Consider the following 49,786-nt stretch of genomic DNA (forward strand, 5'->3'; position numbering starts at 1 on the left):
AATCATTGTGGTATCGTTTGCACTTATTAAAATTTTAAAGGGCCCTGTATTGAAGAAATTAAAAAAATTGTCCCTTGCAACAACAATTACTTTCGATGATTTTATTGTGTTAGCAATTGAAAAGTCAGTAATACCCTTTCTATATTTTGCGGCCATCTTCGGTGCGTTTGATTATCTCACTTTTAATACCCGTACCACCCATATCATACAGGTAGCCAAATTATTTATCATTACTTATTTTATTTTAGGCCTCATCAATTCTGCCATCCAATATTCCATTTTCGCTTTCCTCGAAAAGCAGGAAAATAGTGATGTAAAGAAAAAGCAGGCACGAAGTCTTGTCATCATTTTAAAAGGTGTTGTGTGGATAATGGGCCTCGTGTTTTTGGTAAATAATCTTGGCTATAACGTTACTACAATTATTACAGGCCTGGGCATAGGCGGTATCGCCATTGCACTCGCAGCACAGGCGGTGCTCGGAGATTTCTTCAGTTATTTTGTAATCTTCTTTGACCGGCCATTTGAAATTGGCGACTTCATAATCGTTGATGATAAAGTAATTGGGGCCATTGAATACATTGGAATAAAGACAACGAGAATCAGGGCCATCAGCGGTGAGCAAATTGTTTGTTCTAATAAAGACCTTACAGATTCCAGGGTACATAACTATAAGAAAATGATGCGGCGCAGGGTGGTATTCAGCATTGGTGTTATCTATCAAACGACAGCAGAACAGATGAAGAAAATTCCGGGTATTATTAAATCGATTATTGAAAATACAGAGAACTCAACTTTTGACAGAAGCCACTTTTCAGCCTTCGCTGATTTTAGTATGAACTTTGAAACGGTTTATTTTATTGAAAGCCCTGACTACAATATGTATATGGATGCACAACAAAAAATTTACCTGGAAATATTGCAGGCATTCGAAAAAGAAAAAATTGAATTTGCTTACCCAACGCAAACATTGTTTGCAGGAAATGCCTTTATAAATCAAAAGGAAGAAAAAACGAATGGGGCAGAGAGAAAAGTTAGTGAGAGGGTAAATTAAATTTTAACTAAGCTTCCTGTATTTCGTTCCAATGTAATCTACAAAGTCGGGCTCAACGCCCTGCCGGCGCAACAGCGTTTGTATTTGCGCCCTGTGATGTATGGAATGATAATTTAACTGCAGCGCAATATCTTTTGGTGTAGCCGCCCAAAGGCCTCCGTTATACCCGATGAAGGTAGTTTCGGTTTCAAGTTCTTCATCTGTTTTTGAGCCGAGATAGTTAATCCAGCTTTGTAAACTTTTATTCCACTCATCTTCCAGTTTATTGAAATCGTATACCGGCAACCACCAATCCATTTTTTCATAACCGGGAGTTTTTAGAATTCGTGCCAGCCATTTATATTGGCAATTAATTAAATGACTGAAAAATTTTATGCTTTCCTCACGGTTACGCAGCAACGCAATTTTTTCCAGTAGCTTTTTATTGGTTGAACTGTTGTATTCAAATGTTTCTATTAAATAGGTTTTCATTTCCATAGACAAACTGTTTTACCATTTAATGTGTTGATCGATGAATTGTATTAAACCATCAGCCAGCATTTGCTGTTCTTTTACTTTTGGATGGCCGGGCGTTTCTTTATACGGCGCGAAGTACGTAAATATTTTTTCATCGTGCAATTGATTGACAGCTTTCTCAACGTAGCCTGGCCATGGTGATCCTTTCCGGGTAATATCCATATTGCCGAGCATGCAAATAATGGGCGCATTCGGATAAGTTGTTCTTATAGTCTGCACGAAACTTTTACAGGCATTAACAATCTCGTCTTCATCCGGCGCTTTCGTTCCAAACCTGTTTTTAAATTGTTGGTTATCGGGCATGTTCACGATCCACGAATCGTTTTGCAACAAATTAATTACAACGAGGTCGGGAGTATATTCCGAAAAATCCCATTTACTGGCTGAGTCTGTAGGGTCAAGCCTGTTATACATTTCCGGCATTATCAGTGGGAACCAACTCACCATAATACCAATACCACTTTTTGAAGTGCAATGATATTGCGTATTATAATGCCTGGCGGTTATAGCAGCGTAGGCATCATAATTATTTTCATAGTAACCATTAGGCGAGTCATGCACTTTATCGTTAATAGCATAACCACAGGTTATTGAATTCCCGAAAAATTCTATTTTTCTTTTTGGAAGCTTTGATGGCTTTAAAATTTTACTTTTTTTACTCAATTCAAAGCCATAAAAAAAAGTTTTTCCTTTATCCCATTCTGTTCGCTTAAATAATTGCAAGGAATGCTTCGCATATGGCAGACCGGTAGCAAGAGCAACTGTTCGCTTAGTTGTATCAAAATGAATTTCATAAATACTGTCATTGTCAATAATCACATTATAATAATTGGCAGTGTCCTGATCTTTAAAGGTTCCGGAAATTCCGGTGCCTTTGAAATTTATTCTTACCGAAGTTCCCGGCCATGTGAGTTCTGCTGCATCTTTTGCGTAGGGAATTCTTCCTTCATAAATAACACGCTTATTATTATACGAAACAGATTTTGTTTGGGAATCTACACTCCCTGAAAGCAAACAAAAAAGAATAAGACAGTAATGAAATTTAATCATGAAGAAGACTAGTTTGAGGTTTAGAATTAATTAATCCCTGCTTCTTCCCTGGTAAATTAAAATGTATTGTATAAGTAAAGCAATGGATGCAAGTGCTGCGATAACGTAAGTTAATGCCGCCCATTTCAAAGCATCTTTTGCTTTATCATATTCTTCGGGCGATGTAATGTGCGATGCTCCCAACCACTTCAAAGCCCTGGCCGAAGCGTCAAACTCAACAGGTAATGTTATCACAGAAAAAAGTGTTGATGCGGCGAACAGAATAATGCCAATTAATAATATTGTTGGATTGCCGCCGCCAAAACTAAAAAGGCCAAGCCCAATCAATATAATCCATTGGGCAAGGTTACTGCTTATTTGAACTACCGGAACCAAAGCGCTTCTAAGTGTAAGCATTGAATACGCTGTCGCATGTTGAACAGCATGCCCGCATTCATGCGCAGCCACTGCAGCGGCTGAAATGTTTCGTCCTTCATATACATCGGGACTGAGATTAACTGTTTTTTTTGTGGGATCGTAATGGTCACTCAAAAAACCAGGGACTGACGTAACGGTTACATCAAAAATTCCATTATCGTGGAGCATTTTTTCAGCAATTTCTTTTCCGCTCAAACCACTGCCGGTAGGTATTTTACTATAAGTTGAAAATTTGCTTTTAAGCCTATATTGAACAACCATGCCCAACACCATAAATAAAAGGGAAATGAATATTATTCCTAAAGGCATTTACTTACATATTTACAAAACAAATTTACAAATAGTATTTAAAACCGTTATTGCATTCAATCGGGGCTTTGATAAAAATAAAAAAGGGAGAAAAATTCTCCCTCAATATTGAAATAAAATTGACTTGTTTATTTAAATTGTGGCATGATATCCCTTGCCAGGTCTACCATTTTTTTGATTCCTTCCTCAGGTAAATTACCTTTCTTAAATTCAGCCAATATTTCAGGATGCTTATTTTCCATTTGCAGTAAAAACTGTTCTTCGAATTCCTGTATATGTTTTACCGGAACACTATTTAATAAACCATTAGTACCAAGATAAATAACAGCAACCTGTTTCTCAACTGCATAAGGTGTGAACTGCGGTTGCTTTAATATTTCCACGTTCCTGGCACCCTTATCCAAAACAGATTTAGTTGCTGCATCCAGGTCACCGCCAAATTTTGAAAACGCTTCCATTTCACGATACAAAGCCTGGTCAAGTTTTAATGTACCCGCCACTTTTTTCATGGACTTGATTTGGGCATTACCACCCACACGGCTTACCGATATACCCACGTTAATGGCGGGCCTTATACCAGCATTAAACAAGTTACCCTCCAAAAATATCTGACCGTCTGTAATTGAAATAACGTTGGTAGGAATATATGCAGATACGTCACCGGCCTGCGTTTCAATAATTGGCAAAGCAGTTAATGACCCGCCACCTTTTACCAGGTGCCTGATATTTTCAGGAAGATCGTTCATCTTTTGAGCAATCTCATTTTTCGAAATAATTTTTGCCGCTCTTTCCAAAAGGCGACTATGCAGGTAAAATACATCTCCCGGGTATGCTTCACGACCGGGAGGTCTTCTTAATAAAAGAGATACCTCGCGATAAGCTACTGCTTGTTTACTTAAATCATCATATATAATTAACGCCGAACGGCCAGTATCCCTAAAAAATTCACCAATGGCTGCACCGGCAAATGGTGCGTAAAACTGCTGTGGTGCAGGATCTGAAGCAGAAGCAGCTACAATGGTTGTATATTCCATTGCACCGTTATCTTCCAATACTTTCATCACATTTGCTATGGTGGATGCTTTTTGTCCTATTGCAACATATATACAATAAACAGGGTTACCAGCTTTATAAAATTCTTTTTGATTGATGATGGTATCGATGCAAATAGCACTCTTGCCTGTCTGCCTGTCGCCGATTACCAATTCCCTTTGGCCACGGCCAATTGGAATCATGGCATCAATGGCTTTAATACCTGTTTGCAGAGGCTGCTTTACCGGCTCACGAAAAATTACGCCAGGTGCTTTACGTTCGAGCGGCATTTCGTAGAGTTCTCCCGTAATCGGGCCTCTCCCGTCTATTGGCTCGCCGAGTGTATTAATAACCCTGCCAGCTAAACCGTCACCTACTTTTATAGAGGCAATTTTTCCTGTGCGACGTACGGTTCCACCTTCTTTAATATCGCCACTATCTCCCATGAGAACAACACCTACATTGTCTTCTTCCAAATTCAATGCAATTGCCTTAACTCCATTTTCAAATTCTACCAACTCACCCGAACTGACGTTATTTAATCCGTAAACGCGGGCAATTCCATCACCAATTTGCAGGACCGTTCCAACCTCTTCAAGGTTCGCTTCAACATTAAAGTTAGTTAGCTGGCTTTTCAGAATTGCTGATATTTCATCTGGTTTTATATCCGCCATAATATTTATTTTTTTTCGAGGTGCAAAGGTAGAATAAGATAAGTGGAGTAACAAAAATGGTTGAACTAAAATGTTCTTTTTTCTGATGATTTTATTAAATTGAGGAATTTTCCACATTAAAGCTGACCAAAAAAATTTTATGATAAGGACTGGATGGAATATTCACCCAATTCTTCATTTAAAATCTTACATTTATTTTTCAAAATTATCTCATGAAAAGACTCTTGTTTGTTACTTCTATAGGTATATGCGGCCTGTTACTTTTTTCCCTTCTTCATACCAAACTCCCCAAAAATATCACTGCACAAAAATCAACTGTTGATCCTGTTAAAATTGGGGAGGATGAAAATGAAGCAAATGAAGACGGAATTCTTCAGGCTCAGCAGATGGAATTTGAACTCACGAAAGATGTATCCCTTGGATATATACCCAAATTTAGATTGGTTAATGCCTATGAAAACTTAATGACCCAGAGGCGCTTAAGCCCAAATACTCCCAGTAGTGTTGCTTCACTAAGCTGGGCGGAACGTGGTCCCAATTCAGATGCAGTCGGACCGAGCAATGGCAATACACGGGCTGGAGGCGGAGTTACCAGTGGTCGCATGCGGGCTATTTGGGTTGACCTTTCTGATGCTACAAACCACACGGTATGGGTGGGTGGTATAGATGGAGGTTTATGGAAAACGACTGATATATCTGCATCTCCCGCAACCTGGACTCCTATAAACGATTTTTTTGGAAACCTTGCCATTTCCAGTATCTGCCAGGATCCGTTAGGAACTAAGGATACCATGTATTTTGGCACTGGTGAAAAAACATATAATGCGGATGCAGTAAGGGGCGGCGGAGTTTGGAAGAGTATTGATCATGGCGTCAGCTGGAATCTGCTTGCCAATACAACATCTTTTTTTAATGTTTCCAAAGTTACCTGTGATGCATCCGGTTATATTTATGTATCGACCATAGGAAATAGCAAAGGAATTCAACGTTCTACCGACGGCGGTACAACCTGGACAAATATTACACCTGCCGGGCTGAATGCTTCAATTACAGATATGAAATTGAGCAGTACGGGAAGAATGCATATTGTATGCGGATATTATAATGGGGCGAACCCCGGTTATCGCTATTCTGACAGGCCGGATACCGTATCTTCTATTGGATGGAAATCGGCCACAACTGTATTTCCGAATGTTCAATATAACTGCGAACTGGCTGTTGCGGGAAATACCCTGTATGTCTTAAATTCAAATTCATCTTACCAGACACCTCAAATTTATAAGTCAACAGATGGTGGCGACACATGGTTCGCAACCGTTGCCTCGCCGCCTGCGGCATCTGGCACCAATGATTTAAGCAGCGCACAAGCGTGGTATAATATGGCGTTAGCTGTGGACCCGGCAAATGACAAACATCTAATAGCGGGTGGTCTAAATTGTTACCGTTCTACGAACGGTGGCAATTCATGGACACAAGTTTCAACGTGGATAGGAACCTCGTTGAGTTATGTGCACGCAGATCAACAAACTGCAGTCTGGAACGGGAACCAGGTATTGGTAGGAAGCGATGGAGGAATTTTTTATTCATCAGATAGTGCAGCTACATTTACTGACAGAAACAGGGGGCTAAGATTAAAACAATATTATTCCTGTGCCCTGCATCCTACGAATACAAATTATTTTCTCGCGGGTGCCCAGGATAATGGGGTAGATCAACTTACCAATGCAGGCTTGGGAAGCTGCACTGAAGTGACTGGCGGAGACGGAGCATTTGTCCAAATTGATCAGGATCAGCCACAATACCAGTTCGGTTCCTATGTTTATAATACTTATAGAAGAAGCACTAATGGCGGTGCCACATGGAGTCCGGTAGATTATTCAAATTCGATCGGTCAGTTTATTAACCCAACGGATTATGATAATGTAAATAATATAATGTATGCCGCTGGCGCCAGCAACCAATACATAAGGTGGGACGACCCCCAAACCGGCAGCACTTTTACACCAGTTACCATCGGAACATTTTCGGGGGCAGTAAGGAGTATATCGGTATCTCCATATACATCCAACAGGGTATTTTTTGGAACCCAAAGCGGTAAAATAGTAAAAGTTGACAACGCTAACGTGGCGTCGCCTACCGCCGCCGATATCACGGGCAGCGGCATGCCGGGAGCCACTGTTTCATGCATAGCAATAGGCACTGATGACAATAATATTATTGCCACCTATTCCAACTATGGAGCTGTAAAGCATATCTGGGCAACCACCACTGGAGGGGGAAGCGGTGGCTGGACAAACATTACAGGAAATTTTCCCGACATACCTGTTCGCTGGGCAATTTTCTACCCTGAAGACAATACAAAAGCAATTATTGCGACGGAAATGGGTGTATATGAAACCAACAATATCAATGGGTCATCTACTGTGTGGACACAGGATCCAACCTTCCCTATCGTTCGGACTGATATGCTGAAATACCGCAAAAGTGATGGTACGGTTGCTGCGGCTACACATGGCCGTGGTCTGTGGACAGCGAGTGTGCCTTTTACAACTCCTTATGTAAGGTTTGCTGCATCTTTTAACGACCAGGCTGAAACAACCGCTGGCAGCACGGGATGCCGCAATTATAAGGATTATACTGTAAATATGAGTATCGATTTACCGCCCACCGGCGATGCCAATGTGACTCTCGCCGTTGCAGGTGGTGGAACGGCAACGCAAGGAATTGATTATGATTTTACCACGAATGGCAATTTTGCTTCTCCGTCAAATATATTAACATTTGCTAACGGGCCTTCAACTCCGCAACCTGTAACTATTCGCGTTTACGACGATGCTGAAGTTGAACCCACCGAAACATTTACCTTAAATTATGTAGTTGGAGGAACAACAAATGCGGTGGCAGCACCAAGTAGCCAAGCTTATACTTTTACAATAAGAGACAACGACCTGGCACCCGCTTCCAATGGCGCAACGGGCACGTATACAATCGGATCGCAAGCATTAACTTTAGGAAATACAAGTGCTGGTCAACCATTTGATGCATCTTTGCCAAGCAAAAAAACGCAGATGCTTTATAAGGCAAGTGAGTTAACTGCCGCGGGGCTTTCGCCCGGAACGATAACCAGTGTGGCGTTTAATATGGGTAAATCAAGTGTGCGGCCATACACTAATCTGCAGATCAAGATGGGGACAACGTCTTTGAATTACCTGGTAGATATTACCACAAATGCAGTTGCGACTTCATCGGTTAAATCGCTTGCCTCTTATTCAACTGTGAATGGATGGAATACTTTTACGCTCGATGTTCCATTTGTCTGGGATGGCAGCTCCAACGTTGCAGTGGAAGTATGCTATGATAATACCACTTCTGCGTCTGATTTTGCAGATCAAACCTATGGATATTCAGATGGCGGAACCGCTTCGCAGGGAAATATAATTTGGCAAGACAGCATTAATTGCAGTACACCTTTCAGTTCTGTTATTTATTATGGTTCCGGCGCGAAACCCGAGTTGAGATTGGGAGAAACTGCGTTCGGTAATTTGATAGATACGTCCGGATCCCGCACTGAATACGTTGGAAGTAACGGTAACTTTTACTTTTATACCGGATTACTTATTTTGAACAATCTTTCTTCTGCTTCGGCTGACCTCGGATGCGTGAATTCGGCACTAACAGGAACGGGTACAACGTGGCAGCCGTTTTATGGCGGTATGAGGTCTGAAAAAGTTTTTGATATTTCGCCATCAACAAATTCCGGGGCTTCTTATACAATAGGGTTGTATTTTACAACTGCAGAACTCGCTGGCCTGGATCCGGCGACACTAAAAATTGCGAAAACTGACGCCTCTACGATTGCAACAGCAACGGCAGGTAATACTATCATAGCGCCAACTTCTTACGTTTCTTATGCTAATGGTTATTTGTTTACTGCATCTTTTACAGGATTTTCTAAATTCTTTCTTGTAGATCCAAACGTGGTGCTGCCTCTTACTTTGGTTACTTTTAACGGAACTCTTAACAATAACAATATCCTCTTAAGCTGGAAAACCAGTTCGGAACAAGGTTCTAAATATTTCGATGTTGAAAAATCTCCAGACGCAATCGCTTTCCAATCAATAGGAAAAGTAACGGCGGCAGGAAATAGTTCATTGGTAAGTAACTATAGCTATACTGACAAGCTGGTGAATGAATATAATTATTATCGTTTAAAAATAGTTGATATTGATGGCAAGTTCACCTACAGTTCTACAATACTTTTGAAAGATGTGAATGTATCACAACGTGTTTGGGTTGACAACAATCCATTCCACGATATTATAAACATCCGGTTTGCCAGGAGCCCGCGACAAAAAGTAAGGGTTGAGCTTCTGAATGCAAACGGCGCTAAGGTTTATTTCAAAGAATTTGGAAGTTCTATTGTGATTAATCTAAACGTTTCGGGCGTAAACCTGGCCGCGGGAGTCTACTTGTTGAGAACAACCGTGGATGACAAAATTTATGTAAATAGACTGGTAAAACAATAGAAATTGTTCTCGAATAACTCGGGAGGCTGCTCTTAAAACGGGCAGCCTTTTTTAGTTCCAAAGGTTAACAGCGGTATAATTTTTATGTACATAATTTATGTTTTAAAAAAATCAATTAACTCTGTAAAATGATTCGATTGAAATATTTTCTTTTCTATTCATTTTTAAGCACCGGTTACTTTGCATGTGCACAATCAAAATATTCAATTAAGAATATTTACGCATTCTACAAAGTGCACTTACCCGGTAATATAGCAGTTGACGAAAATGGAAATGAAATACCATCGAGGGATACGATCAACTTCATATATATTGAATCTCCCTCTAAAGACATACATTGGAAAAATGCATGGAAAAATGGCAAAACTTTTACGATACTTCCCACCTTGATAGATGCAATTTCATATGATGTCGGAACCATCAAAACGACAAATGAGAAAATGCTTGTTCATGTAACTCATGGAAATAAACTATGGCAGCTCCAGTTAATTGCCTCTGATGAAATAATTGCACCACCGGAAAAGATTTTGCAAGATGAGATATTATTAGAGGGCGTCCATCATGGTAACCAAATTTTGAAAACGATTAAGAACCCCGTTGAACTAAATTCGATTCCCTCCCAATAAATTAATTTCAGGAATTTTAGGCAAGTGACTATTACCGAACCTATTTCCAGGTCCAGAGTTTCTTTAATGATTAATAGTGAAGGTAAAATTGGGCTTAATCATAAAATTTACCCCTGTAGCCAGGTTTAAGCTTCTTACGACCGGGTTTGATTTTACAATTACAGTTCCGGAATTAATAATAACATCAGTGTTAGCATCTGGCAGCTGGCCGCAACTCCAGTTGAGAGGATTTTCCCAAAGAGAGTCTGCAGTTCCCATCCAAGTGTCGGAAAAACGAAGCGTTATAGGGCTACTCGTTAATGTGTCCATAATACAACGATACTTGTAACCATACCATAAAGATGATGGATTATTTAATGTAAGAGTAGCGCTGTTTGTACCGGCATAAATGCTATCATTAATTATATTATGAAAGCCGCTACCTGAATCTAACTGCCACTGATAAGTAGCACAGGGGACATTTGCCAGAAGGTGATTATTTGAATTGGGGCAAATTGTACCTGAACCGACAATTTGGTTACTGCTTAATTTTCCATATACCTCAAATTCCCAAAGAGAATAACCATAGGAAGTACCTCTTTGTACACCCTGCATCCTAACGTATCTGCCACGTGCCTGTAATGGAATATAATTTTCAAAACTTTTGTTTCCGGTTATTACTTTTATTGTTGTCCAGTTAGTATGATCATCCGAAACCTGGATGTTAAAATTTTGACCTAAAGCCGTCTCCCATTTCAATACCACTTTACACAAATCATATCTGGCGCGAAGATCAACATAGATGTATTCAGAGTCTGTAGCATTGCTACTCCACCTCGTGGTAAGATTACCATCAAAAGCTGCCGAAGCTGGCAAACCAGAGGCAGATGTAGAGGCCACTCCAGGCTTATTCAATGCAATGTTTACTAAACTACAGCTATCACAGGCCGTTGAATCCTTTAATCCATATACCATTAACTGATTAGAAAATGTTGCGAGGTACACCTTCCCGTTTGAGATTGTGGGGCAGGTAAATTTGCCATAATTTCCGGGTAAATCATTAGAATCCATCGAAGAATTCCACAACTCCCTTGTTACATCTGTCGCACTAAATGCTCTTAATATACCCAGGCAAACCGACTGGTTTGCATTTCCACTCACCGACTGATTCACCCATAAGAGTGCAGTTGAATCAACAGATCCATTTGAAGATAGGGAAAAAAATGAGCCATTTCCGGAAGTAGGGCCATGTACACCACTCACAATTGCATTTAAAACATCCAGCGTGTCAGGGCCCCTCTTGTAAGGAAATGCATACAATGGCGCCTTTTCGCTCCAGGAATATACAAATTCCTTTTGCTCTCCTTTGTAATATGCAAGAGATGAACGAAGAATCCAAACATTAGTTCCAAGTACAATAGTTTGTACTATATGATTTGTTGCAGAATCATACCCTCCCATGTTATCACGGTTTAAAAGGTATAGGTTACCATCCTTAGCTCCCGTTAACACTCGATTGGTATTAGGAATTAATAACATTCCCGCCACGCCAAAATCTTTATCGTAACCATCGAGATATTTGTAATTACTTGGTGTAAAGAAATTGCTGACCTTCAAAGTATTCCCCGTCGGAGTTAATTTTAAAGCACTTTCAGAACGGTTGATCAAATTTGCCGAATCCTTTCCTACACCCACTGATCCGTTTCCGGTTGCCACGTATATATTTCCCGAGTCGTCAGCGGAAGGCGCTGCAGCGCTCATCCATATTCCACCAGCATCTCCATTCGGAGTATCGTTATAAACAATTTGCTGTTGCAAAGAGGTTTTGTTGTATCCAATTACCCACCCATGGTAGGGTCCCCAATCGCAGTGGGAAGCCCACGTGATGAAAACAATTCCGTTCAATAACAAAAGCCCCGCACGTTGGTTCTGCTTCTGGGGGTCGAATGTCAATACTCCTCCAACACCTCCGCTGCCAGTTCCAGCGACCTGGGCAGTTATTAATACCGGGCTATTCGGACGCTCGTGCCCGTTAGTAATATCCAATGCATGAAGGTATTGTTGAAAAACCTTGTTTGTTCCAAGTGTTACACTTCTTGATACTAAATACATTGTATTTGTGGTAGAGTCAATCACGGGTGTACCTACTATTCCCATATTACCACTAAAATCTTTATACATACCACTGCAGGCGCCCGTCATGTCACTATTCTTTATAGGTCTTGAGCCGGAAGGCGTTAAACTGTCCTGCCAGTAAGGGCTGCTAATGTTAGCGGAATCTGCATTAAATGCGTAAACTGAATTATTAACGGTAGCTACAATTACGATATTTTTATTCCCATTGCTGGGTAAATTGACGTTCAATACCACGAGCGGCTGGGCATATATTTGATCATCAACCGTACGTGAAAATATTTTGCCAAAAGATTTGCTATTTACATTCTTGGTTGTAAGAATTGATTCTTTATTGTTCCATCCTGTTCTATATAAATCATTGTGCTGGGTGAGAACTGATGTTTGCGAATTCGCAATACCAGTGGTAAGTAAACAAAGAATTACCAGGTGTAGGCGTAGGTTTCTGTATAAAGTCATAAGTCTCAAAGGGTGAACTATACCAACGGCAAATATAATTCGATATTTCAATTTCAAATAAACTCGGCAAAAAAGTTATACAAGACACGGGCCAAAACTGCAAACTGGCCTCCATCTTTTAAACAATAAAATACGTTTGCAGTACAGTTGCCCCCTATACCGATTACCTCTATAAATAAACGTCATAAATTTCTGGATAGTGTTCAATTGATGTAAAATTATTCACCAGGTATCCATATTTTTCTACAGATTCACTATGTAATTGTTGTTTTTTTGTTTCCACAACATTCTTAATGACAATGTGAAAATCATCAATGGTTAAATGTTTTTAATAATTATCCTGACTTTTTTTGGAATTATTTATCACAATGCTGACGGAGACTTTCTGTTTTTAGAAGCATTAGCGAACCTACACTCGATCAATAAAATTGTGACGCCTTAGTTTTTAAACAACCCTTTTACGATCTGCTTTCCAAAGAAATATCCGCAAACCGCTCCCACTACCGCACCAACTATCAGCCAGGTTACATTGTTGCCGGCTGCAAAAAAGGCAATACCTCCGCCAAATAGTAAAAAGAAAATAACGGCCACGGCAATAACGCGATATTTTTTTATATCCTTTTTAATCTGCGGAACAGGTGGATGCGGAGAATGCTTTTTCTTTTTGGTATGAGACATAGTCTAAAAATGATTTGAAAATTCTATAAAAAAAGAAGCGACAATTTAAATTTTATTATCCAGAATGAAACATAAATATTATAATGATTGCAGCAAGCTTTTAGAATAGAAAATATGCAGGCTTATTACTTATGCATTTTTTTGTTGGACTTTTGGCTAATGGCCTAAGGTTTTATACCAAAATAGCTCCACAATACCTGCTGAACTTCCATTTCATCATTTAATTTAGTCTCTTTTACAATTCCCTTTTCTGTTATTTTTAAAGTGGTACCAGTTAAGGTTATTCTACCCCATTCTGTTGCCATTGTGCAAATTCTTTTTTGAGTGAAATGAGATTCTTCATTTTCCTGGTGGTAAATACATCGTGAGTAAAATTCTTTAATCTTCCTCTTCTTTTTTGTGAAAATATATTCGGCAATAAATTCCCCGTGTTCATTCTTTTTTTGAACTACAAAGTATTTATTATCATATCTGTCGATTCTAAAAGTTCCTCCTGCGTCTTCTGTCTCGGTGCCTGTTTCTATCTTTATTGGGCATAGGGCGAACTCTCCAAATCCTACGTCGACAAGGTAATCATCTTTATCTAATGATACAATTAACGCCATATGGTCGAATTCAGGGCTATAATTTTTTGTAACATTATTATAAACCCTGGCAGAAACCATTTTAACCACAAACCCAATTTGTTTCAATAGCTTATAAAACATCCCGTTCAATTCATAACAAAAACCACCTCTCTTTCGGGTGATAACTTTATCAAACAAATTATCAAGGTTAATTTTTATTTTGTTTTGAATATCCAGGTTTTCAAAAGGCACATTCATTAAATGCAATACCTGTAGTTTTGAAAGCACATCTAATGACGCGGTAACATTACCATCATACTTAATTCGTTCCAGGTATTGTTGAATATTCATTGGATTGCAATGCTGTTTTCTGCTTCTTGGTAAATTTAATAAATGACTTTATAAAGTCGGAACGATTATCAACAGACCTGGTAAGTAAAAGAAAACACCGATAATTTATAGTAATAAACTCCGTGTATCTAAAAGGAAGTCTATTTCAGCAAGGCATTATTAATTTGAGTTTTGGCAGTTTCTATCGGCCATACCATGCAATAAAAAGACCCGCGGTTAAGCGGGCTTAATAATTTTAATTCCAGGGTTTGTTGTTCTAAACAGGATAAATTGGATAGTTGTTATCGGATTTTCTTTATTGAGATTATTTAGTAATCTATAGGTATTGGATGAAAAAAATTAGAAGTTGACTGATATCAGATTTTATGATTTTCTATTGGATAATTGGATAAAGGTTCTTTTCTATGGATTTGGATATTTTGATTAATGTTTCTTGAACATCAATCAACTTCTGGGACAAAGATACCTTGCTGATAATGCCAGCGCAAGAGCGGTAATGCTTAATTATTTGTCTTCTGAATTTACTACGACAATGGTATATCTACGAACATTTTGAATGAATAAGTACGTATAATAATGTGCTTGTATTGAAATGCTATTATTGTGAATCTGGAAGATAATACAACCTCTATCACGGTAACAATAATTGATAAGTTTCCTGGTGAGAGAATATTATCAAATTGTTCGAATTGTTATCGAAAATTCCTGCTACTTTTTGCCGGTTTACAGCCAGAAAAACCACTCAGCGTTTAACCGCCTGGCTTGCCATTAGATTAGCCCAATTCAAATTTCTGTCGAATCAAAAATGAGATATCGAAGTGCATCATCTCGCATTAGTTGATTTAATAGCTTACCTTGTAGCAATGGAAACAAATGAGAGAGTACATTTTGTATGTTTTGAAACTACACTTGATAAAGAGCAGTTTAGTAAGCGATGGGAGCAATTCAGGCATTCGTTAAATAGCAATAAAGATGTTACGCTGCATCAAAATGAAACGGAAGGAAGATTCCATTATGTTGCCCAACATCGTTTTACCTCCAGCGAATTGGAATTTAAATTTTCTAACGAAGGGAGAAATTCCCGGATTGTGCAAGTGCCAATAAAGTCAATTCTGGCAGGCGGCTATTCAATTTTGGAGGCAAATAGATTGCACAACACCGCTGGCAACGAACGCAAGATTATTGTTTTTCTAAGCGACCCAAGAGCCGATCTCAAGACTTACAAGCAATTATTTACTGCAGGTAATTTGAATATTTACGAAGCCTACTATGAAAATTGCAAATATTCATATATCCTGGAATATTATATTAAAACCAAAGATGGTTTGGCAATGCTGGATCAGTTGAAACAACACGACATTGCCGACATTGGTATATTTAAAGAGTATGCTCACATTAAGAATATTGAGAATGATAAGAAGAAAGATTTTTATGTTTGGCCAACGCATTGAATTCAATAACTACCATGATAGGATTTTTTCAACATGAATAAGGGCATAACAATATTAATTCACAACAGGAAATGCTGATATCCGCAACCGTGCGGCACCCATTGGTATTAAATCAATTGTTTCTTCTTTCGTATCAACAGTTACCGGGCTCTGCGGTAACGTTTCACACAAACCATACTTATCAAGTGTCCATGAAGTAATAAGTTTCCCTTTGGCCTTTATTAAGATAGGCACATCTGTTTCTGTAAAAGGAAAATTATTTTGTGGCCATTGTTTTTTAATTATTGTAAACTGATCGGCGGCTTGCTTATCATTTAATGCCAAACCATAATTCCACCTGCTGGCCGGATAAATTTCATAAGCAGGCCATTTGGTCTGATCCGCATTCGCCTGCCATTTTGAATCGCCTATGGCAGACTGTTTGCTATCCATCAACTTATACGATTCATCAATTTTTAAAGAAAAGGTAAGCGGGCCATAGTTAACACTTACACTATTCTTATTCTGTGTCCATTGTTTGATGGTTACGCCCATGGGTAACATTAATTCAATTACATCTCCCTGCTTCCAATTATTTTCAAGGCGTATGTACGAACCTGCAGTTGCATGAATATTTACTTGTTTACGATTAATACTAACGGTTGCATTATCGCACCAACCGGGTATACGCAGGTATAAAGGAAAACTTACCGGAGAAGTTACATTCACTTCAATTTTAATATGCTCATCAAATGGGTAATTCGTGATTTGCCGCAGCATAACGGTGTGGCCTGAACGATCTCCAACCTTTGCTGTTACAGCGCTGCTGTTGTATAATATTGCAGCCAGCCCATTATCGGGAGTAGCCATCCATAAATGCTCTTCGTAATATGGCCAACCCTGGGAATGATTGTGCTGGCAGCAACGACTGCTGAAGGGATTCATCATTAAAAAGGGACCTGCATTTTCTATACCGGGGGAATGATTTTTACTATCGCTTACCACCATATTCGGTGCGGTTAAATAACGCAAGCCTTTAAAGTCAGGCATTACAGCAGCGGGATACGTATTAAAAGCAACATCCTCACAATTATCAGCCCACATCGGATCTCCGGTTATGCCGGTTAAAATTTCATCGGAAGACATTTGCTCCACCATGCCGCAGGTTTCCACCGCCTGCCGCGGATCAGTAAATCCTTTACGGGCATCTTCATCCGCACCAAACATGCCACCCGGCACTTGTCCGTATATATTTCTTATTAAATAAAAATCGTTGTATGTCGCATTTAAATAGCTGGTATCTTTTGCCTGCATGTAATAAGTAGCAGGTTCCCTGAAGCACTGGGCAACATTAACATTGTGCCAGTTAGGTAATTCATTGTTTTGCGACCAGTTCGCGGTATTCCTGTGAATTTTATTTGCAAGATCAAGGAGCCATTTTTCACCGGTATGATCGTATAACCAATAAATACTGTAGAGATTATCACCGCCGCGGCTATTCTCCCAATATAGTTTCAGCATCAAACTATCGGGAACGGTTACCTGCCATTTAAAGTACTTTGTCATAAATGGTATTACTCTTGCATCATTACTATATTCATAATACGATTGCATACACCAGAGCATGATCATGTTGGGCCACAGATCAGGAATTGCATTTGCATCATTCTTATGTTTATCATCAATTACACGGGGGCCGAAGTATCCATTTGGTTGCTGGCTCTGAAAAACTTTACCAAGCCATAATTTAGTTTCAGCAATAATTTTTTCATCTTTTAAAATATACCCGAGATCACCATATCCTTTAAGCCAGTAAGGAACCTCTTCCCATCCATGATCACCCTTTCCGTTACCGCTAAACCATGCATTATTATTTTTATCCAGCCACCCGCTTATCTCACCAAGATGGCCTGTTAAACCGTCCCGCTGCAACTGCAGGTACTTTAAAATCCAGCCTTCCGGTTTAATAACACCAACCGGCAGCTTTATCAGGTAGAGAGGTTGCAAAGGTTCTTTGTTTCCGATATAAAATGAATTTGATGAAACAGTTGAAGGCCTTGCGACAACACTTGCATGTAAAGTTTTTTGCGCCCATAAATATTTGCCGGAAAACAAACAGACTAAGAAAACGAGGGTAAATAAGTTCTTCATTTTTTTAAGCATCCATAAAAGGATATTTTATTGACTATTGATCATTATTCTGATACTTTTAAATATCGTTATATTTTTTATTCTTTAAGAATCAGCTTTCTCAAAGCAAATACAAGTTGCCGATCTTTTTCACGAAGTTTGCCGCTCCTGTCTGGTGGAAGGTCCAATATTAATATGTTATCCTGCGCAGTTGCTATATTGTATAATTTCAAAAGCTGTTGAGGTGTTTTGTAAATGGTGTCGGTTGTATTATAAAACCATTTCTGGCTGATGCATACAGTTGTTTCCCATGGCATATAATAAAGATTCCCATTGTGGGAAAATAATTTAGGATCTGGGTTGGCAGGAAGATAAGGATCACCCATTCTGAAGTCGCTTGGAAAGTACCTGATGGGATATCCTGTTTTTTGCATCGTAGGTAATACAAATGATGAATCAGGGTCTGGGTTTTCCGGTGTTCCTATTGACCAATTAACGCCAACCTGGCACTGAGGCGCCATATTTTTTACCGTCTCATAAATTTCGGGGATGGGCCACCGTGACCTCTTTTTTTCCCAGCCGGCATCAAGCCATAATTCAACAACCTTTGTATGTTTATTTATGATGCCAATCAGTTCTTTAATCTGACCAATCATATATTGATTATATGCTTTATCCAAAGAAGTGTCATTGACATCAGCATTCTGATGCCTGTCCCACAAGGAATAATAAATACCCATGCCGATTCCGTATTTCCTGCAGGCCTCTGCAACAGCTTCAACTACGTTTGTTTTATTGCCCGAACTTCCCACATCATAATTAGTGTATTTGCTATCCCAGAGACAAAAACCATCCACGTGTTTGGTTACCAGAATTACATACTTCATACCAGCATCCCTGGCCGTGCTTATCCATTGATCTGCATCTACAACAAGTGGCTTATAAGAAGCCGGGGGCTTGCTACCATCTGTCCACTCCTGGTCGTAAAAAGTATTTATGCCAAAGTGAATAAACATCCCATATCTTCTTTTAATCTGTTGCAATTGATACACACTGGGTTTTGAGGAAGGTATAGGTTCAGTAATAGCCTGTTGAGCAAAAGAGGCCATACTCATCAATAATGTGGTAAAAAGAAAAGAGAAACTTTTCATGTTTATGTAAATAAAGTTAACATTCAAATTTAGTTTGGCATTTTCTTGGTCCCTGTCAATAGTCTTACAACAATGTTCCTTTTAAAATAATAGCGGCTATACTAAAATAGATAATCAGCCCTGTAACGTCAACGAGCGTAGCAACAAAAGGGGCTGAGGAAGCTGCGGGGTCCTGCCCGAGCTTTTTTAATATCATAGGAATCATGGAGCCACTTAATGTTCCCCACATTACGATGCCGATCAAAGTAAAGAAAATAGTAGATGCCAACAATCTCCAGTCAGCACCATAATCATAAATGTGCAATTCCTGCCATAAGGTAATTCTTAAAAAACCGATTGCTCCAAGCAAAACACCCAGAGCTAAGCCGGACGTAATCTCACGGCGCATCACATACCACCAGTCTCGTAGTGAAAGTTCTTTAACGGCCATGGCCCGAATGATTAAGGTAGCTGCCTGAGAACCACTGTTACCACCACTTGAAATAATGAGTGGTATAAAAAGAGACAACACTACTGCTTTTTGAATTTCGTTTTCAAAATGGCCCATTGCAGTTGCAGTAAACATTTCTCCCAGGAAAAGGATGATCAGCCAGCCGGCTCTCTTTTTTACCAGAGAATATAAAGTGGTTTGCACATAAGGAAATTCGAGTGATTCAACACCACCAAATTTTTGCATCTCCCGCGTATCACGCATCTCCTGTACATCCATAACATCGTCAATTGTTACTACACCTAATAATAAATTATCTGCATTAGTAACGGGCAAGACCGTACGGTCATATTCCCGGAATTTCGTAACGGCATCTTCCGTGCTGTCATCAATATCCAGTTTCACGCAATACCCATCCATAATTTCAGAGATATTTTTTTTAGGGTCATTCAACACTAATCTCCTTACAGGGATATCATCAATCAACTTTCCTTCCGCATCTACTACATAAATTACATTAGCGGTTTCCGAATCTACATGGTGTGTCCTTAAATGTTCATTAGCTTTTTCGATCGTCATATCTCCACTTATTGTTGCAAACTCAGTATTAACAAGCCTTGCCACACTTTCTTTTGGAAAGCCAAGCATATCATGGGTGGCCTTCTTATTCTTATCTTCTAATAATTCGAGAATATGTGATCGTTCTACGCCCTTATAAGAGTTGATCAAATTAACGCGGTCGTCGGAACTTAATTTGTTTAAGATATAAGTCGATCTTTCTTTACTTAATCCACGCAATACTTTTTTCTGCAATAAAATATCAAGATAAGAAAATACAACTACCTGCTTTTTTGGCGGAAAAGACTGGAAGGCATTTAAAGTACTATCAATTGGTAATTCATTAAATAGTTTAGCAACTTCTGATGGATGAATATTTTTTTCACTGCTCAAATGAAGCAGAGAAGAAATATCACCCTTCATAATTTTTTTTCTTATCTCGGCAAGGCTTACCATATTCAAATATTTAATCCTTAAAAATAAATAACTATTTAGTTTAAATGTATTTCAATGTGACGATAATCTTCATTTGACTGCCTGGGATTATTTAAACACCTGACCGGCCCTTGGCATTATTATACCTGCGATAAATCACGAACTGCCGAAAGGCAGAAAGAAATAATGTCACATTAAATAAAACTAAAAATGCATTAGAAATTATGGGTAAAAGTTGACTTTGGCGTACTACGATCTGAAATTTTTCATACCTTTTGTATTGCTAAAAAAAAGGACAAGTATAGATAGATTTGATTCAAAACCGAAACTTCAATATTTATAGCAGATGAAAAGTAGTGGACTGCCGGCAAACTTTAAAGAGAAAATACTTGCTATACTTATTAGGAGCGCTTAATTTAGCATTAAAATATCCTGATAAGTTTATTCACCGTCCATTGTTGCCATGTTTGATTAGAATTTTAACACCTCAGTATCAGGATCATTCAACTAAAATTTTAATAAATGACAATTAAATTCTATGGTGTACGAGGATCACTGCCGGTGAGTGGCAAAGAATTTCTGAAATATGGAGGCAATACTACCTGCATCCGTATATTCCGTGAAAACGTAAATAGAATTGCAATAATTGATGCCGGGACGGGCATTAGAAAATTGGGCAAGGAAATAATAAAGACAGGATTACATCAAAACATTATCAATATACTTTTTTCTCATTTCCATTGGGATCATATACAGGGATTACCTTTTTTTGCGCCAGCCTATAACCATCATCAAAAAATCGGGATACTCGTCATGGGAAAGCAAAGAGAATTTAAAGATCTAAAGGAGATTTTTTCGTTACAAATGCAAAAGGAATATTTTCCAATAGGACTTGAGACGATGGGTGCACAGTTTGAATTTTTATCGTATGGCGACAAAGAAACTCTATACGAAGCGAATGTAACTGTAACCCCTCAACACCATCTCTTCTGGGGAGGTTCTTACGGTTTGCGGATAGACGATGCTGCCGCCTCGCTTGTTGTGTGTACTGATATTGAGCATGTGGACGGAATTGATGAAAATATTGTTAACCTTGCCATGAATGCAGATTTGCTTATTCATGATGGTCAATACACTTCAGAAGAATACCAAAAACATAAAGGATGGGGTCATAGTTCCTGGGAACAAGCTGTTGAAGTTGCAATCAGAGCTAAAGTCAAGAAACTCGTTATTACGCATCACGATCCTGATCATGACGACGATTTTCTTGACTCTATGGAAAAAGAGTGTCAGAAGATATTTCCCGCCTCTAGTTTTGCAAAAGAAGGAATGGAAATTTTGGTTTAAAACACGAGGGCATTTTCATGTGTCATATCGACTCACATAGACGATTACCCGAAATAATTGTAGTAGTAATAAGCACCAACCCAACTTTCGCATCATTTAACAATTGAAAAGGATAAAAACTAACGCGACAATATTATTCTATCTTTAGATTTCGCACAAGAAAATTTGGGCTTAGCGAAACTGTTATGCAACCGCAGAAGACGCGAAGAAGAAAATTTAATAATTTGATTTATAGATTTTATTTGCTTGTTGCTTTTTAATTCGTATTTATGTATTCCCTTTCTGCCCTGAAAAATTAATATTATTAATCTTAAAAAAATAGCATGGTAGTACGTTTGACTCGATTACACATCCCGGCCGAAAAAGTGAAGCAAGCCAAAAAACTTTATCAAAAAGAATTAGTTCCGGAAGTAAGAAACCAGAAAGGCAATATAAATATCATGTTACTTGAGCCTACCGATGGCACTAACGATTATATTTCATTTACAGCATGGGAAACGGATGCAGATGCAGAAAACTATGAAACCAGTGGGAAGTATAAACAAATGGTTGACAAATTTAAAGATATGTTCACGGGCAAAACCGTTTTGAAGACTTACAAATCTTAAACGCCCTTTCCTTCTCTCAATCGAAGACGTCTTGCGAATATTCAGCATTTATTTCTGTTTCCTTTTACCAAATAAACAGGAAACCGAAACGGGTAACTTCGTCTTTCAAAAGAACAACATTTAAAACAAGTAAAATCTTTAACTTCATAGGCGATAGCGAAGCAACCGTAATTTTTTTTAGGCCGTTATAAGACTAATATGCCGGTTTACCATTTCAAATTTCAATTACTATTATTGGGCTTGGTTGTATGTCCGGGCTTTTTTGTGGCAAATGCCCAAACCTGTCCTTTTAATATTGATTTTGAAACGGGAACTTTCGTTGGATGGCAATGTTATATTGGTGAAGCAGATACCGTAAACGGAGTTAATGTTCTTAATTTACAACCTACGGCAGGGCCGGTTTTCAATCGCCAAACAATGTACACGGCAAATTCAGGAGACAGTGTAGATCAGTATGGTGGCTTCCCGGTAAATTGCCCTAATGGCAGCCAGCACTCCATACGGCTTGGCAATAATTTAGCAGGCACGCAGGCAGAAGGAATATCGTATGAATTCACCATTCCTCCAGGCCGGGATATTTATTCGCTCATCTATCATTATGCTGTGGTATTCCAGGATCCTAATCATGCAGAATATCAGCAACCCCGATTGGTAATTGAAATTACTAATGTTACCGATCACAAAACAATTTCGTGTTCTTCTTTCACTTTTATTCCATATGGTACGCTTTTGCCCGGCTTTTTCGAGTCGCCAAATCCTGGGGGAGAAACGCCTGTTTGGTGTAAAGACTGGTCGGCAGTTTCAGTAAATCTTGATGGCAACGCAGGGAAAACGATCCGTCTTTTTTTTAAAACAGCCGATTGCACTTTCAAAAAACATTTTGGATATGCTTACCTGGATGTTAATTCAGAATGCTCCAGCAATTTTGTTGGAAGCACTTATTGTAAAGATGATACGGCTATAAATTTAACGGCACCTTTTGGATATCAAAATTACACCTGGTATGATAATGCATTTACGAAGGTGCTCGGAACGCAACAAACAGTTACCTTTCAACCTCCACCACCAGCAGGATCAAAATTCGCAGTAGTGGTAGCGCCTTACGATGGTTACGGATGCGTAGATACTTTATACGCAATGCTGGAAGATTCATTAAATGTAATATCCAGGGCAGGAAGAGATACGCTTTCATGCAATCTTAACCCGGTGCCAATCGGCGCCAATTCTGTTCCTGGCTTAGTATATACCTGGAGCCCGGCAGCCGGACTATCTAATTCTCATATTTCTAATCCACTGGCGGGCCCGGAGAGAACCACTGACTACATCCTTAGAACCAATCATGACGGCGGAGGATGCATAAATTATGATACAGTTCGTGTTATAGCCTCCATAATTGACAGTTCATTGCGTTTAACTGGTGATGCTATGTATTGTTCCGACAGTGGCGACAGTGCAGTGCTTCATGTTAATCCAACAAAAAAGATTCAATGGTACAACGATAAAGGATTGATAGGAGGTGCAACGCAGACTAGTTATAGAGTTAGCGAAACGGGTACTTATTACGCACTGCTTGTTAATAGTGATGGATGCAGTATTGCTACCGGCAACAAGGATATTGTAATTGATAACCCCACGGCGGGTATCAATTATCCGGTGGAATATGCCGTTATCAATTTACCTTTTGATTTAAAGGCAAGAAAATTTGGCAACGAAGTATTATGGAGTCCGGGAACCTTCTTAAATACCCGTACTAATTATAACCCCGTTTTTACGGGACCATCAGATCAATTGTATACAATAGCAATAAAAACTTTAGGGGGATGTGTTACCGTAGATACGCAATTAGTTAGAACAGTTGAGAAAGCTGATATTTTAGTTCCAACTGCGTTTACGCCTAACGGTGATGGGTTAAATGATTTCTTACGGCCCGTGTTATTTGGCATCAAGCAACTTAACTATTTCAGAATATATAACAGGCTTGGATCCCTTTTATACCAAACCGCTACCGACAGGGCCGGGTGGGACGGAACATTCAAAGGTATTCCTCAATTATCGCAAGTAGTTGTTTGGATGGCAGAAGGCATAGGAGCAGATAATAAAACATATAGCCGAAAAGGGACCAGTTTACTGGTTCGATAAAATGAAACTGAGCTGCCGTTAAAAGAACACGCCTTACTATCCGGAGTCACCGTTAAATTATTGCAGCATGAAGTACGGCACAGGAAACAGTATTTTTGAAACTGCGCCGGGCAATTTAGCAACAGCTAACAATAACGGCTATACCATTTTATTGCACAGTAACTTTCCTTACCTTATTGGAAGAGTTATCCATTACATACAGGTTGCCACTTGAATCCATAGCCATGCCAAGAGGATTTTTAAAGCTCGCCTGGTATCCTATCCCATCAATTGAAGTTTGATTACCGTTTCCCGCAAGCGTTGCTACAAATCCCGTAGGTGTAATAATTCTTATTGTTCCATATCCGTTATCTGTTACATAAAGATTGCCGGAAAGGTCGGCCACAATACCTACTGGATAATTAAAGGCTGCTGCGGTGCCTGCACCATCTGCGGAGCCCGCCTGACCGGTGCCTGCCACTGTGGTTACCGTTCCATCAGCAGCTATTTTTCTTACATCGTAATTTTTTTGTTCTGTCACGTATAGGTTATTCGCTGCATCTATTGCAACCGAGAGCGGTGTATTAAAAGTTGCTGAAAGTGCGGCACCATTTCCTGCTCCCGCTGTCCCGTTTCCGGCAACCGTTGTAACGACTCCGGCGGGGGTTATTTTTCTTATCTTGTTGTTCGCCGCATCTGCCACGTATATATTTCCATTGTCGTCGGCTGCAAGGCCCAACGGATCTTGAAAAGTGGCTGAAGTGTCGCTACCATCGCTTGAGCCGGTTCGCCCGGTAGGGCTTCCTGCAAATGTACTAACGGTACCATCAGACGCTATTTTGCGAATGTTGTCGGAGCCGATTTCTGACACATAAATATTTTCATTCTTATCCACCGCAATACCATAAGGATAATTAAAAGTTGCGGTACCAGAAGGTCCATCCTGGTTTCCCTGGCTGCCCGTGCCTGCCACCGTACTGACAGTTCCGTCAAAAGCAACTTTTCTTATCTTATGATTGTACGTATCTGCAACAAATAAATTTCCGTTGGCACCCATTGCACAACCCCACTGGCCATTAAAGCTGGCGGCAGTTCCCGTTCCGTTGTCCGAGCCGATCGCTCCGCTCCCGGCAAGTGTTGAAACTGTCAAGTTAATGATCCGGGTATCAATGCCGGAAGTTGCGGTATTACCATTAACGGTTACTGAAATTTTGCCCGTAACTGCATTCGTAAAAACGACGGCTAGTTGGTTAGATGAAGCGGAAGTCACCGTTCCGGCAACACCGTTAATCGCTACCGTATTACCTGAGATACTTGGGCTGAAATTAGTACCTGCAATTAGAATATGATATCCTATACCTGCAACTAGATTTGATACACCAGTAACTGTAGGCGGGCCAGATGGAGCAGCAATTTTATTTTTTTTACAACCCGAAAAAATGCATACAAGGAAGACTAGCGATCCTAAACGTAATAATAAACTTTTCATAGTGGTTATTGTGAATCAAAGATAAAAGTATGATTTTTTCATTTAGATAAATTTGATCAATATTATCTCCGAAATAAAATCTCCACTTTCACATCCGGATTCACCATGATGTAAAACCTTAGCCGCATTTTAAAAAAAATTAAAACTGTAATGTTTAGCCTGCAAAACCTTAAAGAATTGTTAGAAAAGGAATGATTTTCCGACTCTTATTTGTTTTTGAAAGTTGTAAAAACAAATCCGGAAAGGAAAAGTCAAGGTAAAATTACGAACTGGTTGAACGATTTCGGAAATTCCCAAGGAGCAATCATAGCTTGCTGCCAAGAAAGCTTGGGTATCCAAACCCCGGATTTCGCCGCCAACTTCATCCCGGAATTCCATATTCATAGTTTCACAGATAGCTGCATTGAACTAATCAATGGCATTTAAAATATTGATATTCATAGAGCTTTCAGGAGTAAGAGAAATTCCATTCCCTCATGCATCGAACCGGGTAAAATCAGACTCAAGCGCTGCAACTAAATTTTTCAATTTTTATTGTGTAACACAGGAAATAATTCAATTTCTTTAGATAAATTAAAAATATTACAAATTTTTTCGGCAATATTCAAGAAATTATCAAATAACATTGTTCTTAACAAATAGACATTTTTTAATTAACCACCCAATAATTTCGAAAATTTCTTAATCAGCAAAGACAGTAATTTTACGGTCTTGCATTCCCGGAAAATGTACTCTATGTTTGTATTCGAATTAGAAATGTATGTTACCTCTTACTTTCTTATTTCACTAACACCTCCAATCTTGTAGAATAACCTTGACCTTCTCCTTTTGAAATTCCTTAAATGATTTAAGCAGTCAATCTGCAAAAAAATTTTAGGTAACCTCAAAACCCAAGAAAATGAACAAGAATTTTACGCTATTTGGTAAGTGCATGCTTATCCTTACCATTTTTACTCTCCTTTTAAGTTTTTCTGCTAATGCCGGTGGTGGCAAGGGCAAAGCCCCGAAGTTTAAATTTAGTAACCCTGTTTTGGTATCGGGTACTAATGGTCAAATTGGAGCTAAATACCTTTTTACAAATGTTTATAACAACAAAGATGCTTATGTTACTATAATAAACATTGTAGGCGGAGCCGTACTTAAAGACATGGATAATACTTCTACAGGTTATCTCGATGCATGGCAGCCAACTGTCGGCGGTCCCGGCACTTTTGGTACTTCTTATATTAAGTGGGATGTTGAGTTTGACAGTGCAAATGTCCCTTATGTATTTCCCCTGATAGATTTATCTGCGGTAGATGTCGACGGAGATAACGTTAGGGTAAGAGAATTAAGCGGAATTGTTGGAAGCAATGTTAATTATAGCCTGCCGGATACTTTAATACCAAGTTTGCTAACCCTTTCCAGCATGAAAGATACTGATAATTTGTTAGGAACGGATGACGACGATTCAGTCTTTATGGCCTTAGGCCCTGTGGCAAACCGCGTTGGGATTGATACCCTGGCTTTTGATGTAAGAATTGATTACAGTTTTACTAACCGTTCAAGCTTTCAAATTTATACCGGGGCCGAGGTTGACAATAATGGAAACAATGGAGCTATTGCTACAGATCGTTTTCACAGTATTTACTTCGGAGACCTTATCGGTCGTTACAGCGTTCTGCCTGTTACCTACGAAAGCTTTGATGCGATATATGACAATAATGCAGTTAAATTAAACTGGACAACAAGTGCAGATATTAACAATGATCATTTTGAAGTAGAACGAAGTTTTGACCAGGTTACCTTTTCAACTGCTGCATTTGTTTTAGGAGCTCAATCTCAGAACAACGGAATTGCTCAATATAGCTTTAAGGACAATGACAAGGAAATCTCAAACCACACTATTATTTATTATAGGTTAAAACAAGTTGATGTAAAAGGCCACGTAACATATAGTGTAATAAAAATGGTTCGCGTCAGCAACGTTGTTAATAACCAAAAAGTTTTAATACAGGTTATGCCAAACCCTTATATGGATAATCTCAATATAAATTTTACCAGCAATAATAGCGGAAAAGCGGAAATAAGAATGATCAGCCTTTCTGGAACTGTGGTGAAAAAAACGGAATCAACTATCAATAAAGGTGAAAACAATATTCAGTTGCAGGATCTGTCTTCTCAGCTTCCGGGAATGTATATTGTAAATGTTGTTGTAAACGGCCAAACAATTGCTAGTCAAAAAATAATAAAGAGCTAATTAAACTGGTTTTCTTTGGGGGTTTTTTGATTTTACAAAAGGGACAAGGTAAGGTCCCTTTTTGTTTTATTTCACGCTGACCTATTCATTTCGACATGTAGAATGAATATCAAACTGTAAACATAGGTTGCATTCAGATTTGTGAACCAATCGATCTGTCTGCTCACGATCCCCCGTCATCGCAGGGAGGTAAACAACCTATGAATATTATACCATCGATGATATCTGGAAAAAAGACGGTGAAAATAAAATCACTTTCTCAGCTCATGTTAATAACGAAGCCAGGAGCAAACCTTCTGATAAAAACCGCGGCATGCCTTTTAAATTAAACTACCCGGTCCGTGTTAAAGAAAAACTGGAAATATAAATGCCGGAACATTGGCCTATCTGATAAACGCTGCGAAAGGCAGTTTAGCATATCCTCGTCCGCGGGCAAACTAATAGTCTGACTTTTCGTTTTTTGGTGTTAACTCTAAGTTTAATTCGAAATACTTTGCTTCCTCGTATGGATTATATCGATAAGCTAGAATTTCCACAAAACCATTGTCGGTATATAATTTTATGGCCGATTTCATGAATTCTGCAGTGTCAAGTTTAATGGTAACGTAGTTTAATTTTTTTGCGATATCAACGCAGCGGATAAGTAATAGCTTTCCAATACCAAATCCCCTGCTGCCAGGTTGCACGAACATCCGTTTCAATTCACATTCGCTTTCATTAAATCTTTTTATTCCGGCAACTCCAACTGCTTTATCATTTCTTAATGCCAAACATAAACCGCCGTTAGGTTCGCTATATGTCACCTGCAAAGTATCTATTTCCTCATCAAAATTTTGAAAAGATAAATCAATGCCAAGCCATTTTACATATTCAAGTATTAATTCTTTTGCCTGCGAAAATTCAATTGCATTTTTTACTTCTATAATTTCAACTTGGTTTTTCATTTTATTTGTTTGGATGATCTTCGAAAAATGAGGCTTCATTATCTAAAATCTAAAACAAATATAACTACTCAACATTAGTGTGTACTGTTTGATTTATTAGAATAATTAATGAAAATATCTGTTGACATTTTTCATAGTTAGGCTGTAGAAGTGTGGCTGGCTTTCCTGCCAAGAACAAAAATTCCGCACAAATTTCCCGACCGAAAAAGTTGTATAAGTAATACCCCGATGCAATTGCTTTTCGTTTATGGCTGTTTCGGAAAGTTAAACATCCAGCGGGTACCAAACTTGTCTAAGCAAGATCCCCAATAACCCCAAAACTCATCCCTCATGGGTGCTATGTCGCTGCCACCTTCAGAAAGAGCTATGAATAACCTGTCTGTTTCTTCTTTCGAATCCGGTTCAAGACTAATCGTTACGTTATTACCTACTACCAATTTATGTCCCAAAGATTCGAGCATATCCGTGCCCATTAATAAGGTGCCCGCCAATATCGGAAGGGACACATGCATTACACTGTTTGCATCTTTTTCTGATAACGGGGGCATATCCGGACGCGGCGGCATGTCCTTCATATACATAACGGGCGTTGCAAATTCTGTATTAAATACTGATTTGTAGAAATTAAATGCTTCTTCAGTGTTACCCATGAAGTTGAGATAAATTGAAACTTTTGCCATTGTTTTAAGATTTACTTTGTTATTGAATTAAGTTTTCTTTTGTACAAAGTTGACTATTTCCTGCAAATAGTAAGGGGTGTAATTGAGGCATTTTCGGGGCTAATTGCGACAAATATGTTAAGTAAGAAAATTTACGCAGGCAGTCTTTCCTGAAATGATTTTATCTATTACTAACAGTAACTGCTATACGCTAAACATATTGGCTTGGCCTTTACCAACAATGCAACAAATTAACACCCAGCAAAATCCAGAGGACTCACGGAATAAATTCCAAAATATCTCCCGGTTGGCAGTTTAATCGGCATAGTTTATATAGTTAATTCGTTTTCGGATTGGATTTCGATTCTCCCCTCTTAAAAATCTGGGCAATTACAAATAGAGTAACGCCCATAAACAGCCATACATCAGCGCCTGAGGTGCGTTCTGCATCTATAGCTTTCACCTTATTTAATTTTCAACAAGGTTAATTCTTAGCATTAAGCATATTTTTTAAATGGTATCAACCCATCTAAAAATGTGATGAAAATTTTCCGGCGATTATGTATTCTTGCCTGGCGGCACTTGCGACTAATAAATTTCTTTCAAAAGAATTATAGGCAAAACGACAAATAATTTTGACTAGCAGCAAGTGACAAATCATTGTAGTTAATTAATTTTAAATATGAAAAAAACCGTTCGCATTTTAATCTACTCAATTACAGGAATTTTTTTCTTCGTATCCTGCAGTAAGAAATCTTCATCTGTTGAAAGCATTACGGGCATAAATCCTACGCATGGCCCAGGAGACACTACCGTTATAATCTCCGGCAGTGGGTTTGGCAATGTGGTCGCAAATGCGAGTGTTTATTTTAATGGGCACATCGCTACAATAGTGAGTATCAGCAACACAAAAATAGCGGCAAAAGTTCCCAGGCTGGCGGGCACAGGAGTGGTAACAGTTTCCCTTAATAACAATTCATTGCCAGGCCCGGTTTTCATTTATGATACTACCTACGCAGTAAGCACCTTTGCAACTGGACTGGCGTCTCCTTATGGTATTGCGGTAGATAATAGTACCGGCAATTTGTTTGTGGCGGCTTATGGCGACAATAGCGTTCAAAAGGTAACAAGTGGCGGTGTCGTTAGCCCTTTTGCGTCGGGATTTACGCTGCCCGGTGGTATTGCCATCGACAACAGCAGAAATTTATACGTTACAAATTTTGGCAACAACTCCATTGCTAAAATTACCCAGGCTGGAATTGTTTCTACTTATAAGGACAGCATCAGCCATCCTGCAGGTATCGTTTTTGATGCATCAGGTAATATGTATGTGACAAATTTCGGAGACACGACTATTTCAATAATCTCGGGAGGCGGAACTATCAGAACAATAAATACAGGCGTCATTTATACTACAGGGATTACTATTGATGCTAACGCTAACGTATACCTGACGAATTCAGCAGGAAATTCTGTGTCGAAGATAACCCCAAATGGCGATGTCAGCACATTTGCGACTGGTCTGCATACACCTTCTGATATCACCGCAGATAACATGGGTAACCTTTACGTAACTGATCCACATAATAACACTGTTACAAAAATTAAGCAAACTGGCGCCATTAAAATAATTGCGGAGGGCCTTGATGAACCGAATGCTATTACCATTGACCAGGCAGGCAATTTGTTTGTAGGATGTTTAAGCACTAATACCATTGCGAAAGTGAGTCCTCAATAAACCACGGGCTCATATGTTGGTATGTTTAGAATAATATTCACCAATGGTAAGCTTCGAATTATTTTTCACATCATGTTTAATTCTCATCACAGAAGGGACTTACAATGGTAAGAAACCGTTTCATACAACATTAATTTAGATAAAGAACTAAGAACATTCTACCTGGCGGTTATTAGCATAAAGTGTATCGCCCGTCTAATGGAAAGAGTTTATTGCAATTACAGGAGAAATTACTAAGTACCCCAATGTTGAGTTTATAAAATGAGAATTTTACCTGCGCAGGCCGCATGATGGCGGCACACTTACTTTACATTCAAATTCTTCTTTGAATGCGTCTTATTCTTGCATTTATAGATGGAATATTTTCTTTTCTAAGTTCAGATAAAATCAAGCTTAAATCCTTCTCATATTTGTTGTTGTGCTTTGCCATTTGCGAGAGCGCCTCAATGGAATTCACCCTTACTATTCGGGAATCCGTACTGTCTTTAGCCCACTTGAGCAATATGTTCCACCCTTTATCAAACTCTCCATTTACTAATTTAAGCCGGGGAATCAATAAAGCTAAATGCCATTTAAGTTCTTTATCTTTTGCAACGTAACATAGGTCAATAATATTCTTCTTATATTTTGCAAGATATTTGGAATTAGAAATGGTGATTTTTTCGATCGCATCGGCAGCCCTCATCACGATAATTCTGTCATTATGAAACAAAAGTCGAAATAGATCATCGAAATCGTTCTGATTTTCAATTTTCGCGATGACAAGATTGCTTTTGCCTATGCTCCGCAAATCGCCTCCTGCTAAGAATGTTTCTAAGTTGATCATAAGTATATTTTAATTTCTGTCTCCTTTTTGTTGGCTCTTTGTTATCTTTTAATCACACAGGGCGACGATCTAATTGTAGTCCTCTTCCGTAAAATTTGAAAATTAATTTCGAATGTCGGAATTTTCGCTTTTTTAAATGGCTTTTACTAAAACGCCTGCAATTAAGAAGTCAACTTCAAAGAAAATATTTTTTAAGTTAAGGCGTTTAACAGGAGATCGCCAGAGGTACGTGCGATTCATAGGCAATTAGTTTTGATAGGCCCCTATAATTTTATAGGGGTTTTTTATTTGAAGCCATTGTTCCAGCATTCAAGGTTGTTAGCTTGCTGCCAACATTGTACTTTAATATAGGCAATTCTAAAAGTCTAAATAGGTAAATGCCCGTACGCCGCAGCAGCACGTCGCATTATCGAATAGCCGTCCCTTGGTGACCATGTCATCAACGGCTAATAATCACATCTTTCAATGACTAAAGTCATTTCGAATCTTTAGCGCCCTGTTTAATTTTAAAAGGGCTTTTCTGTTCGGGAATTAATAACAGGTAACAATATCAGTCCTGAATAACACGGTAGTGGAAAAGCATAGAAAACCGCTGCCTCCAGTCTGTAAAAATGTAAAATAAACAGTGTATGGAAGCATTTAAACATCCGGGATACAAGGTGCCAAAAAAGAACTTTCGCTGGCTGTTCCTTGCTTTAATTGTATTCCTCCTTGCGTTAATCATTTCCATTGCATACCTGTTCAAAAATGAAAAGAGTTTTGTAGTTGTAAAACTATATGGACATGATCCGGCTATAAACCTTTCAAAGAATTACAATTTTGCATTTTTTTCTTCGCTGCGCCACAACAAAGGATCGATGCTTGCAGAGGAAGGCGATGTGTTGGTTTATAATAATACATTTATCTATTTTACAAATGCAGAAAATGATTCCATGCAAGTGGATGACTCGGGCGACTCGCTCGTTTTTGTAAACGGAAAAATAAACACGATTATCGTTGACAACAACAACCATAATGATGCCCTGCTTCCGTGGTTCCGTACAATGAAACCTTCGGACTTAACCAACCTTGAAGCCATTTATTTTGAATCTAAAATTCCTGATAACTACGTTCCTTATCTAAAAAAAATTGGGCGCCTGAGGCCAAATACTGCGATTTACACAGGAGATGATGACTCAGTGAAAATGGAAGATTCCTATAATAAGATAGCTGATTTTTTTTCGCCGCGTTTTGTAATGGCATCCATGAGACAAAAACAACTCCCGTTGCTGGCACGCTGGAAAAGAGCCAAATGTCTTTACATGGAGATAACAGATTCTATCATAACAGATATACTTCCTGCTATGCCTGCATTAAAACAATGTATTATTTATGGAAATGATATTAAAAAGATAGACGCATCCTTTTTCAGTAAAAATAAACAACTGGAAAAGCTAACCCTGATTTTGAAACTTGAGAATGATTCCCTGCTTCTGCCATTGGACAACCTAAGGGAACTCATCATTAATAACAGGGATGATACTACCGATTTATTAGCTCTCAAAAATAAGTTCGACAAACTAACGGTGTTTATCGTTTCAGGTGCGGCTATTAATATTGAAACACTGGGCACATGCAAAACCCTCAGATGGCTTGGCCTACCGGAAAATACAACACAGCATCAGTTTAATGAATTATCGACGAAACTGCCGTATCTGCAGGTACTCGAACTAACAGGAAGTGACTCCTTAAGAAACTTGGCTCCCTTGCAACAGTTTCCCAGCCTCAAGGGTCTCATATTAACTGATACGATCATAGATAAGACATCGCTTTATGCATTGAAAAAACTTAGATACCTTTCTTTGCCCCAGGATAATTTAAAAGATAGCGCTTATTTATCTGCACTGGAAAGAGCTTTGCCGGGATGTATCATTGTTCCCAATTCCGGTGCATGCCTTGGTTCCGGCTGGCTTCTTTTGCTGGCGCCTGTCGTGATATTATTGAGTCTTGTTTTTTACAAAACGAAGCATGAGGCAATTCATATAAGCAACCACCAATAATGAAACAAAAACAACAAACAATCATGGCAGCAGCACCTGTTAAAGATGATCTGAGGGATGGGATCCTTTGCGGAATCGGAGTGGTTGTTTTTGCCTATTTGATTCCATTTGCTTTCCCTCTCAAAGCAGTGGCATTTTTGATATTGTTTCTAGTGGGTTTTATAATTAAAAGGAATCTATTCCATCAAAAGGATTCCGCATTTCTTTTGGTTCGGGATGCTTTCTCAGAAAAGATGGTCGCTTATTACCTGGTAGGATTGTTAATGGGTATGGCAGGTGCCATGTATTACAGGGGCAGCATAGGTCTACCGGTTCTGCCGTTCATATTCAGAAGTTTTGCACTCGTGGCCATATGCATCGGCGCCATGGAAGAACTGGTATTTCGTGGTTTTATACAAGGAAGGCTTAGTAAGTGGCACCCGGGCTTTGCAATTGTTTTTGCAGCATTTGCCCATGCATCCTACAAGGCATTTCTATTTCTTTCTCCCGGTGCGCAGCAACATCTTCCAATATTGCCATTTTACACATGGACCTTTGGAGCTTTCATATTATTGGGCTTGTTAAGGTATTATTCAGGTCGAATACTTCCTGCTATTATTGCACATGCAGCATTTGACCTTCTTGTGTATAGTGAAAACCTACATTCGCCCTGGTGGGTATGGTGATAGAGGAAATAGCGCAACATCGCTTTTAAACGGTGATCAAATTTTCCTTTTGCGGCTTTGGGTCCTGATTTGTAATGGAGCAGATGGCGGTACATTGGGCCAGGTGCTCAAAGGGTTATCCTTTTTGCATTATTAATAAACAAGGGGTACCAAAAAGAAAAGAATAGCAATATTGACTACCTCTTTAATGGGAAATAAAGTTAGTAATGCCGCCAACTTATTTCAATGACTTCAGTCATGCAGGGCACTAACAGTAGAAAACGTTTATATGATTTTGCTAATGGCCGCAGGCAGGAGTATTGCCGGCATCCGCTTTCACTTGCGGAGTCTTGGAATGAATATTTCTCAACGGTGTTTCCTGATCTAAAACAATTTTTCTAAATCATTTCGATCAACCATTGGGTGGCTTCGTCCAAAGAAGTAAATGCGTAAAACGAAAGGCCCCTTGTTACGCATAATGTTTCCCATGATTCAGCAACCTCTTTATATTCCGGGGCTACAACAATAGCTATTATTAACGATCGGATTTCAGGCGGGTAATTATCTACATATTCCTGCACCAAACCAAAATAAGGAAATATCTCAAGTGGTAAATGGGTTTCAGTATCATCTACAAGCACTTTTTGAGCGCTATGTTTCATAATTTCATCAAACAGTAGTTGGGAATGCTGAAACAACTCTTCTTTGGTTTCGATATTTCCTTCGCAAACTATTAAAAGATAGCCCTCTTTATTTTGCGATGTGATATTGAGATTCATCTTGCAGTCTTATTAGTAAATGAAAAGTATTGTTGGTATACTTTCATATCATCAGCAATTCGTTATTAAATTGACATCTATGAATTATGTAACTTTTGATACCCGTTCACAACGTGTAACAATTTAATCAATTGAAGCTAACGCATAAACTGCGTTTTACCGCAAAATTATTTTTAACGGAAAATCTCAGGGACGGATGATGGTACAGTATCTTATTTATCCGATGCCGGAGATCTTTTATTAGTTATGGTAAAAGTTGATAACATTATTCTTAAATCTCGGTAAGATATTTATGTACAAAACTAATGGCCATTGAACCTTCACCAACAGCGGAAGCAACCCGGTTCATTGCACCGGCACGCACATCTCCGGCGGCAAATATACCGGCACAGCTTGTTTCAAGAAGGTAAGGATCCCGTTCCAGCTTCCATACTTTAGCGAAGCTATCGTATTGCTTTAAATCTCTGCCTGTCTCTATGAAACCCTTATCGTTAGTGATAATTTCTTTATCAAGCCAATCAGTATAAGGCCTGGCGCCGATGAACACATAGAGTGCCGCGGCATCTTCTGTATAAATTTCGTTAGTAGTTATATTTTTTATTACCACTTGCTCCAACCGTCCGTTGCCTTTTGCTTCAACGACTTCTCTGCAGATACATACACAAATATTGCTTACTCCTTTTATCTGGTCAATTAAGTAAGACGACATGGTGTAAGACAAGTTATCTTTTCTGATTAAAATATTTACCTGCCTTGCAAATTTTGAAAGATACATGGCCGCCTGTCCCGCAGAGTTTCCGCCGCCTACTACAAAAACAACATTGCCTTTGCATGATGCAGCTTCTGTCATTGCTGCACCATAATAAACACCAGCACCGGTAAAATCAGGAATGCCGGGAGTAGTGAGCTGGCGGTAATCGACACCTGTGGTAATTACAACTGCTTTCGTCACTATTTCTTTACCGTCATCCAATATTATTTTCTTATAACTATTTTGAATGGTTATTGCCTTCACCGATTGTGGTGACAGGAAATCGGTACCAAACCTTACAGTCTGGCTAATGGCTCTCCTCGTAAGATCGGCGCCGCTTAAACCCGCTGGAAAACCTAAGTAATTTTCGATGCGTGAGCTGGTGCCCGCCTGCCCGCCGGGAGCTTTGCGTTCAATTAATAATGTTTTTAAACCTTCCGATGATCCATACACAGAAGCGGCTAATCCCGCAGGCCCTGCACCGATAACCACTACATCATATATTTCATTTTTTACTTCCGGATTTAAACCGATGCGCCTTGCAACATCAATGATAGAAGGCGTCGCAATCTTAGATCCGTCTTCAAAAAATATTGCCGGTAAATCTTTTGCAGTAAGATTATTTAACTGCATTAATTGTGCGCCGTCATCGCTGGTTGCTTCCATCCATTGATAAGGAATCAGGTTGCCCGATAAGAACACTTTTATTTCGTGGCTCTTGGGTGAGAACTGGTAACCAACCAATTTTATACCTTTAAAATCAGGATGAAAATCGCCTTGCCAATCGTCCAGTAAATCATCAATAACAGGATACAATTTTTCTTCCGGCGGGCTCCAGGGCTTACTTAAATAATAATCAAGCTTTACCGTGTTGATGGCTTTAATAGCTGCATCAGTATCTGAATAGGCAGTTAATAAAACCTTCTTTGCATCATTATAGAATTCCATTGCTTTCGCTAAAAAATCTACGCCTTCCATTTCGGGCATGCGCTGGTCAGATATAAACATTGCAACGGTTTCACCTTTATTCTTTAATTCGAGCAAACTATCCAATGCTTCTTTTGCTGATGCCGTGCTCAGCACACGGTAATCCTGCCGGTATTTATTTTTTAAATCTCTTGTAATGGCACGCAACACCTGCATGTCATCGTCAATCACAAATATTATTGGCTGATTCATTTGATTTGTTTTTTAGTCATTCACAGGTAAACAAACTTCAAACTCGGTATCGCCCGGCTGCGAATTTACTTTAACCGAACCATTATGTTGCCTGATGATCCTGTTCACAACGTCGAGGCCCAATCCGGAACCCTTGCCCATTTCTTTCGTTGTAAAGAAAGGATCAAATATTTTCTGCTGAATATCTTTGGCAATACCAGGGCCATCATCTTTCAAGACTACTTTTACAAACTTCCCATCACGTGTTGTGCCTATTTCGAGCACCCCTTTATTGTTCACTTCCATGGCATCAATGGCATTGTCAATAAGGTTTGTCCAAACCTGGTTCAAATCACCCGGAAATGCTTTTATTTTCGGAATCGTCTCATCATAATTTTCAACTACAGTAACATTGGCATTTTTCAATTTATAATTAAGTATGGTTAAGGTATTGCGGATGCCTGTATGTATATCAATCATTTGCTTATCACTTGCCTTGTCCATAAAAGTAAAATTTTTCACTGCGCCAACAAGCTCAGAAATTCGTTCTGATGATATACGAATATCGTCAGCCATTTTATTGGTAACCAAAAAATTTCCGATCCACTCAAGTACTACAACCAGTTCATCTTGAGTTAAATAATTCTTTATAATTTCCAGGTCGCCTACCGTAAAATTAATTTCCGTTAAACCTTCGGTATCGATCTTCTCAATGTGATGATCTTCGAGCCAGGATATTAATTCATCTTCTACGTCCGCCTTTTGCAACATACTCAAAACAGGTTTTTCTGAACTAAGTTTATCCCGAACGAGCTGCTGAATTTTTTCAATCTTATCCTGGTCGACATGCAAACCAGAAACTGTTTTAAACAAATGCGGCAACTGCCTGACCTGGCTTTGTAACAAAGATGCAGCCCGCGATATGGCAGCCGCAGGATTATTTAATTCATGCGCTAAACCTGCGGAAAGTTTGCCTAAAGCAAACATTTTTTCATTCTGTTGAAGTGTGGCAGTTGTTTCCCGAACCCGTGTCGACATCATGTGCACCGGCGCTTCCGTTAGTTCATAATGTTGAGTGATACCTTGTTTGATGGAATCTGCGGAGCAAATAAATATCCATGACGGCTTTACGCATTCGCAATAAGCAAAAGCCTTTACCGCTCTCGAAAAAGGGAGATATCCTGTAACGCCGCCTGTTTCGATAGAAGCAATTTCTCTTAGCTGGCCGGATTGCGTCGTGCAGATTCTTATTTTACCATCCAGCACAATAAAGGTTTTCGTAACGGGATCGCCCTCTATGAATAAGGCTTCTCCTTCCTCCATTTCAATTGCTTCTCCCTTATCAATCAACCATTGCAGTTGTGCGTCCGGAACTTTTGCAAATTCAGGAACCACCTTAATGTCAGCTATACGCAATTCTTTCATCATTTTAATTCGAATTTCTGGTGCTGCTCAAAACACAAAGTACCTTTTAATTTAAAGAAAAAAAACATCCGGCTTTTAAAATTTTCATGAATTGTGTAATAATTATTGCAGGAATTAGATAATCAAAATCCCCATCTCTTAACATGGAGAAAATATAAAATATTTTTTCATTTTAAAAATGTCGCCTGCCAATAATTGTTCGCCCACAGTCACGAAATTTTTAATTGACATTCTTAATACTTAATTTTTGCAATTGTAGTTAGCTTTGCGATTAACTCACTTCATACCATGACTTCAATCGTTAGGGCCGCCAAAAAAGACTTTCAATTGTTGTCAGAAATAGCGGAGGTAACTTTTATAGAATCGCATGGAAGAAGCGCCAACGCAGAAGACATAAAATTGTACATAAGCGAAAAGTACAATGAAGACGTTTTTAAAGAAGAATTAAGTGATCCAAAAAATATCTACCATATCATTTACTTTAACAATAACCCGGCCGGCTACTCGAAAATTATCTTTGATGCACCCTACGCTGGAAGTGAAATAAAAAATATTACCAAGCTGGAACGAATATATTTATTGAGAGAATATTACGATCTTCAACTAGGCTCAGCGCTTTTTCATTTCAATTTAGATCTTTCAAAAGGTAATAATCAAGCTGGAATGTGGTTATATGTTTGGAAAGAAAATCCAAGAGCGGTTAATTTTTATAAAAAGCAGGGGTTTGTTATTATTGGAAGCCACGATTTCAAAATCTCCGAAAATCATTCAAACCCAAACCATCAAATGTTTCTCAGCTATTGAACTTGGCTATTAAAAATTATCAGCTTGCAGCTTCCTGCCGCAGCGGGTTGTGGTAATTTTAGTTATTGTGGCATATCATTTCTTTCCAAATAAAAATTCATCCGCCTTTTTAATATTAATTGTAAAATAACAGCAGGATTATTTCGTTATAAAATAACTCATAGTAATTGGTTTAAGATTTAAAAATGAAAGCCGGATCAAAATCCGGTTTTTTATTTTCATTCATTGAAATTTATTGGGTGTCTACATCTGAAACAGACACCTCCACCCGTGTTATTGAGCCCTTGATCTGCGGCGGACTAAAATTGCCGTTAACCAATTTTTCTTCATGAAGATGATAATTATCCACAAGGTTTTGCGGAATGGGGCAATGAACTTCAAAATGAGTTTAAAAATGATCTTACTTTTTTATCCCCCGGATTGGCTTGTAATAAATCATCGTAATTTCTTTAAATGGGATTAGTATTTTGCACGGGTATCTAAATCCTTAAAAAATATTAGATTTGAAAACAAAACCAATTGGTTTAGCAACTACAACTATTACCTCATGATTGCTTTGATAAATATATTTTCAATTCTATATGATCAATTGATCGGTTTTCTTGGCATTGGCTCATTACTTAAAATGTACCAGTCGGGTGACTATAGTTCTTTACAAACCTTACAAGGTATTGAAGGAGCTATTGGGCCCGTTATTCCTTTCCTCCTTATAATTGAAATCGCAAGAGCGGCATTTTATAAACGCTTTCGGGTTCTTGACTATAAGGTTCAATTCTTAACCTATGTTTTCAACAGTTTTGTCGGCCGTTTTATTTCAATAGCCGCTGTGGCATTTTGTATTGGGCTTTTTGAAAAGTATGCAATTATTAAAACTACGTTCAACTGGTACTGGCTTATCTTTGGCTACATTGTGTGGGAACTATCGCATTTTGTGTATCATTATCTTGCTCATAAAGTGAGGCTGTTTTGGTGTTTGCACTCAACACACCATGCCCCGCAAACGATGAACCTTTCCGTTACCTATGCACATTTTTTTCTCGAAGGACCTTATGCAGATGTTATCCGCACTTCAATTTGCATACTGCTTGGCGTTAACCCCGCACTATTATTTTTTATCATGTTTGTTGACGGCACGTGGGGCGCATTTATACATGTTGGAGAAAATATCTTAAAAAATGCACGGCTTGGCTTTTTAAATAATATCATTCTTACGCCATCTCACCACCGTGTTCATCATGCCCGCAATCCTTATTATATGGATACCAATTTCTGCAACCTGCTTAATATTTGGGATAAGGTTTTTGGAACTTATGTAACTGAAAAAAAAGAAATCCCTGTTGAATATGGCATAACGAGAAAGATGAACCCGAATAATTTTCCCGATGTTTATTTTGGTGAATTTGCAGCCTTGTTTCGGGATATAAAAAAGGCACCGGGCATAAAGAATAAATTTTTGTACCTGGTAATGCCTCCGGGGTGGAGCCATACCGGTGAACATAAAACTGCGCATATCGTGAGGAAAGAGTTTTTGGAAACTGAAATGAAGCAAGCGCAAATGACATCGTCTTAATAACGGAGGTGCCGGAACCTGGCATATGTCAGAAGAAATTATCGTGTATGCCTTTGCGATAGTCTGGTCTTTTTTTAACGACCATAATGAGGGCCGAAAAAAATACATCATCCTCCAAGGCAAATTTGATAGTACCGATTTTGCATCTACGCTTATATGTTATATTTGGATTTCAGGTTAAGAATGACATCTCACTTCCAACAAAAAAAGTACTTAGCAGTCGAAATTATATGTTCCATTCAATTCCCTGTAGTACTTATTCTACAAAACTTCCGTTAAGAGCTTTACAGAAATTACGCTGAAAGTTCTATTTTTTTACCCGTTACGATGAACTTGCTTTGGGGCATCAAATACTTATACCATGAATACCCAAAAAAAATTTATTGTAATTATCAATGAATTCCCTAAAGTTTTGAACACGATAACTACTATGCTGAGAGACGAAAAGGTCGATTTTATTTTAGATGCATCCCGGTATCCATGCCCGGTTTCACTATTACGGGTTGCACAACCAGACAATATTCTACTTAAACTAAATCTCTCCTCAAAACAAGCGATTGAATTAACCGGTAAAAATTTATCAGAAAATATGGAAATGAAAAAGGGAATGATTACTGGAAATCCGCATGCCTACTACATGAGCCTCTGCAGCACCTTGTGGACTAATTATCACATTAACCAGTGTCTGGATATAGAATTAATACCTGGGGCCATATCAAAGCAACAATTAAATTAGTACTGTAACACATATTACCTTTCAAAATAACACTCAACCACTTGAAACAACTCTGAACTGCCCTGTTTACTTCCAGCATAAACCCTGATTAGAACCACAAGGGGCAGTTCTTTTTAAATTCATTCAACGATTTTAAATACTGTAGAACACATCTGAACTAACTGACACTCACCGGCCCCTGTCTAAAAAGGCAGGGGCATTTTTTTATTGCGATATTTACCTGTTAACAAGTTTTAATGCGCCTTCGCTATAGCGTTCGCCCACATCAGGATGACGTGAAACAATATCATCGATAGTGTCAAGATCGTATTCACTAAGTTTAATATCCACCGCAGCGGCATTTTCTTCAAGATATTTTATTCGCTTGGTTCCCGGAATCGGTATAATATCGTCTCCTTGCGAAAGCACCCATGCAAGCGCTAACTGTGCCGGTGTGCAATTTTTTGATGCTGCAAATTCCGCAAAGTCATCAACAAGTTCTTTGTTATTTTTCCAATGCTGTTCATTAAAACGAGGTAATGTTCTGCGAAAATCATCCTGCGCAAGTTTATCTTTATCACTAACAGTTGCAGTAATCAAACCTCTTGCCAATGGGGAGTAAGGAACGAAAGTGATACCAAGTTCGCGCACTGTTTTTAGTATGTCACCTTCCACATCCCTGGTGAGTAAAGAGTACTCGCTCTGCAAAGCGGTTATGGGATGAACTTTATTGGCTCTGCGAATTGAATTGGCAGATGCTTCTGACAAACCGAGGTATCGAACTTTACCTTCTTTTACCAGGGTTGCCATTGCACCAACCATTTCTTCAACGGTTGTATTGTCTGGAATGCGATGAGCATAATACAAATCGATAGTGTCAATTTTTAAACGCGTCAGGCTTTTTTCAACAGCCTCTTTTACATAGGCTGGTGAGCCATCGAAATAAGTTCCCGGTATGCCTGACATTCCTGTGGTTCCCTCTTTACGCCGAAAGCCGAATTTCGTAGCAATAAAAATTTTATCGCGGTTAGGTACCAACACTTTTGAAATTAATTCCTCATTGTGACCAATGCCGTACATATCTGCAGTGTCCCAAAAGTTGATGCCTAATTCAATCGCTCTCTCAAGTACTTTAATACTTTCATTGTCATCTTTGGGGCCATAAGCAAAACTCATTCCCATACAACCCAGGCCTATAGCCGATAATTTTTCACCAGTGTTACCTAATTTTCTGTATTTCATAAAATAAAATTTACAATAAGGACCCGCAACAGTTATGCCAGTTGAACGTTCCAAGCTACATCTTAGTACTTAAATAATATGGAAATGTGAATTCAACTTTTTCCTCAGGGTTTCATATTTCTTAACTAACAATTTTGTAACAGAAGTACTACAAATGATTTTCTGCAATTACTACAAATGTGCATCCCGGCATCTCATATTTTTGTTTAAGCATTTACACCATATCTAAACCTACAAAAAACCAAATCATGAATTCCCTAACAAATTTATCCGACCAACAACTTGTTGCTTTTTCTATTGATGGAAACATGGATGCACTTTCAACGCTTGTTCACCGTCACAAAGACAAGTTGTACACGTCAATTTATCTGCTGGTAAAAGATAAATATCTTGCTGAAGACTTTTTCCAGGATACTTTCTTCAAAATCATCGACACGCTTAAATCAGGTAACTACAAGGAAGAAGGTAAATTTCTGCCTTGGGCTATGAGAATTGCACATAATCTTTGTATTGATCATTTTAGAAAATTAAAACGCCTGCCAACAATTAAAACCAGCGACGACCGGGATATTTTTGATGTGATTACTTCATCCGAAGGTTGCGCTGAAGACGCCATTATGGAAAGCGAGACTCATGGTAAAGTATCGAAAATGCTAGAGTTATTGCCGGAAGATCAGAGGGAAGTAATCGTTCTGAGGCATTACGCCGGCATGAGCTTTAAGGAAATTGCCAAAATAACCAACTGCAGTATTAATACAGCGCTTGGCCGTATGCGTTATGGCTTGTTGAATTTAAGAAAGATGATTGCCGGGAAACAGATTGCACTATGATGGCGCGATTTCCCCCAGGGTGCCTTGTCAGGTAAATTTATTTTCGATGGCATAACGTATTAATTCGGCATTTGTCTTCATGTTCATTTTAGCGAGTACACGTGACCGATAGGTACTGACTGTGGTCAAACTTAACGAAAGTAATTCTGCAATTTCCGAAACACCTTTGCCCTCTGCTATAAGTTTGAAAACATGAAACTCTCTATCTGAAAGCAGTTCGTGTAATGGTTTTTCAAAGTTATGATCGAGTTCATCTGCCATTTTTTCGGCAATGACTGGTGAAATATACTTACGGCCTTGTAGTACTCTTTGCACTGCTTTAACTAAATCGTCGGTAGCGGCCTGCTTACTTAAATAGCCAGCCGCACCTGCCTTTAGTACTCTAATTGCATATTGTTCTTCGGGATGAATTGAAAGAATAAGTACTGGCAGCCCTGGATAATTTTGTTTAATATCATGTAAAACATCCAGTCCGCTTCGGCCTGGCATCGAGATATCACTTATCACAATATCCCATTTGCTGCTGATCACTTTTTTAAAAACACCTTCTGCATCTTCAACTTCATCTATAAAGGCGGTAGGATATTCTTCCATAAGAATATGTTTTAATCCTTTTCGAATAACGGCGTGATCATCGGCAATTAAAATTCGTAACATAGGTAAGTATTAATCATATTGGAATATGTATTTTAATTATTGCCCCCTTTTTAACATTGCTGCCCAGATCACATTGTCCACCTAATAAAAATACCCGTTGCCTGATGCCCAGAAAGCCCATTGTTTTCCTGATACTCTTTGCATCGGAATTTGCATCTGGTTCTCCATCGTTAACTTCGAGGACAAGTTTGTTATCGCTCAATTGCAAACTGGCCATTACTTTAGTCGCAAATGCATCATTGATGATGTACGTCAAAGCTTCCTGGTAAATTCTGAATATGGCAGTAGAAAATATCTCCGGTAGCACGAGTTCTTTTTTGTTAGCCTTAAAATCTATGTTAATGCCGGATAATTTTTCCTTCTCGGCGCTATACCATTCCAATGCGGCTATCAATCCAAGATCGTCGAGGATACCCGGGCGAAGACTTGATAAAATTCTTCGGACTGAATCTATTGTTTCGTCTATACGGTTAATTATCTCGTTACCTTCCTGCTGCATCTCAATGTCAATAACACCCAGTTTTTTTATAAGCATGTATATTTCCATTTTCAGCCCCGAAAGCTGTTGTGCCAATTCATCGTGTATTTCACGAGCAATTTTGGTCCTCTCTTCTTCTCTTACATTTTGCAAATGGCCTGAAAGACTATTCAGTTGCTGATTTAAATCTTTCAGATCTCTATCGATTTTTTTTCTTTCTGTAATGTCGCTCGATACGCTAATAACACCAATAATTCTATTTCGATCATCATGCACAGCAGCTTCAGTAACATAAATTGGAAAAATATTATTGTCCTTTCGCTGAACCATAATTTCGCCGGACCAGTTATTACCGTTAGCTAAATGTTGCTTGCTATCTATATCCTGGCCGCCTGTTTTTTGAGGTCGTATCAGTTCATAAACATTTTTACCAATAGCTTCTTCAGATGTCCATCCGTAAATTTTCTCAGCTGCCTTGTTCCAAAAATTAATGGTGCCATTGTTGTCTGTTGCCAGCACGGCTTGTCCTATTGTATTTAATAAATCTGCTTTGAATTTGTTTTTCTCTTCGGCCTCCCTGTTCTTTCTCTCAGTCTCTCTTTGTTTTAATGCGGCTTTAATAGATTCAGGCAATCTTACTAACCTGTCTTTTAATAAATAATCGTCGGCACCTAACTTTATAATACTAACGGCAAATTCTTCCGATACAGTTCCGGTAACTAATATAAAAGGAATATGCGGAGACCTTTCCCGCAGTATTAACAATGCTTCCGTTGCATCAAACTGAGGCAGCGCATTATCTGAAACGACTATGTCGGGTTGAAATTCGTCCAATGCTTTTACGTAGGCAGGCTTGTCGACAACTAATAAAAATTCATATGCTGCATTATCTTTCTTCAACAATCGTTGAATAAGAACAGCATCGGACTCATTATCTTCAATCAGCAATATTTTTAATGAAGACTTCATTAAGATTAATAGTAAAATTATGATTATGTATTTATTAAATCATTGTTTTTTATTCAATTATATCTTCAGGCATACAGGAATTTAATGAGAATAAAGTTCGTTAAATAATTTCAGCCAGCATATAACGTATACGTGTATCCGAAAAACGTACCCATCCGACGCCGTTTAATGGCCGGCGGAAAACATAGATTTTAGTACAACACGAGACCAAAACTGAACATAATGCCTCAATTGGTAATTCAATGTTATCCTTAAAAAATGTTAGCTTAGAGTATAAAACCTGGTTATGGATAAAGTTTCATTTGATGACTACCTGGAGAATCGCTATAAAAAGCAAATGGAATACTACGGCAAAAATTCTGTAAAAAATCAAAAAAGATATAAGAAATTTCAATGGACCCTTATCATTCTCTCAGCCCTCGCCCCTGTGCTGGCGGCGCTTAACGGAACAGCCGTTTTTACTAACGGACGAGATACCGTGGCTCATAGCCAGGTTATACAGGTTGCCCTTCTTGTCGTTTCTTCTATTGTAGCTATTTTAACTACCGGGCTGAAGACATTTCAATACCAGGAACTGTGGGTTAAATACCGCACCGCTTACGAACAATTAAAACCGGAAATCTATTATTATGAATTTAATGTACCACCTTACAACGCTGCGGGTGTTGATAAAGAATTGCTCTTTGTAAGCCGCGTGGAAAGCATCTTAAACAAAGAACATATACAATGGCCTCCGGCAAAAGACTGAATTATCTTATGTTACTTTGGCTTGCTACGTGGAAAAATCGGGGAAGCCTTCAGATGTACCTGGATGGTTGGATAGGTCTTAATGAAAATAAGAATAATAGTTGGGCCATCAACAGGAAGCGTTTAGAGAGTATAACGGTGGCGGATAAATAAAAAATATGCGGTAAGTATATCCGTGTCATTACGTTTCCATTTACGTAAGAACTGGTTGAAATTTGCCAGCCTCTTTCTTATAATTCTCATGCAAGATAACTTGTCTCGGCCACTGGTTAATGTCGAAAAATATTTGAGTGCACTTCTTCCCTAGGGAAGGCCACACCGGGGCGCCAAAACATAAAATTACCGTGCAAAATATTAATCAATAAAAAAACCCTTCCCCAACAAAGGAAGGGTTTATCATTAAACAAAAAGTAGTACCTCTATTTAGACTTTATATCTACCGTATTAACATCACCTCCACCTACTTCGCAATCCGTAGTAATCCGATCATTACTAATTCCTTCTTTTTCCGTTAAGTAAGCCTTAACAGCCTGCGCTCTGCTATTACACAGTGCCTGTGATGCTTTGGAAGCGGCTGGATAACCGGTAACAATTATTGAACATGCAGCATTATCTCTCAATTGAGCAGCTACCGTTGCAAGCATTGCTTTTGCATCGCTGCTGAGGGATCTTCTGTTTCCCTTGAATGAAATACTTGGTAAATTCAGCATATGGCATTTGTCTGAGTCGGCCATTACCATGTTTTTGCAACATGCGGGATCAGGACATTTACCAATCCCATCTGCATCAACCGGTTGACACTCGGTCGGAGTAATTAACTCTTTATCCTTACAATCGGGAACACCATCACCATCTGTATCCCTGGAAACACCATGAGAATCTACAGCGCAGCCGGCTGGTGTGTTTGGTTCTTTATCAAAAATGTCAGCTACTCCGTCACCATCAGTATCGGTTATACCCAATTTTAATGAATCAACTTCTGTTTGTACGTGTGTAATCTGACTTTGTAAAATATCATTCAGCTTAGAGGCGGGATTATCAAACAGAAGTTGCTTTTGTCCTTTTTTTCCAAAAGCGAACTCAACACCAAGAAACCCGTAGGAAAATTTGTCCCTGTGGACATCTGCGTGAAGGTAGGTACCATCAAAATTATCATTATCAACAATATTACCCCTATATCCGAGATCAAGGTTGATCATTTCAGACAGATTAAATTTTAAGCCAATCCCTACCGGCACGAAAAAATTATGCAGGGCTTTTCCATTATCAAAGGCTGTTGACGTACCGGTTGCTCTATCAGTGGTAGTAGGCTTGTATTCGACTACTCCACCACCGGCCGTTACATAAGGAACTACTTTTGTGGTAGAATGGATCCAATTAATGGTCCCAAAAGTGTACACCCCGCTTAAAGCAAAGGAATAACCCATTTTCGTCTCAAATGAAGAGATCGGACGATCAGTTGCTGGTACACCATTCCAATAATCTTTATCATTATTTCCCTTAAGTTTACCACCAACATAGTCTAATTGTGCGCCAAGCCGGTGTGTAAACTGGTATTTTAAATTGGCTCCATACCCCAAACTATATTGTGGTTTTGTAAAATCGTTGGATCCACCTGTAATAATTGAAGGGCGTAATGCGCCTACGTTGACTCCAAGGGAAAACTTCCTGAACTGCTTTGTGCCTGTAAAAGGCGCCTGTGCAAACATGACTAAAGAGATTAATAAAAAGGTTCCCGTTAGTGCTGATGTTTTAATAAAGTTATTACTCATAATTGATTTGTATTTGATTTTATTTACGTTCATAAATTAATATAAGGCCTACCTAAAGTTTCGAATAAAATTATCTTATTGATGATTCCTGGTGTATTTATTTTTCAAAGTTAATTTTAATTGCATAAAAGAATTCAATTAAGATACAATATCACAAAAGCATAAGTTCTAATTTTCAATTATCACCTGAACCGGATCCATTTTTTGTTCTTCATCTAATTTTTCATAGACAGAATTTTTACTAATGAACTCCCTTACAATCCTTTTCATTTGCTTCACTGCAGGCACATTTTTATTTTGTGATGCCAGTTCTATCAAATAGTCTATGTTCTTATTTATTGTATTATTAATACCAGCATTATTAACCCGTGAAATCATTATTTTCCTGTGATGGGTCGGAATTACTTCTTCATTCTTATTCAATAATTCCTCATATAATTTTTCTCCCGGTCTAAGGCCTGTGTATTCCACCTGAATATCTTTACCCGGCGTTAAACCAGCCAGTCTAATCATTTTATGAGCAAGGTCTATTATTTTAACTGGTTGCCCCATATCAAAAACAAATATTTCACCTCCCTTACCCATCGTACCTGCTTCCAAAACCAATGAGCACGCTTCAGGTATCGTCATAAAAAACCGTGTGATGTCAGGATGGGTAACCGTTACCGGACCACCCCTGTTTATCTGTTCCTGGAAACGCGGAATCACAGACCCGTTTGAACCCAGGACGTTTCCGA

40 protein-coding genes are annotated in these 49,786 nt (G+C 38.7%); 17 read left to right on the plus strand and 23 right to left on the minus strand.

Going from position 1 to position 49,786, the window contains the following annotated elements; all coding sequences use genetic code 11:
* The coding region (locus ACO1O5_RS03755; RefSeq protein ID WP_486268499.1) for a mechanosensitive ion channel family protein at positions 1 to 1,051 on the plus strand (1,051 nt) is incomplete at its 5' end.
* A 3-nt stretch (positions 1,052 to 1,054) separates the two neighbouring features.
* Here the strand turns inward: ACO1O5_RS03755 and ACO1O5_RS03760 are convergent.
* The 4 genes from ACO1O5_RS03760 to atpA form a co-directional block, all read right to left on the minus strand.
* On the minus strand, positions 1,055 to 1,528 hold the full coding sequence (locus tag ACO1O5_RS03760; RefSeq protein WP_486268500.1) for a DinB family protein: 474 nt from the start codon (positions 1,526 to 1,528) through the stop codon (positions 1,055 to 1,057).
* Positions 1,529 to 1,540: 12 nt separating this feature from the next.
* A complete protein-coding gene (locus tag ACO1O5_RS03765; RefSeq protein WP_486268501.1) occupies positions 1,541 to 2,617 on the minus strand; it encodes an SGNH/GDSL hydrolase family protein in 1,077 nt (358 codons plus the stop codon).
* Between the two features lie 30 nt (positions 2,618 to 2,647).
* Positions 2,648 to 3,343: a zinc metallopeptidase gene (locus ACO1O5_RS03770; protein ID WP_486268502.1), complete on the minus strand. Its 696-nt coding sequence runs from the start codon at positions 3,341 to 3,343 to the stop codon at positions 2,648 to 2,650.
* A 128-nt stretch (positions 3,344 to 3,471) separates the two neighbouring features.
* Positions 3,472 to 5,049, minus strand: coding sequence for a F0F1 ATP synthase subunit alpha (gene atpA / locus ACO1O5_RS03775; protein ID WP_486268503.1), 1,578 nt, complete (start codon positions 5,047 to 5,049; stop codon positions 3,472 to 3,474).
* Positions 5,050 to 5,261: 212 nt separating this feature from the next.
* On the opposite strand from atpA, the gene ACO1O5_RS03780 reads away from it, so the two are divergent.
* Positions 5,262 to 9,575, plus strand: coding sequence for a T9SS type A sorting domain-containing protein (locus tag ACO1O5_RS03780; RefSeq protein ID WP_486268504.1), 4,314 nt, complete (start codon positions 5,262 to 5,264; stop codon positions 9,573 to 9,575).
* A 128-nt stretch (positions 9,576 to 9,703) separates the two neighbouring features.
* The gene (locus ACO1O5_RS03785) at positions 9,704 to 10,201 is read left to right on the plus strand and encodes a hypothetical protein (protein ID WP_486268505.1); all 498 of its coding nucleotides are present in this window, start codon (positions 9,704 to 9,706) and stop codon (positions 10,199 to 10,201) included.
* Between the two features lie 63 nt (positions 10,202 to 10,264).
* Here ACO1O5_RS03785 and ACO1O5_RS03790 read toward each other — a convergent pair whose 3' ends face one another.
* From ACO1O5_RS03790 to ACO1O5_RS03800, 3 genes are all read right to left on the minus strand, one after another.
* Complete coding sequence (locus tag ACO1O5_RS03790) at positions 10,265 to 12,772, minus strand: discoidin domain-containing protein (protein WP_486268506.1); 2,508 nt, start codon at positions 12,770 to 12,772, stop codon at positions 10,265 to 10,267.
* A 438-nt stretch (positions 12,773 to 13,210) separates the two neighbouring features.
* On the minus strand, positions 13,211 to 13,450 hold the full coding sequence (locus ACO1O5_RS03795; RefSeq protein ID WP_486268507.1) for a hypothetical protein: 240 nt from the start codon (positions 13,448 to 13,450) through the stop codon (positions 13,211 to 13,213).
* A gap of 164 nt (positions 13,451 to 13,614) precedes the next feature.
* Positions 13,615 to 14,367, minus strand: coding sequence for an arylamine N-acetyltransferase family protein (locus ACO1O5_RS03800; RefSeq protein ID WP_486268508.1), 753 nt, complete (start codon positions 14,365 to 14,367; stop codon positions 13,615 to 13,617).
* An 818-nt stretch (positions 14,368 to 15,185) separates the two neighbouring features.
* Between ACO1O5_RS03800 and ACO1O5_RS03805 the strand changes: the two genes are divergently transcribed.
* On the plus strand, positions 15,186 to 15,818 hold the full coding sequence (locus ACO1O5_RS03805; protein WP_486268509.1) for a hypothetical protein: 633 nt from the start codon (positions 15,186 to 15,188) through the stop codon (positions 15,816 to 15,818).
* A 54-nt stretch (positions 15,819 to 15,872) separates the two neighbouring features.
* Here ACO1O5_RS03805 and ACO1O5_RS03810 read toward each other — a convergent pair whose 3' ends face one another.
* The 3 genes from ACO1O5_RS03810 to mgtE form a co-directional block, all read right to left on the minus strand.
* Positions 15,873 to 17,948: a beta-L-arabinofuranosidase domain-containing protein gene (locus ACO1O5_RS03810; protein ID WP_486268510.1), complete on the minus strand. Its 2,076-nt coding sequence runs from the start codon at positions 17,946 to 17,948 to the stop codon at positions 15,873 to 15,875.
* A 77-nt stretch (positions 17,949 to 18,025) separates the two neighbouring features.
* Positions 18,026 to 19,078, minus strand: coding sequence for an alpha-L-fucosidase (locus ACO1O5_RS03815; RefSeq protein WP_486268511.1), 1,053 nt, complete (start codon positions 19,076 to 19,078; stop codon positions 18,026 to 18,028).
* Between the two features lie 64 nt (positions 19,079 to 19,142).
* Positions 19,143 to 20,522, minus strand: a complete 1,380-nt coding sequence (mgtE, locus tag ACO1O5_RS03820; RefSeq protein WP_486268512.1) for a magnesium transporter — start codon at positions 20,520 to 20,522, stop codon at positions 19,143 to 19,145.
* Positions 20,523 to 21,023: 501 nt separating this feature from the next.
* Here mgtE and ACO1O5_RS03825 point away from each other — a divergent pair.
* The 3 genes from ACO1O5_RS03825 to ACO1O5_RS03835 all read left to right on the plus strand — a co-directional run bounded on the left by ACO1O5_RS03825 (position 21,024) and on the right by ACO1O5_RS03835 (position 24,595).
* Positions 21,024 to 21,848, plus strand: coding sequence for an MBL fold metallo-hydrolase (locus ACO1O5_RS03825; RefSeq protein ID WP_486268513.1), 825 nt, complete (start codon positions 21,024 to 21,026; stop codon positions 21,846 to 21,848).
* Positions 21,849 to 22,171: 323 nt separating this feature from the next.
* On the plus strand, positions 22,172 to 22,456 hold the full coding sequence (locus tag ACO1O5_RS03830) for an antibiotic biosynthesis monooxygenase family protein (RefSeq protein WP_486268514.1): 285 nt from the start codon (positions 22,172 to 22,174) through the stop codon (positions 22,454 to 22,456).
* 234 nt (positions 22,457 to 22,690) lie between these two features.
* A complete protein-coding gene (locus tag ACO1O5_RS03835) occupies positions 22,691 to 24,595 on the plus strand; it encodes a T9SS type B sorting domain-containing protein (RefSeq protein WP_486268515.1) in 1,905 nt (634 codons plus the stop codon).
* A 148-nt stretch (positions 24,596 to 24,743) separates the two neighbouring features.
* On the opposite strand, the gene ACO1O5_RS03840 is transcribed toward ACO1O5_RS03835, so the two are convergent.
* On the minus strand, positions 24,744 to 26,063 hold the full coding sequence (locus ACO1O5_RS03840) for an IPT/TIG domain-containing protein (protein WP_486268516.1): 1,320 nt from the start codon (positions 26,061 to 26,063) through the stop codon (positions 24,744 to 24,746).
* 898 nt (positions 26,064 to 26,961) lie between these two features.
* Here ACO1O5_RS03840 and ACO1O5_RS03845 point away from each other — a divergent pair.
* Entirely contained in the window at positions 26,962 to 28,302 is a 1,341-nt protein-coding gene (locus ACO1O5_RS03845) for a T9SS type A sorting domain-containing protein (protein ID WP_486268517.1), read from the plus strand.
* Between the two features lie 437 nt (positions 28,303 to 28,739).
* On the opposite strand, the gene ACO1O5_RS03850 is transcribed toward ACO1O5_RS03845, so the two are convergent.
* From ACO1O5_RS03850 to ACO1O5_RS03860, 3 genes are all read right to left on the minus strand, one after another.
* The gene (locus tag ACO1O5_RS03850; RefSeq protein ID WP_486268518.1) at positions 28,740 to 29,246 is read right to left on the minus strand and encodes a GNAT family N-acetyltransferase; all 507 of its coding nucleotides are present in this window, start codon (positions 29,244 to 29,246) and stop codon (positions 28,740 to 28,742) included.
* 245 nt (positions 29,247 to 29,491) lie between these two features.
* Entirely contained in the window at positions 29,492 to 29,926 is a 435-nt protein-coding gene (locus ACO1O5_RS03855) for a VOC family protein (protein ID WP_486268519.1), read from the minus strand.
* Positions 29,927 to 30,242: 316 nt separating this feature from the next.
* Positions 30,243 to 30,368: a hypothetical protein gene (locus tag ACO1O5_RS03860; RefSeq protein ID WP_486268520.1), complete on the minus strand. Its 126-nt coding sequence runs from the start codon at positions 30,366 to 30,368 to the stop codon at positions 30,243 to 30,245.
* Between the two features lie 219 nt (positions 30,369 to 30,587).
* On the opposite strand from ACO1O5_RS03860, the gene ACO1O5_RS03865 reads away from it, so the two are divergent.
* Positions 30,588 to 31,643 carry a virginiamycin B lyase family protein gene (locus ACO1O5_RS03865; protein WP_486268521.1) on the plus strand — a complete coding sequence of 352 codons (1,056 nt, stop codon included), beginning with the start codon at positions 30,588 to 30,590 and terminating at the stop codon, positions 31,641 to 31,643.
* Between the two features lie 313 nt (positions 31,644 to 31,956).
* Here the strand turns inward: ACO1O5_RS03865 and ACO1O5_RS03870 are convergent, their stop codons facing one another.
* Positions 31,957 to 32,469: a hypothetical protein gene (locus ACO1O5_RS03870; RefSeq protein ID WP_486268522.1), complete on the minus strand. Its 513-nt coding sequence runs from the start codon at positions 32,467 to 32,469 to the stop codon at positions 31,957 to 31,959.
* 629 nt (positions 32,470 to 33,098) lie between these two features.
* On the opposite strand from ACO1O5_RS03870, the gene ACO1O5_RS03875 reads away from it, so the two are divergent.
* Both ACO1O5_RS03875 and ACO1O5_RS03880 read left to right on the plus strand, forming a co-directional pair.
* Entirely contained in the window at positions 33,099 to 34,508 is a 1,410-nt protein-coding gene (locus ACO1O5_RS03875) for a leucine-rich repeat domain-containing protein (RefSeq protein WP_486268523.1), read from the plus strand.
* A complete protein-coding gene (locus ACO1O5_RS03880; RefSeq protein ID WP_486268524.1) occupies positions 34,508 to 35,173 on the plus strand; it encodes a CPBP family intramembrane glutamic endopeptidase in 666 nt (221 codons plus the stop codon). The genes ACO1O5_RS03875 and ACO1O5_RS03880 overlap by 1 nt, the downstream gene beginning before the upstream one ends.
* A 377-nt stretch (positions 35,174 to 35,550) precedes the next feature.
* On the opposite strand, the gene ACO1O5_RS03885 is transcribed toward ACO1O5_RS03880, so the two are convergent.
* From ACO1O5_RS03885 to ACO1O5_RS03895, 3 genes are all read right to left on the minus strand, one after another.
* Positions 35,551 to 35,931 carry a hypothetical protein gene (locus ACO1O5_RS03885; protein WP_486268525.1) on the minus strand — a complete coding sequence of 127 codons (381 nt, stop codon included), beginning with the start codon at positions 35,929 to 35,931 and terminating at the stop codon, positions 35,551 to 35,553.
* 271 nt (positions 35,932 to 36,202) lie between these two features.
* Positions 36,203 to 37,861: an NAD(P)/FAD-dependent oxidoreductase gene (locus ACO1O5_RS03890; RefSeq protein WP_486268526.1), complete on the minus strand. Its 1,659-nt coding sequence runs from the start codon at positions 37,859 to 37,861 to the stop codon at positions 36,203 to 36,205.
* Positions 37,862 to 37,873: 12 nt separating this feature from the next.
* A complete protein-coding gene (locus tag ACO1O5_RS03895) occupies positions 37,874 to 39,268 on the minus strand; it encodes an ATP-binding protein (RefSeq protein WP_486268527.1) in 1,395 nt (464 codons plus the stop codon).
* Positions 39,269 to 39,553: 285 nt separating this feature from the next.
* On the opposite strand from ACO1O5_RS03895, the gene ACO1O5_RS03900 reads away from it, so the two are divergent.
* The 3 genes from ACO1O5_RS03900 (at position 39,554) to ACO1O5_RS03910 (ending at position 42,375) form a co-directional block, all read left to right on the plus strand.
* Complete coding sequence (locus tag ACO1O5_RS03900; RefSeq protein ID WP_486268528.1) at positions 39,554 to 40,069, plus strand: GNAT family N-acetyltransferase; 516 nt, start codon at positions 39,554 to 39,556, stop codon at positions 40,067 to 40,069.
* A gap of 547 nt (positions 40,070 to 40,616) precedes the next feature.
* The gene (locus ACO1O5_RS03905; RefSeq protein WP_486268529.1) at positions 40,617 to 41,639 is read left to right on the plus strand and encodes a sterol desaturase family protein; all 1,023 of its coding nucleotides are present in this window, start codon (positions 40,617 to 40,619) and stop codon (positions 41,637 to 41,639) included.
* Between the two features lie 361 nt (positions 41,640 to 42,000).
* Complete coding sequence (locus tag ACO1O5_RS03910; RefSeq protein ID WP_486268530.1) at positions 42,001 to 42,375, plus strand: hypothetical protein; 375 nt, start codon at positions 42,001 to 42,003, stop codon at positions 42,373 to 42,375.
* A 216-nt stretch (positions 42,376 to 42,591) separates the two neighbouring features.
* Here the strand turns inward: ACO1O5_RS03910 and ACO1O5_RS03915 are convergent, their stop codons facing one another.
* Positions 42,592 to 43,596 (minus strand): aldo/keto reductase, encoded by a 1,005-nt coding sequence (locus ACO1O5_RS03915; protein WP_486268531.1) that lies wholly within the window; start codon positions 43,594 to 43,596, stop codon positions 42,592 to 42,594.
* Between the two features lie 248 nt (positions 43,597 to 43,844).
* Between ACO1O5_RS03915 and ACO1O5_RS03920 the strand changes: the two genes are divergently transcribed.
* The gene (locus tag ACO1O5_RS03920) at positions 43,845 to 44,426 is read left to right on the plus strand and encodes an RNA polymerase sigma factor (protein ID WP_486268532.1); all 582 of its coding nucleotides are present in this window, start codon (positions 43,845 to 43,847) and stop codon (positions 44,424 to 44,426) included.
* Between the two features lie 27 nt (positions 44,427 to 44,453).
* Here ACO1O5_RS03920 and ACO1O5_RS03925 read toward each other — a convergent pair whose 3' ends face one another.
* Entirely contained in the window at positions 44,454 to 45,083 is a 630-nt protein-coding gene (locus tag ACO1O5_RS03925; protein WP_486268533.1) for a response regulator, read from the minus strand.
* 13 nt (positions 45,084 to 45,096) lie between these two features.
* Positions 45,097 to 46,530, minus strand: coding sequence for a hybrid sensor histidine kinase/response regulator (locus tag ACO1O5_RS03930; protein WP_486268534.1), 1,434 nt, complete (start codon positions 46,528 to 46,530; stop codon positions 45,097 to 45,099).
* Positions 46,531 to 46,816: 286 nt separating this feature from the next.
* Between ACO1O5_RS03930 and ACO1O5_RS03935 the strand changes: the two genes are divergently transcribed.
* Positions 46,817 to 47,278, plus strand: coding sequence for a DUF4231 domain-containing protein (locus ACO1O5_RS03935; RefSeq protein ID WP_486268535.1), 462 nt, complete (start codon positions 46,817 to 46,819; stop codon positions 47,276 to 47,278).
* A gap of 8 nt (positions 47,279 to 47,286) precedes the next feature.
* Positions 47,287 to 47,430, plus strand: coding sequence for a hypothetical protein (locus ACO1O5_RS03940; RefSeq protein ID WP_486268536.1), 144 nt, complete (start codon positions 47,287 to 47,289; stop codon positions 47,428 to 47,430).
* A 266-nt stretch (positions 47,431 to 47,696) separates the two neighbouring features.
* On the opposite strand, the gene ACO1O5_RS03945 is transcribed toward ACO1O5_RS03940, so the two are convergent.
* Both ACO1O5_RS03945 and ACO1O5_RS03950 read right to left on the minus strand, forming a co-directional pair.
* Positions 47,697 to 49,049: an outer membrane beta-barrel protein gene (locus ACO1O5_RS03945; protein WP_486268537.1), complete on the minus strand. Its 1,353-nt coding sequence runs from the start codon at positions 49,047 to 49,049 to the stop codon at positions 47,697 to 47,699.
* Positions 49,050 to 49,217: 168 nt separating this feature from the next.
* Positions 49,218 to 49,786 (minus strand): polysaccharide biosynthesis protein (locus ACO1O5_RS03950; RefSeq protein ID WP_486268538.1); only part of this gene is annotated, 569 nt, incomplete at its 5' end.

The organism is Ginsengibacter sp. (genome assembly GCF_057362405.1).

Excerpts from the sequence above, each read along its gene's own strand:
- ACO1O5_RS03760 (WP_486268500.1), bottom strand. The coding sequence starts at position 1,528 with ATGGAAATGAAAACCTATTTAATAGAAACATTTGAATACAACAGTTCA.
- ACO1O5_RS03765 (WP_486268501.1), bottom strand. The coding sequence starts at position 2,617 with ATGATTAAATTTCATTACTGTCTTATTCTTTTTTGTTTGCTTTCAGGG.
- ACO1O5_RS03770 (WP_486268502.1), bottom strand. The coding sequence starts at position 3,343 with ATGCCTTTAGGAATAATATTCATTTCCCTTTTATTTATGGTGTTGGGC.
- atpA (WP_486268503.1), bottom strand. The coding sequence starts at position 5,049 with ATGGCGGATATAAAACCAGATGAAATATCAGCAATTCTGAAAAGCCAG.
- ACO1O5_RS03780 (WP_486268504.1), top strand. The coding sequence starts at position 5,262 with ATGAAAAGACTCTTGTTTGTTACTTCTATAGGTATATGCGGCCTGTTA.
- ACO1O5_RS03785 (WP_486268505.1), top strand. The coding sequence starts at position 9,704 with ATGATTCGATTGAAATATTTTCTTTTCTATTCATTTTTAAGCACCGGT.
- ACO1O5_RS03790 (WP_486268506.1), bottom strand. The coding sequence starts at position 12,772 with ATGACTTTATACAGAAACCTACGCCTACACCTGGTAATTCTTTGTTTA.
- ACO1O5_RS03795 (WP_486268507.1), bottom strand. The coding sequence starts at position 13,450 with ATGTCTCATACCAAAAAGAAAAAGCATTCTCCGCATCCACCTGTTCCG.
- ACO1O5_RS03800 (WP_486268508.1), bottom strand. The coding sequence starts at position 14,367 with ATGAATATTCAACAATACCTGGAACGAATTAAGTATGATGGTAATGTT.
- ACO1O5_RS03810 (WP_486268510.1), bottom strand. The coding sequence starts at position 17,948 with ATGAAGAACTTATTTACCCTCGTTTTCTTAGTCTGTTTGTTTTCCGGC.
- ACO1O5_RS03815 (WP_486268511.1), bottom strand. The coding sequence starts at position 19,078 with ATGAAAAGTTTCTCTTTTCTTTTTACCACATTATTGATGAGTATGGCC.
- mgtE (WP_486268512.1), bottom strand. The coding sequence starts at position 20,522 with ATGGTAAGCCTTGCCGAGATAAGAAAAAAAATTATGAAGGGTGATATT.
- ACO1O5_RS03825 (WP_486268513.1), top strand. The coding sequence starts at position 21,024 with ATGACAATTAAATTCTATGGTGTACGAGGATCACTGCCGGTGAGTGGC.
- ACO1O5_RS03830 (WP_486268514.1), top strand. The coding sequence starts at position 22,172 with ATGGTAGTACGTTTGACTCGATTACACATCCCGGCCGAAAAAGTGAAG.
- ACO1O5_RS03840 (WP_486268516.1), bottom strand. The coding sequence starts at position 26,063 with ATGAAAAGTTTATTATTACGTTTAGGATCGCTAGTCTTCCTTGTATGC.
- ACO1O5_RS03845 (WP_486268517.1), top strand. The coding sequence starts at position 26,962 with ATGAACAAGAATTTTACGCTATTTGGTAAGTGCATGCTTATCCTTACC.
- ACO1O5_RS03850 (WP_486268518.1), bottom strand. The coding sequence starts at position 29,246 with ATGAAAAACCAAGTTGAAATTATAGAAGTAAAAAATGCAATTGAATTT.
- ACO1O5_RS03855 (WP_486268519.1), bottom strand. The coding sequence starts at position 29,926 with ATGGCAAAAGTTTCAATTTATCTCAACTTCATGGGTAACACTGAAGAA.
- ACO1O5_RS03865 (WP_486268521.1), top strand. The coding sequence starts at position 30,588 with ATGAAAAAAACCGTTCGCATTTTAATCTACTCAATTACAGGAATTTTT.
- ACO1O5_RS03870 (WP_486268522.1), bottom strand. The coding sequence starts at position 32,469 with ATGATCAACTTAGAAACATTCTTAGCAGGAGGCGATTTGCGGAGCATA.
- ACO1O5_RS03875 (WP_486268523.1), top strand. The coding sequence starts at position 33,099 with ATGGAAGCATTTAAACATCCGGGATACAAGGTGCCAAAAAAGAACTTT.
- ACO1O5_RS03880 (WP_486268524.1), top strand. The coding sequence starts at position 34,508 with ATGAAACAAAAACAACAAACAATCATGGCAGCAGCACCTGTTAAAGAT.
- ACO1O5_RS03885 (WP_486268525.1), bottom strand. The coding sequence starts at position 35,931 with ATGAATCTCAATATCACATCGCAAAATAAAGAGGGCTATCTTTTAATA.
- ACO1O5_RS03890 (WP_486268526.1), bottom strand. The coding sequence starts at position 37,861 with ATGAATCAGCCAATAATATTTGTGATTGACGATGACATGCAGGTGTTG.
- ACO1O5_RS03895 (WP_486268527.1), bottom strand. The coding sequence starts at position 39,268 with ATGATGAAAGAATTGCGTATAGCTGACATTAAGGTGGTTCCTGAATTT.
- ACO1O5_RS03900 (WP_486268528.1), top strand. The coding sequence starts at position 39,554 with ATGACTTCAATCGTTAGGGCCGCCAAAAAAGACTTTCAATTGTTGTCA.
- ACO1O5_RS03905 (WP_486268529.1), top strand. The coding sequence starts at position 40,617 with ATGATTGCTTTGATAAATATATTTTCAATTCTATATGATCAATTGATC.
- ACO1O5_RS03910 (WP_486268530.1), top strand. The coding sequence starts at position 42,001 with ATGAATACCCAAAAAAAATTTATTGTAATTATCAATGAATTCCCTAAA.
- ACO1O5_RS03915 (WP_486268531.1), bottom strand. The coding sequence starts at position 43,596 with ATGAAATACAGAAAATTAGGTAACACTGGTGAAAAATTATCGGCTATA.
- ACO1O5_RS03920 (WP_486268532.1), top strand. The coding sequence starts at position 43,845 with ATGAATTCCCTAACAAATTTATCCGACCAACAACTTGTTGCTTTTTCT.
- ACO1O5_RS03925 (WP_486268533.1), bottom strand. The coding sequence starts at position 45,083 with ATGTTACGAATTTTAATTGCCGATGATCACGCCGTTATTCGAAAAGGA.
- ACO1O5_RS03930 (WP_486268534.1), bottom strand. The coding sequence starts at position 46,530 with ATGAAGTCTTCATTAAAAATATTGCTGATTGAAGATAATGAGTCCGAT.
- ACO1O5_RS03935 (WP_486268535.1), top strand. The coding sequence starts at position 46,817 with ATGGATAAAGTTTCATTTGATGACTACCTGGAGAATCGCTATAAAAAG.
- ACO1O5_RS03940 (WP_486268536.1), top strand. The coding sequence starts at position 47,287 with ATGTTACTTTGGCTTGCTACGTGGAAAAATCGGGGAAGCCTTCAGATG.
- ACO1O5_RS03945 (WP_486268537.1), bottom strand. The coding sequence starts at position 49,049 with ATGAGTAATAACTTTATTAAAACATCAGCACTAACGGGAACCTTTTTA.